The organism is Stenotrophomonas sp. YJH_SMC_16 (assembly GCF_059367875.1).
In genome coordinates, this window is sequence record NZ_JCAFRH010000015.1 from 1 (window position 1) to 44,165 (window position 44,165).

At 64.1% G+C, this 44,165-nt stretch carries 48 protein-coding genes; 11 read left to right on the top strand and 37 right to left on the bottom strand.

Annotation, left to right across the window (positions count from 1 at the left end):
• Positions 1-592 precede the first annotated feature (592 nt).
• The 6 genes from AC5P6E_RS20620 to AC5P6E_RS20645 form a co-directional block, all read right to left on the bottom strand.
• The gene (locus AC5P6E_RS20620) at positions 593-1,045 is read right to left on the bottom strand and encodes a hypothetical protein (protein ID WP_053443238.1); all 453 of its coding nucleotides are present in this window, start codon (positions 1,043-1,045) and stop codon (positions 593-595) included.
• Positions 1,042-1,245: a PspC domain-containing protein gene (locus tag AC5P6E_RS20625; protein ID WP_010484929.1), complete on the bottom strand. Its 204-nt coding sequence runs from the start codon at positions 1,243-1,245 to the stop codon at positions 1,042-1,044. The genes AC5P6E_RS20620 and AC5P6E_RS20625 overlap by 4 nt, the downstream gene beginning before the upstream one ends.
• Before the next feature lie 64 nt (positions 1,246-1,309).
• Positions 1,310-1,678 (bottom strand): YfeK family protein, encoded by a 369-nt coding sequence (locus AC5P6E_RS20630; protein WP_329762893.1) that lies wholly within the window; start codon positions 1,676-1,678, stop codon positions 1,310-1,312.
• Positions 1,679-1,711: 33 nt separating this feature from the next.
• Positions 1,712-2,779 carry a class III poly(R)-hydroxyalkanoic acid synthase subunit PhaC gene (gene phaC, locus AC5P6E_RS20635; protein ID WP_495231312.1) on the bottom strand — a complete coding sequence of 356 codons (1,068 nt, stop codon included), beginning with the start codon at positions 2,777-2,779 and terminating at the stop codon, positions 1,712-1,714.
• On the bottom strand, positions 2,776-3,855 hold the full coding sequence (gene phaE / locus AC5P6E_RS20640; RefSeq protein ID WP_495231314.1) for a class III poly(R)-hydroxyalkanoic acid synthase subunit PhaE: 1,080 nt from the start codon (positions 3,853-3,855) through the stop codon (positions 2,776-2,778). The genes phaC and phaE overlap by 4 nt, the downstream gene beginning before the upstream one ends.
• Before the next feature lie 22 nt (positions 3,856-3,877).
• Positions 3,878-4,492 carry a CDP-alcohol phosphatidyltransferase family protein gene (locus AC5P6E_RS20645; RefSeq protein WP_019338201.1) on the bottom strand — a complete coding sequence of 205 codons (615 nt, stop codon included), beginning with the start codon at positions 4,490-4,492 and terminating at the stop codon, positions 3,878-3,880.
• A 344-nt stretch (positions 4,493-4,836) separates the two neighbouring features.
• On the opposite strand from AC5P6E_RS20645, the gene AC5P6E_RS20650 reads away from it, so the two are divergent.
• On the top strand, positions 4,837-5,487 hold the full coding sequence (locus tag AC5P6E_RS20650) for a class I SAM-dependent methyltransferase (RefSeq protein ID WP_483697730.1): 651 nt from the start codon (positions 4,837-4,839) through the stop codon (positions 5,485-5,487).
• Between the two features lie 81 nt (positions 5,488-5,568).
• Here AC5P6E_RS20650 and AC5P6E_RS20655 read toward each other — a convergent pair whose 3' ends face one another.
• The 5 genes from AC5P6E_RS20655 to ppsR all read right to left on the bottom strand — a co-directional run bounded on the left by AC5P6E_RS20655 (position 5,569) and on the right by ppsR (position 9,818).
• Complete coding sequence (locus AC5P6E_RS20655) at positions 5,569-6,930, bottom strand: MATE family efflux transporter (RefSeq protein WP_049436622.1); 1,362 nt, start codon at positions 6,928-6,930, stop codon at positions 5,569-5,571.
• A 117-nt stretch (positions 6,931-7,047) separates the two neighbouring features.
• On the bottom strand, positions 7,048-7,665 hold the full coding sequence (locus tag AC5P6E_RS20660; protein ID WP_054172003.1) for a DUF2239 family protein: 618 nt from the start codon (positions 7,663-7,665) through the stop codon (positions 7,048-7,050).
• A gap of 143 nt (positions 7,666-7,808) precedes the next feature.
• On the bottom strand, positions 7,809-8,297 hold the full coding sequence (locus tag AC5P6E_RS20665; protein ID WP_483697734.1) for an NUDIX hydrolase: 489 nt from the start codon (positions 8,295-8,297) through the stop codon (positions 7,809-7,811).
• Positions 8,298-8,339: 42 nt separating this feature from the next.
• Positions 8,340-8,849, bottom strand: coding sequence for a DUF1249 domain-containing protein (locus AC5P6E_RS20670; protein WP_010484911.1), 510 nt, complete (start codon positions 8,847-8,849; stop codon positions 8,340-8,342).
• Positions 8,850-8,996: 147 nt separating this feature from the next.
• The gene (gene ppsR, locus AC5P6E_RS20675; protein ID WP_010484909.1) at positions 8,997-9,818 is read right to left on the bottom strand and encodes a posphoenolpyruvate synthetase regulatory kinase/phosphorylase PpsR; all 822 of its coding nucleotides are present in this window, start codon (positions 9,816-9,818) and stop codon (positions 8,997-8,999) included.
• Between the two features lie 144 nt (positions 9,819-9,962).
• On the opposite strand from ppsR, the gene ppsA reads away from it, so the two are divergent.
• Both ppsA and AC5P6E_RS20685 read left to right on the top strand, forming a co-directional pair.
• On the top strand, positions 9,963-12,341 hold the full coding sequence (gene ppsA / locus AC5P6E_RS20680; RefSeq protein ID WP_049413580.1) for a phosphoenolpyruvate synthase: 2,379 nt from the start codon (positions 9,963-9,965) through the stop codon (positions 12,339-12,341).
• Positions 12,342-12,495: 154 nt separating this feature from the next.
• On the top strand, positions 12,496-13,389 hold the full coding sequence (locus AC5P6E_RS20685; RefSeq protein ID WP_088026354.1) for a mechanosensitive ion channel family protein: 894 nt from the start codon (positions 12,496-12,498) through the stop codon (positions 13,387-13,389).
• A 46-nt stretch (positions 13,390-13,435) separates the two neighbouring features.
• On the opposite strand, the gene AC5P6E_RS20690 is transcribed toward AC5P6E_RS20685, so the two are convergent.
• Positions 13,436-14,551: an alkene reductase gene (locus AC5P6E_RS20690; protein ID WP_191863653.1), complete on the bottom strand. Its 1,116-nt coding sequence runs from the start codon at positions 14,549-14,551 to the stop codon at positions 13,436-13,438.
• Between the two features lie 139 nt (positions 14,552-14,690).
• Positions 14,691-15,566 (bottom strand): EcsC family protein, encoded by an 876-nt coding sequence (locus AC5P6E_RS20695; RefSeq protein ID WP_010484901.1) that lies wholly within the window; start codon positions 15,564-15,566, stop codon positions 14,691-14,693.
• A gap of 121 nt (positions 15,567-15,687) precedes the next feature.
• Here AC5P6E_RS20695 and AC5P6E_RS20700 point away from each other — a divergent pair, with 121 nt between their 5' ends.
• Positions 15,688-16,242 carry a DUF4189 domain-containing protein gene (locus tag AC5P6E_RS20700; protein ID WP_228354622.1) on the top strand — a complete coding sequence of 185 codons (555 nt, stop codon included), beginning with the start codon at positions 15,688-15,690 and terminating at the stop codon, positions 16,240-16,242.
• A 93-nt stretch (positions 16,243-16,335) separates the two neighbouring features.
• Here AC5P6E_RS20700 and orn read toward each other — a convergent pair whose 3' ends face one another.
• The 3 genes from orn to AC5P6E_RS20715 all read right to left on the bottom strand — a co-directional run bounded on the left by orn (position 16,336) and on the right by AC5P6E_RS20715 (position 17,943).
• Positions 16,336-16,908, bottom strand: coding sequence for an oligoribonuclease (gene orn / locus AC5P6E_RS20705; RefSeq protein ID WP_228354623.1), 573 nt, complete (start codon positions 16,906-16,908; stop codon positions 16,336-16,338).
• Between the two features lie 75 nt (positions 16,909-16,983).
• Positions 16,984-17,508 (bottom strand): tRNA adenosine(34) deaminase TadA, encoded by a 525-nt coding sequence (gene tadA, locus AC5P6E_RS20710; protein ID WP_049436615.1) that lies wholly within the window; start codon positions 17,506-17,508, stop codon positions 16,984-16,986.
• A gap of 75 nt (positions 17,509-17,583) precedes the next feature.
• Complete coding sequence (locus tag AC5P6E_RS20715; RefSeq protein ID WP_010484895.1) at positions 17,584-17,943, bottom strand: winged helix-turn-helix transcriptional regulator; 360 nt, start codon at positions 17,941-17,943, stop codon at positions 17,584-17,586.
• Positions 17,944-18,020: 77 nt separating this feature from the next.
• Between AC5P6E_RS20715 and AC5P6E_RS20720 the strand changes: the two genes are divergently transcribed.
• From AC5P6E_RS20720 to AC5P6E_RS20730, 3 genes are all read left to right on the top strand, one after another.
• Positions 18,021-18,788 (top strand): NAD(P)H-dependent oxidoreductase, encoded by a 768-nt coding sequence (locus AC5P6E_RS20720; RefSeq protein WP_043403253.1) that lies wholly within the window; start codon positions 18,021-18,023, stop codon positions 18,786-18,788.
• 68 nt (positions 18,789-18,856) lie between these two features.
• Positions 18,857-19,294 (top strand): acetyltransferase, encoded by a 438-nt coding sequence (locus AC5P6E_RS20725; RefSeq protein ID WP_010484891.1) that lies wholly within the window; start codon positions 18,857-18,859, stop codon positions 19,292-19,294.
• A 58-nt stretch (positions 19,295-19,352) separates the two neighbouring features.
• Positions 19,353-19,559 carry a hypothetical protein gene (locus AC5P6E_RS20730; protein ID WP_005410107.1) on the top strand — a complete coding sequence of 69 codons (207 nt, stop codon included), beginning with the start codon at positions 19,353-19,355 and terminating at the stop codon, positions 19,557-19,559.
• 22 nt (positions 19,560-19,581) lie between these two features.
• On the opposite strand, the gene AC5P6E_RS20735 is transcribed toward AC5P6E_RS20730, so the two are convergent.
• On the bottom strand, positions 19,582-20,088 hold the full coding sequence (locus tag AC5P6E_RS20735; protein WP_010484888.1) for a GNAT family N-acetyltransferase: 507 nt from the start codon (positions 20,086-20,088) through the stop codon (positions 19,582-19,584).
• Positions 20,089-20,362: 274 nt separating this feature from the next.
• On the opposite strand from AC5P6E_RS20735, the gene AC5P6E_RS20740 reads away from it, so the two are divergent.
• The 3 genes from AC5P6E_RS20740 to AC5P6E_RS20750 are packed head-to-tail and all read left to right on the top strand — an operon-like array spanning position 20,363 to position 23,035.
• On the top strand, positions 20,363-21,019 hold the full coding sequence (locus AC5P6E_RS20740; RefSeq protein ID WP_408022894.1) for a hypothetical protein: 657 nt from the start codon (positions 20,363-20,365) through the stop codon (positions 21,017-21,019).
• A 40-nt stretch (positions 21,020-21,059) separates the two neighbouring features.
• Positions 21,060-21,713 carry a hypothetical protein gene (locus AC5P6E_RS20745; protein ID WP_029379978.1) on the top strand — a complete coding sequence of 218 codons (654 nt, stop codon included), beginning with the start codon at positions 21,060-21,062 and terminating at the stop codon, positions 21,711-21,713.
• Complete coding sequence (locus AC5P6E_RS20750; protein ID WP_197576748.1) at positions 21,710-23,035, top strand: XVIPCD domain-containing protein; 1,326 nt, start codon at positions 21,710-21,712, stop codon at positions 23,033-23,035. Before AC5P6E_RS20745 ends, AC5P6E_RS20750 begins: the two co-directional genes overlap by 4 nt.
• A gap of 54 nt (positions 23,036-23,089) precedes the next feature.
• On the opposite strand, the gene AC5P6E_RS20755 is transcribed toward AC5P6E_RS20750, so the two are convergent.
• The 20 genes from AC5P6E_RS20755 to AC5P6E_RS20850 form a co-directional block, all read right to left on the bottom strand.
• Positions 23,090-24,358, bottom strand: a complete 1,269-nt coding sequence (locus tag AC5P6E_RS20755) for a hypothetical protein (protein ID WP_408022893.1) — start codon at positions 24,356-24,358, stop codon at positions 23,090-23,092.
• 97 nt (positions 24,359-24,455) lie between these two features.
• A complete protein-coding gene (locus AC5P6E_RS20760) occupies positions 24,456-25,460 on the bottom strand; it encodes an XVIPCD domain-containing protein (RefSeq protein WP_010484880.1) in 1,005 nt (334 codons plus the stop codon).
• A gap of 57 nt (positions 25,461-25,517) precedes the next feature.
• On the bottom strand, positions 25,518-26,054 hold the full coding sequence (locus tag AC5P6E_RS20765; protein ID WP_019336358.1) for a hypothetical protein: 537 nt from the start codon (positions 26,052-26,054) through the stop codon (positions 25,518-25,520).
• 733 nt (positions 26,055-26,787) lie between these two features.
• Positions 26,788-27,336 carry a DUF4189 domain-containing protein gene (locus AC5P6E_RS20770; RefSeq protein WP_080356529.1) on the bottom strand — a complete coding sequence of 183 codons (549 nt, stop codon included), beginning with the start codon at positions 27,334-27,336 and terminating at the stop codon, positions 26,788-26,790.
• A 318-nt stretch (positions 27,337-27,654) separates the two neighbouring features.
• Positions 27,655-27,816 carry a hypothetical protein gene (locus tag AC5P6E_RS20775; protein WP_010484874.1) on the bottom strand — a complete coding sequence of 54 codons (162 nt, stop codon included), beginning with the start codon at positions 27,814-27,816 and terminating at the stop codon, positions 27,655-27,657.
• Between the two features lie 42 nt (positions 27,817-27,858).
• Entirely contained in the window at positions 27,859-28,407 is a 549-nt protein-coding gene (locus AC5P6E_RS20780) for a DUF4189 domain-containing protein (protein ID WP_100053227.1), read from the bottom strand.
• 322 nt (positions 28,408-28,729) lie between these two features.
• Positions 28,730-29,269 (bottom strand): DUF4189 domain-containing protein, encoded by a 540-nt coding sequence (locus tag AC5P6E_RS20785; protein ID WP_080356581.1) that lies wholly within the window; start codon positions 29,267-29,269, stop codon positions 28,730-28,732.
• 39 nt (positions 29,270-29,308) lie between these two features.
• The gene (locus AC5P6E_RS20790) at positions 29,309-30,454 is read right to left on the bottom strand and encodes a TrbL/VirB6 family protein (protein WP_010484868.1); all 1,146 of its coding nucleotides are present in this window, start codon (positions 30,452-30,454) and stop codon (positions 29,309-29,311) included.
• 61 nt (positions 30,455-30,515) lie between these two features.
• The gene (locus AC5P6E_RS20795; protein WP_010484866.1) at positions 30,516-31,367 is read right to left on the bottom strand and encodes a hypothetical protein; all 852 of its coding nucleotides are present in this window, start codon (positions 31,365-31,367) and stop codon (positions 30,516-30,518) included.
• A complete protein-coding gene (locus AC5P6E_RS20800) occupies positions 31,364-33,811 on the bottom strand; it encodes a VirB4 family type IV secretion/conjugal transfer ATPase (protein WP_019338163.1) in 2,448 nt (815 codons plus the stop codon). Before AC5P6E_RS20800 ends, AC5P6E_RS20795 begins: the two co-directional genes overlap by 4 nt.
• 80 nt (positions 33,812-33,891) lie before the next feature.
• Positions 33,892-34,200 (bottom strand): VirB3 family type IV secretion system protein, encoded by a 309-nt coding sequence (locus AC5P6E_RS20805; protein WP_010484859.1) that lies wholly within the window; start codon positions 34,198-34,200, stop codon positions 33,892-33,894.
• Positions 34,193-34,603 (bottom strand): TrbC/VirB2 family protein, encoded by a 411-nt coding sequence (locus AC5P6E_RS20810; RefSeq protein ID WP_010484857.1) that lies wholly within the window; start codon positions 34,601-34,603, stop codon positions 34,193-34,195. Before AC5P6E_RS20810 ends, AC5P6E_RS20805 begins: the two co-directional genes overlap by 8 nt.
• A 73-nt stretch (positions 34,604-34,676) precedes the next feature.
• Positions 34,677-35,660 carry a lytic transglycosylase domain-containing protein gene (locus tag AC5P6E_RS20815; RefSeq protein ID WP_019338164.1) on the bottom strand — a complete coding sequence of 328 codons (984 nt, stop codon included), beginning with the start codon at positions 35,658-35,660 and terminating at the stop codon, positions 34,677-34,679.
• Between the two features lie 3 nt (positions 35,661-35,663).
• On the bottom strand, positions 35,664-36,707 hold the full coding sequence (gene virB11 / locus AC5P6E_RS20820; protein ID WP_012511439.1) for a P-type DNA transfer ATPase VirB11: 1,044 nt from the start codon (positions 36,705-36,707) through the stop codon (positions 35,664-35,666).
• 14 nt (positions 36,708-36,721) lie between these two features.
• Positions 36,722-37,975, bottom strand: a complete 1,254-nt coding sequence (locus AC5P6E_RS20825; protein ID WP_019338165.1) for a TraB/TrbI/VirB10 family type IV secretion system protein — start codon at positions 37,973-37,975, stop codon at positions 36,722-36,724.
• Positions 37,972-38,751 carry a TrbG/VirB9 family P-type conjugative transfer protein gene (locus AC5P6E_RS20830; RefSeq protein ID WP_014037652.1) on the bottom strand — a complete coding sequence of 260 codons (780 nt, stop codon included), beginning with the start codon at positions 38,749-38,751 and terminating at the stop codon, positions 37,972-37,974. Before AC5P6E_RS20830 ends, AC5P6E_RS20825 begins: the two co-directional genes overlap by 4 nt.
• On the bottom strand, positions 38,748-39,803 hold the full coding sequence (locus AC5P6E_RS20835; protein WP_197654185.1) for a type IV secretion system protein: 1,056 nt from the start codon (positions 39,801-39,803) through the stop codon (positions 38,748-38,750). Before AC5P6E_RS20835 ends, AC5P6E_RS20830 begins: the two co-directional genes overlap by 4 nt.
• A gap of 89 nt (positions 39,804-39,892) precedes the next feature.
• Entirely contained in the window at positions 39,893-40,339 is a 447-nt protein-coding gene (locus AC5P6E_RS20840) for a hypothetical protein (protein ID WP_010484845.1), read from the bottom strand.
• A gap of 427 nt (positions 40,340-40,766) precedes the next feature.
• Positions 40,767-42,446: a type IV secretory system conjugative DNA transfer family protein gene (locus AC5P6E_RS20845; protein WP_019338169.1), complete on the bottom strand. Its 1,680-nt coding sequence runs from the start codon at positions 42,444-42,446 to the stop codon at positions 40,767-40,769.
• A gap of 36 nt (positions 42,447-42,482) precedes the next feature.
• Positions 42,483-42,740, bottom strand: coding sequence for a hypothetical protein (locus AC5P6E_RS20850; RefSeq protein ID WP_029379975.1), 258 nt, complete (start codon positions 42,738-42,740; stop codon positions 42,483-42,485).
• Positions 42,741-42,974: 234 nt separating this feature from the next.
• Between AC5P6E_RS20850 and AC5P6E_RS20855 the strand changes: the two genes are divergently transcribed.
• Positions 42,975-44,165 (top strand): MFS transporter (locus tag AC5P6E_RS20855; RefSeq protein WP_495231320.1); only part of this gene is annotated, 1,191 nt, incomplete at its 3' end.

Here is a 44,165-nt window from a genome sequence, read left to right on the forward strand (position 1 = left end):
CTGCCCCTCCACAACCACAAGGCGAACCGCCTCGTCCCTCATGCCCTGAGTGATCTGCTTTGCCATGGGTCTACCTCGATGCTTGAAATTGATCCTATCGAGTGTCCAAGTTGATTAGACCACCACAACCCATCCATGGGGCTTGGCCGCGGCATCCATGCCGCGGACACCCCGCCCTACCCACCCTCCCGGCCGCTGACAGATTCCTGGTGCCTGCCGCCACCCACGGAGAAGAAAAAAGAAGATCAAAAGCAAAGGCAGCCTGGCTGGCCGCTTTTTTGTTGTAGAGCCGAGCCTGCGCTCGGCTTCGCGAGCTGGCCTGAAAGCAGCCGAGCGTGGGCTCGGCTCTACACGAGCAAGCGCAGCGCGCGACCCGCTTTTGCCGTTCTTATTCTTCTCCGTGGCTGGACGCGCACGGAAACTGTCAGAGGTCGGGCGGGATGGGTTCGCGGGACCGTTGGCGCCATGGATGGCGCCATCGAGCCCCCATGGATGGGTTTACGGCGTGTCCCGCGAACCCATCCCGCCCGGCCCAATCGCATGAAACGTATTCCGCAACCACGCCACGAGGGGCTGCGCCGTTGGCTGGAACCTACGGCCACCAGCCACGCCCGTACCGGGCGAAATGATCGGCTGCGCGCTCGAATGGATTCCGCGCACTCACCCCGCCACACAGCAGGTACACCGGCAGGTACAGCGGCCCCAGCACCATGTACTGGTAGACGTGCGCGCGTTCGTGGTCGTCCAGCCGGATCAGCGGCTCCACGCCCCACCCCGCCTGATGCGCATAGGTCCGGCACGAAATGCCCAGATCATGACCGGTATGCAGGATCACATTGCCCAGCGTGATCGCCCCACCCGGCCCCCACGGCCAGCGGTCGAACACCAACGCACAGTCACGGCCGCTCCAGCGCAATGTCGCGCCGCCGAGCATGCCGGCCAGGCCGCCGATCAGGCCGATCAGGGAATTGGGTGACGTCCACACCGCGCCCAGTACCTGCAGCGCGCGCAGCCAGATCGGCCAGGGCTCAGGGGCAGTCTTCAATCGGCCTCGTTCGGCATCAGCAGCCACAGGATCAGGTAGACCAGGATGCCAGGGAAGGCCGCCGAGCCGATCGAGACCAGCACGAACACGATCCGCACCAGCGTGGGGTTCCAGCCGAAGCGGTGGGCGATGCCGCCCATCACGCCGGCAATCATGCGGTCGTTCAACGAACGCGACAGCGTGCGCGGCGTGGTGTTCATGGCGGTTCTCCTGGGCTGCGGGAAAAGCAGTCGAGCATGGCTCGACTCTACACCGCCCCCATGTCTACGGCGTGCGGTGGCGCAGGGCCTGCAGCCGGGCACCAAACCAGGCCGCGGCGGTCTGTTCAGGCTGTCCCGGGCAATGGATGCGATAGGGTTTGCCGCTCATGCTGCTCTGGCTGGCGGCGCGCTCGATGAACTGCTCGGCGCTGTCCACCATGTCCTTCTTCAGCAGGTAGTCGTACTTGCGCTGCAGATGCGCGCGCGCGTCGCTGCCGTCGTACCAGCTGCCATTGCGCTGGAAGCGGCATTGAGAGCCGTCCAGGCTGGCGATCAGCTGGGCGATCTCCCGCCGTGCATCCGCACTGGGTGCGGCGTGGGCAAGCGGCGCTGCCAGCAGTGCCGCAAGAATCAACAGAATCCGGTACGTCATCATCCCCCCAGGTCAGTCGAGCATGGCTCGACTCTACAGGTCACGCGCCTTCAACCAGCCATCGATCGTGGCCGGCACTTCGCGCTGCGCACGGCCGGACACGTAGATGCCGATATGGCCACCGCGGAAACTGGACTCGGTGTAGTCGTCCGTGCCCAAGCGCCCACGCATCGCGCGCGAGGCGTCCGGCGGTACCAGATGGTCCTGCTCGGCGTAGATGTTCAGCACCGGCAGGGTCACCTGCGACAGATCCACCGCTTCCTCGCCGATCCGCACCGTGCCGTTCATCAATCCGTTGCCCTGGTAGAACTGCTTGATGAAGTCGCGGAACGCCTCGCCCGCCAGGTCCGGCGAGTCGAAGATCCACTTCTCCATGCGCAGGAAGTCCTCCAGCGCGGCCTTGTCATCGAGGATGTCGAGCAGGCCCACGTACTTCTGCACATTGAGGCGGAACGGCTTGAGCATCAGGTAACTGGCATTCATCAGGTCGGCCGGGATGTTGCCCAGCGTGTCGACCAGCAGGTCCACGTCCACCTGCCGCGCCCAGTGCGAGAGCATGTTGTCGGCCGTCTGGAAATCGACCGGGGTGACCATGGTGATCAGCTTGCCCAGCTTCTGCCGGCGCAACGCGGCGTAGCAGAGTGCGAACACGCCGCCCTGGCAGATACCCAGCAGGTCGACCGGGCCACCACTGCGCGCACGCAACGCATCGACGGCGCCATCGATGTAGCGCAGCAGGTAGTCCTCCAGGGTCTGGAAGCGCTCCGAGCGATCCGGGTAGCCCCAGTCCAGCACGTACACGTCCTGGCCCAGCGCCAGCAGCTTCTGCACCAGCGAACGGTCAGCCTGCAGGTCGACCATGTACGGCCGGTTGACCAGCGCGTAGACGATCAGCAGCGGCGTACGCCGGGTCGGTGGCTGTTCGCCGACGAAGCGGTACAGCACCACCTTGCCGTCGCGCCAGACTTCCTCACGCGCGGTCACGCCATAGTCCACGTCTTCCACCTGCGGCAGCAGCTTCAGCCCTTCCATCAGCTTGCGCTGCATGGCCAGGGTTTCCTGCATCAGGTCATCGGCGTTGAAGCCCAGCGGCCCCTTCATCGGTCACGCGTCCGAGTGGAAGTGCGAGGTGCGGCCTTTTTCGCTGACGCCTTTTTCGCTGACGCCTTTTTCGCAGCCGCCTTCTTTGCCGGCGCGGCCTTCTTCGCGGCCTTGCGTACGACCGGCTTCACCTTCGCCGGCGCCGGCTGCGCCACTGGGTCCACCTCGGCAGTTCCAGCCAGCACCGCCACCTGTGCCTGCAGGCGGCGCAGGCTGCGCTCAAGCTCGGCGATACGGCGGTGTGCGGCATCCATCTCGCTGCGGGTCGGCAGGCCGATGCGTTCACTCATCTGTTCCACCTCACGCTGCAGGCCGGCGCGCAGGCGCATCTGTGCGTTGCCCAGCGAGGCATATACCTGCTGGAACGGCTCGGACATGGCGACCTTGGCGTAGGCCTCCTCGGCCACTTCGATCCACAGGTCGAACATCGCGCGGGCGCTGGTCAGCTGGGTGCCGGGCTGTTCGTGCTCGGCCAGGCGCTGCTCGAACAGCGCAAAGGCCTCATCCAGCGCCTGTCTGATCTGATCAACGTAGGCGCGCGAATGCTGCTGGTATTCTTCCTGTGCGCGCAGCAGTGCCTGCCAGCGCGCCTGGTGTTCGCGGCCCGGGCCGAATGCCGGGCTCTGCAGCCACGGGCCAGCCTGCAGCTGGAACTGCTGCAGCCATGCGGCGAATTCGGGCACGGCGGCGCCGGCGTGGGTGCTGCCACGGGCCCCCTGCAGCATCCACTGCAGCATGCCGTCGCCCTGCCCCTGCACCGCCTCGCGCCAGGCCTGGGCCACGTCCGCGCTGCTGGCGTCGCGGCCGGCGAAACGCGCGGCCACTTCCTGCATGGTGCCGTACCAGCTGCCCGCCTGTTCGCGGAACCGGCGCACGGCATCTTCCGGTGCGCCCTGCCCCTGTTCGGGCAACAGCTGGCCCCACCAGTCGAACAACCGCTGCCAGCTGCCGGGGTCGTCACCGGCCGGCGCACCGGGCGTGCTCGCATGGCGCAGGGCATCGCCCCAGGCGCCGAAGTACTGCCGCGCCAGGGCTTCGAAATCGCTGCTGCCGGCGTCATGGGCCGAGCTGGTCATCACAGGCCTCCGCAGGGCTGGCTCATGGCTTGGGAATGCGCAGGGTCTTGCTGATCATCAGCGACCCGGACAGGGCGAACAGCAGCACCATCGGGTGCAGCTGCCACGGACCGATCTGCCACTGGCCGAACCAGAGGTCCTGGCCGATGGCATCGGTACCGGCGGCGATCGCCAGCACGATCACCAGCACCAGGCTGGTCGGGATCGGAGTGCCCTCGAAAAACCTGACCTTGCCCTCGTCGCCGGCCAGCGCCTCGGCGGTGACGTTGTAGCGCGCCAGGCGGCTGACGCCGCAGCAGACGAAGTAGCTCAGCACCAGCCAGTCCCAGCCGCCCTGCATGCCGCAGGCATAGGCCAGCGCCGCCGGCGCCACGCCGAAGGAGATCACGTCGGACAGCGAGTCCAGCTCGCGACCCAGGGTAGAGCTGGACTTGCGCCAGCGCGCGATGCGCCCGTCGAGCGCATCGAAGATGAAAGCCAGCGGGATCAACGCCATGCCGAACAGCAGGTAGCCGCGCTCGCCGTCCTGCAGGAAGCGCATCGCGGCAAAGACCGCACCGGTGCCGCAGAAAGCATTGGCCAGGGTGAACCAGTCGGCCAGCTGGAATTCGCGCAGCATCGAGAAGTGACGTTTCATGGGGTCTCACGGAGCATCAAGGCCCACAGGTTACCGCGAGCGCCGCCACTGGCGACAGCGCTGGCAGGACCCAGCCTTCACCGCTCCCTCACCTGCCCTCACCAGCGGTGAATTTTTCGCCACCCATCTTGACAGCCTAGGGGGGTGGCGCCTGTCGCGGCTTATCCACAAAGTTGCCCACGCGTAATCCACACCCCCTGTGGACAACCAGATCTCACCGACTGCGACGTTGGACATTTCCTCATCACCCTGCATCGGGGTTTCCCTACTTCCCAAGCCACAAGGTCGGCGCTATGGTCACCGGCGGACCCGCCGCCGCCACGTCCGAAACTCTGTAATGGACGATGATGATGCTGGATGCTCCCACCCTGGCCGCACAACTGCGGCAGCCCCATGGCGAGGCCGCGTTGGCGGTCGCCGACTCGATGAACCGCAGCAACGGCGCACTCAACCTGGCCGCGATCGGACTGCTGGCCGTCGGCGCCGGTGAACAGGTCCTGGAGGTCGGCCCGGGCAATGCGGCCTTCGCGCCGCTGATGCTGCAGGCCACCGGCAGCCACTATCTGGGCATCGAGCTGTCCACCGCCATGGTCGAGGCCGGCAACCAGCGGCTGGCCAGCGCCGGGTTGGCCGAGCGTGCGGCGATGCGGCACGGCGACGCCCATGCGCTGCCGGTCGCCGATGCCGCGATGGATGCCGCGCTGGCGGTCAACACCCTGTACTTCTGGCCGAACCTGGCCCCGGTGCTGGACGAGCTGGCGCGGGTACTGCGCCGGGGCGGCCGCCTGTGCCTGGCCTTTGGCGACGCCAGCTTCATGCGCAGCCTGGCATTCGCTGCCGACTTCCAACTGCATGAGCTGGATGTGGTGGAGCTCGCACTGCGGGTATCGGGCTTCCGTGTCTCGGCCTGGCGCAGCCACCGGGAATCCGCGGCCGGCAATGACGGCCAGACCCGCGAAAAGCACTTCCACCTACTGCTGGCACAGCGGCACTGAAGCTGCCCGCCTGACCGAGTGGTAGAGCCGGCCGCTGGCCGGCTGCCCCGGCCATTCCGGATTGCCGGCCAGCGGCCGGCACTACCCAGCCTGCGCCCGCCTCCAGCGAGCAAAACAGAGCACCTGCATCACCAGCATGGCCAGCAACCCCAGCGGCCACGCCCACCACAGCCCGGCCAGACCGTGCCGGGACTGCAGCCACATCGCCAGTGGCAGCTCCAGCAGCAATACGGCCGCCATGCCCAGCAACGCGGGCAACAACACCGTGCCACCGCCTCGCATCACTCCGACCAGCACCGCACTGCCCCCCATCGCCAGCACGCCCCACACCACGGTGCGCAATTGCTGCGTGGCCAGTTCGCGCACGTCGGTCGCCGCCAGGATCAGGCCAGTCAACCAGGGCGCCAGCGCCACAACCAGCACCACCACCCCGCTCAGTATCGCCAGTCCAAGCAGCACGCCGGTGCGGGCGATGGCGGGCAGCCGTGCCGTACGTCCCGCCCCCATCGCATGCGCGGCGAGGATGGTGGCGGTGATGCCCAGCGACATCGCAGGCAGCTGCACCCAGCTCATCAACTGATTGACCGCGCCGTAGGCGGCCGTGGCGGTATAGCCGTGGCGATTGATCCAGCCCAGCAGCACGATCTCGGCCACGGCCAGACTGAGCATCTGCAGCGAGGACGGTACGCCGATGCGTAGCATCGGACGGATGAGTGCTCCATCGAAACGGATCGATCGCAGTAACTCATGCCCCGGTGCCAACGGGTGCCCCATCCGCTGCCACCGCCACATCAGCCAGGCCAGGGCCAGCAGCGAGGCGAGCGCCGCCGAGACTGCCGCACTGGCTGCGCCCAGCCGCGGCAGGCCGGCCCAGCCCAGGATCAGCAGCGGCGTGCACAGCAGGCCGACCACCGTGGCCAACAGCAGCGCATGCAGCGGCGTCTTCGCATCGCCCACCGCGCGGCTCACCGCAGTGGCCAGCCACAGCAGGAAGAACACCGGTGCCGCCAGCAACAGGACACGGGCATAGACGATGGATTCGCCGAGGATCGGGGCCGGCGTACCGAGTGCCACCAGCAGCTCTGGTGCGAAACCGCCGCCCACCGCCATCACCAGCACTGACAACAGCAGAATCAGTGCCACCGCACTGCCGGCCACCGCGCGCGCCTGCTGCGGCCGGCCCGCGCCCCAGGCCTGGCCGATCAGCACCATGGCACCGGTCGCCAGGCCCATTACCAGGGCCAACAGCAGGAAGAAGACCGGGAAGAACGCTGCGGCGGCAGCCACCGCCTGCGTCCCCAGCAGATGGCCGAGGTAGATGTTGTCCAGCGTGCCTGCGGCAAGCTGCAGCGCATTGGTCAGCAGCATCGGCAGCAGCAGGGCCAGGTAGGTGCGCCACAGCGGTGGTGCGGCCGGGGGTGTCGGATGTACAGGGGTGGTCATGGGATTCTCTGGGCAAGGCGCTGCCCTGCCCGGCGTTTCCGCCAGCAAAGCAAGCACAGGGGAGCGGGCCGTGGCCCGCGATCAGGTGGCGCCGCTGCTCAACGACGGCGCGATGGCTCAGCCGTCGGCGCTCTCGAATGCCAGGCGCAGGGCGTGGTTGCGCACATCCTCGGGCCAGCTGCGCAACGCCATTTCCAGGCCCGACCGGTCGTGCGCGAACAGGACACGGATCGCTTCCTCGAAACCAGGCAGGTCACCGGCGATGGTCTGCAGGAAGTGATAGGTGCGCTCGCTGTGGCGACGCTGCTGGTCCTTGTCCGCACCGGCACGGCTGGCCGCCTCCACCAGCCTGCGCAGCACTACCGAGGCCCCACCGGGCTGCTCGGCCAGCCACGCCCAGTGGCGCGGCAGCAGGGTCACTTCGCGGGCAACCACGCCCAGCTTGGGGCGGCCGCGACCGCGCGGGGCAACAGGTGCGTCTTCGGGAGCGATTCCGGCGTCCGCTTCCACGGCCGATGGAAACGCCTCCGCCACCCGCGCCAGCAGTTCTGCGTCGCTGCCGCGTGTGTCGAAATCATGGGTGCGACCGGTAGCGTTGTCGAACACCAGCAGCGGACCGGCAACGTTGCCGGCGCGCAGCTGTTTCAGCGCAAGCGCCGCCACCTCCGGGGTACCGGAAGCGACCAGGCGATGGCCGTCGAAACAGCTGAAGGGAGGAAGTCGGGACGCAGGCATGGCAATGGCATCAGAGGCGATGCGCCAATATTGCCCGGGTAATTTGCGGCCGTCAATATTACCCGGGCATTAATCAACCAGAAGAGCGTGCCAACCACGGTTGGCCCCCACCGGAATGGGTGGCACCCACACGATTCGCCAGGTTACAGACGGCTGAAGGACCAGCTCACCATGCGGCCGTCCTTGTACGGCATCACGCCGTGGAACGGGCGAGGGTCGGTATCGAACACCAGCGGCAGGAAGTTGCGGTCGCCCTCCCACATCGGCAGCGTGTCCAGCTTGTCCAGGTCCACCCACTCCAGCGTGCCCTCGTGGTTGCCGCCGTGCGGGGTGCCCTCGAATCCATCGATGACGAACACGAAGCCCAGCCAGTCTTCGCCGTGCTTGCCGAAACCCGGCCAGCTGATGGTGCCGCGCAGGCGCATGCTGGTGCAGTCGATACCGGCCTCTTCCTGGATCTCGCGGCGCATGCTGGCGGCCACATCCTCGTCCGCCTCGATCTTTCCACCCAGCCCGTTGTACTTGCCCAGATGATGGTCACCGGGGCGGGTATTGCGATGGATCATCAGCACCTGGCGACGATCGGGCGACAGCACGTAGCCCAGGGTGGCGACGATCGGGGTATACGGCATGGGGCAGCATCCAGCGGCAGGTCAGCCGTGGATTATGGCCGATCAGCGCACCAGCGACAGGCGGCGCTCAGTGGGCGTGCCGGCACCATCGGGATCACGGCGCAGGGTGGCGACGCCGTGGCCGCGCTCGGCCAGGTATTCCAGCCACTTGCCGAGGAAGGTGTTCATCCGCATGCGATGGCTGATCAGCTCCGCCGGCGGCGGATACAGGCCCATCGTGTCCTGCCAGCGGCGGCCCACGTAGCAGTGGGTGGTCTCGGCCTGGCGGGCGTCACGGTACAGCCGCACATAGGCCGACGGGTCCGGCTCTCCGGTGACCGGGTCGGCCAGGTCGTAGGTCAGGCGCAGTTCCACCGTGTAACGGTGGCACTCGATCACGTCCAGACGAACATCCAGGCCGTCGCCGATCGAGGAAATGTAGCTGCCCGCCACCAGTCCGGCCGGTTCGAACAGGCGCACCAGGTGGCGGTAGTTTTCCGCGTACAGGCCCATGAGCCAGCTCAGCCGGCTCAGGCGGGGAATGCGTTCGGTGCGGGGCAAGGCTCGGGCCATGGGTCGATCCTACACGTTGGTGCTTCAACGTGGGGGCGGGATCGCCCCGGCCAAAGGGGCCCGGTATCGACCACCGGTCGATACCCACCACGCACGAGGGTTTCCCGCAGCATCGGTAGGCCACGACCGTTGGTCGTGGCGCGCGCCTCAATACAGCTCGCGCTGCAGCCCCAGCGTGGCCAGCACCTTGCTGGAAATCTCCTCGATCGAGGTATGGGTGGTGCTCAGGGTCGGGATCCGCTCCATCTGGAACATCACCTCGGCCGCGGCCACCTCGCGCTTGCAGGTATCCAGGTTGGCGTAGCGCGAGTTCGGGCGGCGCTCCTGGCGGATCTGCTGCAGGCGGTCCGGGTCGATGGTCAGGCCGAACAGCTTGCGCCGGTAGTTGCGCAGCCGTGGCGGCAGGCGGTCGCTTTCCAGGTCCTCGTCGGTCAGCGGGTAGTTGGCCGCGCGCACCCCGTAATGCAGGGCCAGGTAGATGCAGGTGGGTGTCTTGCCGGCGCGCGACACCGCCACCAGGATCACGTCGGCGTCGTCGTAATTCACCGCGATACCGTCGTCATGGGTCAGCGCGAAGTTCATCGCGTTGATGCGGCGGTGGTAGGTATCGAAGTCGACCATGCCATGGGCCTGGCCCACACGGTTCACGCGCGAACTGGACAACTCACGCTCCAGCGGCTCGATGAACGGCGCGAACACGTCCAGCATCAGGGCACCACTGTCGGCCAGGATCAGGCTCAGGCTCTGGTCCACGCAGGAGTTCACCACGATCGGCCGGACCTGGTACCGCTCCCCCGCCGCCTGGATCCGGGAACAGGCTTCCCGGGCTTTTTCGGGGTCGTCGACAAACGACATCCGGTCGGTAATGAAGCTGAACCCGGAGAACTGGGTCAGCAGGCTATGCCCAATGGTTTCAGCGGTGATACCGGTTCCATCGGAAACGTAGAACACCGGACGGATGGTCGACATGCGCGCTTTTACCCCCTACGAAGCCTAAAAGGGCCGCCAACACAAGCTTGTGTCGACAGCGGTCTGCCCGGCATCATATCGGCTTCTTCCTACGGACGCGGCCACTCAGCCCGCCTCGGGCGATGGCCAAACGGAGCATCGCGCTTGAACGAGAACATCCTGTGGTTGCACGAACTGCGTCTGGCCGACCTGGCCCGCGTAGGCGGCAAGAATTCCTCGCTGGGCGAGATGATCGGCAATCTGGCCGGTCTGGGCGTCTCCGTTCCCGGAGGTTATGCGACCACCGCTGAAGCCTTCAAGGACTTCATCGCGCACAACGACCTGTCCAAGCGCATCTTCGACAAGCTGGCCACGCTGGACGTCGAGGACGTCAACGCGTTGACCGCCGCGGGAAAGGAGATCCGCAGCTGGGTGATCGACGCGCCGCTGCAGCCGCAGCTGGACCAGGACATCCGCACCGCCTACGCCAAGCTGAGCGCCGACAATGGCGGCGGCGACGTGGCCGTGGCCGTGCGTTCGTCGGCCACCGCCGAGGATCTGCCGGATGCATCCTTCGCCGGCCAGCAGGAAACCTTCCTCAACGTCACCGGTGCCGACGACGTCGTGCACAAGGTCAAGGAAGTGTTCGCCTCGCTGTACAACGATCGTGCCATTGCCTACCGCGTGCACCACGGCTTCAAGCATGAGGACGTGTTCCTGTCCGCCGGCGTGCAGCTGATGGTGCGTTCGGGCGTCGGTTCCTCCGGCGTGCTGTTCACCCTGGACACCGAGTCCGGCTTCCGCGACGTGGTGTTCGTCACCTCTTCGTTCGGCCTGGGCGAAATGGTCGTGCAGGGCGCGGTCAACCCGGACGAGTACTACGTCTACAAGCCCACCCTGCAGGCCGGCAAGCCGGCGATCCTGCGCCGCTCGCTCGGCAGCAAGGCGATCCGCATGGTGTATTCGGACGTCCCCGGCGAGCGCGTGAAGATCGAGGACACCCCGGCAGAGCTGCGCAACACCTTCTCGATCAGCGACGAGGACGTGCAGGAACTGTCCAAGCAGGCGCTGGTCATCGAAAAGCACTACGGCCGCCCGATGGACATCGAGTGGGCCAAGGACGGTGTCAGCGGCAAGCTGTTCATCGTGCAGGCACGCCCGGAAACGGTGAAGTCGCGCAGCCACGCCACCCAGATCGAGCGCTTCGCGCTGACCGAAAAGGGCGGCAACGTGCTGGCCGAAGGCCGTGCCGTCGGTGCCAAGATCGGCTCGGGCGTAGCCCGCGTGGTGAAGACGCTGGACGACATGAACCGCGTGCAGCCGGGCGACGTGCTGATCGCCGACATGACCGATCCCGATTGGGAGCCGGTGATGAAGCGCGCCTCGGCCATCGTCACCAACCGCGGTGGCCGTACCTGCCACGCCGCGATCATCGCGCGCGAGCTGGGCGTGCCGGCCGTGGTCGGTTCGGGCAACGCCACCAAGGTCATCGAAGATGGCCAGCTGGTCACCGTCAGCTGCGCTGAAGGCGATACCGGCTTCATCTACGAAGGCAAGCTCGGCTTCGAGCGCACCACCACCGATCTGGGCAACATGCCGCCGGCACCGCTGAAGATCATGATGAACGTGGCCAACCCGGAACGTGCCTTCGACTTCGGCCAGCTGCCGAACGCAGGTATCGGCCTGGCCCGCCTGGAAATGATCATCGCCAGCCACATCGGCATCCACCCGAACGCGCTGCTGGAATACGACCACCAGGATGCCGCGACCAAGAAGAAGATCGACGAGAAGATCGCCGGCTACGGTGATCCGGTCAGCTTCTACGTGGACCGCCTGGCCGAAGGCATCGCCACCCTCACTGCTTCGGTCGCGCCGAACCCGGTGATCGTGCGCCTGTCGGACTTCAAGTCCAACGAGTACGCCAACCTGATCGGCGGCAGCAACTACGAGCCGCACGAAGAGAACCCGATGATCGGCTTCCGCGGCGCCAGCCGTTACGTCGACCCGAGCTTCTCGGCCGCCTTCGCGCTGGAGTGCAAGGCCGTGCTGCGCGTGCGCAACGAAATGGGCCTGGACAACCTGTGGGTCATGATTCCGTTCGTGCGCACCCTGGAAGAAGGCCGCAAGGTCATCGAGGTGCTGGAACAGAACGGCCTGAAGCAGGGCGAGAACGGCCTGAAGATCATCATGATGTGCGAAGTGCCGTCCAACGCACTGCTCGCCGATGAATTCCTGGAAATCTTCGACGGCTTCTCGATCGGCTCCAACGACCTGACCCAGCTGAGCCTGGGCCTGGACCGCGACTCGTCGATCGTCGCGCACCTGTTCGACGAGCGTAACCCGGCAGTGAAGAAGCTGCTGTCGATGGCGATCAAGGCCGCACGCGCCAAGGGCAAGTACGTCGGCATCTGCGGCCAGGGCCCGTCCGATCACCCGGATCTGGCCGAATGGCTGATGCAGGAAGGCATCGAGTCGGTGTCGCTGAACCCGGACACCGTGGTCGATACCTGGCTGCGCCTGGCCAAGCTGAAGGCCAACGGCTGATGCCGTAAAGGCCGCAGGCTGACGTCGTGTTCATCGGCGTCAGCCGATACTGCTGCTGCACGCAAGCCCCGCCTCTGCGGGGCTTGCTGTTTCTGGCGTCCTTGCACGCCACGCGTACCTCGCACCTGTCCCGCAGCAGCAAAGGAATTTCCGCATGATCGCCGCCGCACCGCCCTCGCCCGCCGCAACGCCCTGGTTCCACTCGCTCGACTGGGAACGCCTGCTGGAGACCTATGGTGTGCCGCTGCTGGCCGCCATCGTGGTGCTGCTGGTCGGCATGTGGGTGGCACGACGCCTGTCCAATGCGATGCCGCGCGCCACTGCGCGCATGGGCGTGGATCCGATGCTCGGCAGCTTTCTGCGCAACGTGGTGTATGCCGCATCGCTTGTGATCGTAGTGGTGCTGGCGATCGGCACGCTGGGCGTGCAGATCACCCCGCTGCTGGCCGTGCTCGGCACCGCTGGCCTGGCGGTCGGCCTGGCATTGAAGGATTCGCTGTCCAACATCGCCTCGGGCGTGATGCTGGTGACGCTGCGACCGTTCCGCGTGGGCGATGTGGTCACCGTGGCCGGCCAGACCGGCACCGTGCGCGAAGTGCGCATCTTCCAGACCGTGCTTACCGGCGCCGACAACCAGCACACCACCATTCCGAACACACTGATCACCGCCGCGCCGATCATCAACCTCACCGCCGAACCGACCCGTCGCGTCGAACTGGTGATCGGCATCGGCTACGAAGACAACATCCAGCTGGCACGCGACACCGCGCTGGCGCTGATGAAGGCCGACCCGCGCGTGCTGCAGACGCCAGCACCGGACGTGGTGGTATACGAACTCGGCGCGCACGCGATCAACCTCGGCATCCGCTGCTACGTGAAGTCGGCCGACTGGTTCGGTACCAAAGTCACGTTGCTGGAACAGCTGAAGCTGGGCTATGACAAGGCCGGCATCAACATCCCGTACCCGCAGCAGGACATGCACCTGTACCTGCATGGCAAGGATGGCGGCGTGGTCGAAGCGGACGCGCTGGTGCGCGACAAGCCCTGATCCAACCCGGGAGTGCCGACCAACGGTCGGCACCCACCGATGGGCATCAGGCCTCGGCGGCCTCTTCCAGCGCCGGGTAATCGGTGAAACCCTTCGCACCACCACCGAAAAATGTGGCGCGATCCGGCGGATTCAGTTCTGCACCCGTACGCAGGCGCTCAGGCAGGTCCGGGTTGGCAATGAACGGCCGGCCGAAACCGATCAGGTCGGCCCAGCCTTCGGCCAGCGCCTGCCCGGCGCGCTCGGCGGTGTACTTGCCGGCGTAGATCAGCGTGCCCGGGTAGACCATGCGTAGCGCCTGCTTGAACGCCACCGGCATCAGCGGCGCATCATCCCAATCCGCTTCGGCAATGTGCAGGTAGCCCACCCCCATCTCACCGAGCAGGTGTGCGGCAGCCAGATAGGTCGCCTGCGGCGTATCGTCCACCGCCCCCTGCAGCGTGGTCAGCGGCGCCAGGCGCACGCCCACACGCTCGCCACCGGCAACCTCGACCACCGCCTGCACGACCTCGCGCAGGAAGCGCAGCCGGTTCTGCAGCGAACCGCCATAGCCATCGGTACGCTGGTTGGCCTGCGAGTCGATGAACTGGTTGATCAGGTAGCCATTGGCGCCATGCAGTTCGACGCCGTCGAAGCCCGCCTCCAGCGCATTGCGGGCGGCCTGCGCGTAATCGGCGACGATGCCCGGAATCTCGTCTTCGCGCAGCGCACGCGGCATCGAATGCTGGATCATCTCGCCGACGCCGGCTTCGGGACCTGCCCCTGTCGGGTCGACGAACACTTTCACGCCATCGGCCAGCAATGCCGAGGAAGACACCGGCGCTGCGCCATCGGGCTGCAGGGCCACATGCGAGACGCGGCCGACGTGCCACAACTGCGCGTAGATGCGGCCACCGGCGGCGTGCACCGCATCGGTCACCTGCCGCCAGCCCTTTACCTGTTCGGGGCTGTGGATGCCCGGCGTCCAGGCATAGCCCTGGCCCTGCGGGCTGATCTGGGTGCCTTCGCTGACAATCAGGCCGGCACCGGCACGCTGCGCGTAGTAGGTCGCCATCTCGGCGGTAGCAACGTTGCCGGCAGCCGCACGCGAGCGGGTCATCGGTGGCATCACGATGCGGTTGGGCAGGGTCAGCGGGCCCAGACGGTGGGAGGTGAACAACATGGCGGACATCTCTTGCGGGGGGAGTGCCAGCAAGAATGGGGACCGCCTGCGAAAGGCAACAGGCGTGTTGTGGCAAAACAGTTGTGCCCGGCAGGCAAGGATGGCCCGGCATGAAGGCTCATCCACGCATGGCGTGGATCTACTCCAGGCGGGGTTCGATCTTTACCGCGCCATGCGCCACGCGGTCATAGCAGGTGCGCACCACGTCTTCCCCGTACTTCAGCTCCAGCCGGCGCACGATGAAGTGACCGCGCGCCATGTCCTGGTAGTAGTCGGTGAACATGGTATTGAGCGTTGCACCTGCAGCGGCACCGACAATCGGCACCGCCTGCGCGGCGAATTTCTCGGTGACCACCACGCCGAAACGCGCCGCCACTTTCTCCACCATCTTCGCCAGCAGCTTGCCGGCCTCCTTCGGTGCCACGCCCAAGGTCAGGTCGCGGCCGGTCACCACGCGCCCGGCCAATTCGGCCGACAGGTGGCGCATCACGTCGGTGGTGAAGCCGCGGGCCAGGTAGTAGCCGGTCTCGCTGGCGTCATCGCGCGGCGAGTTGCCACCCAGCGCAAACACCTCCAGGCAGGCCTGGCGGGTGCTGAACTCGGACAGGTCAAAGCCCTCGCTGCGGGCCACGTCGGCCACCGCGCGCATCATGATGGTGGTCGACACCGGCAGCTCGATGAACAAGGCCGCAAAGCCAAATGCCCCGCCGACCGCGCCGGAGGTGGCCGCCGCCAATTTGTGCCAGCGGGTGGAGGCCCCCTTGCCCGGGGTGTTGTCCATGCTCCACAGCGCGGCCTGCGCCGATTTGGTCAGCGCCGCCTGCACCGCACCGTGGATGCGGTTGGAGACCGAACTGGGCAGTGCTTTCACCGCGAACTCCAGCGGCGTGCCAACCAGGTTGGCCATGCGCGCGGTCAGGGTCGGCGCCTCCAGCAGCGCCACCGCCCGCTGCAGGTCGGACCAGTCGCGGGCGTCGTGGGCGATGTCGCGGGGGAGCAGGATGGGCTCGTTCATGGCGCCGATCTTAGCGCCAGGGAGTTGAACGGAGGGTGGTAGCGCCCTCGGCACCGGTCTATGATCCCAGCAGCGGCCCCGCTTGCATGGGGTCATGGAACAACCCAGGCAAGGACGCCCCATGCTCGCCCGACTACTGCTGATCTGCCCCCTTTTCCTGGCTGCTCTCGGCCTGCCTCACATCGTCAAGGCCGAAGGTCGATGCCCACCGGGTTCCTACCCCATTGGCGGGCAAGGCGTGTTGGGTTGTGCGCCGATTCCCGGAGGCGGTGGTGGCGATGCCGGGCTTTCTCCGTCCGCACCAACCACCCGAGTAAAGATGGGCTCCGAATGGGTTGCATTTGCCCGTTCGCCGAATGGCACACTCCTCGGCTGGAGCGTTCGCCAACACAAACAGAAGGCTGCCGAGAAACAGGCCTTGAAGACCTGTAACAAGCGCAGCGGAACACAGTGCGAGATCATTGCCTCGTTCACTGAAAGATGCGCCTACGCATTGCAGCACTACGACACCGGCCGGTTTGAAGTGGTCTTCCGCAGCGACAATGAGTTGGCGCTCGGCACCGAAGTCGCACGCCAGACCTGCCCCAACGGTTGCCGACCGGTTCATTTCACTTGCGCCCGGGCAGTCAACCTGTATGGCAGGGGTCCCGACCCGGGACCCAACTGGTCTCCTTGAGAGTGGAAACCGGGGGAGCGGTTCTACCCCCGTTTCTCAGCGCCGGCGGTGCCCTTTTGATTGGTAGCACCTGATGCTGATTGGCACCACCAATCAGGCTGTCGGCAAGCCCGACAGCGCCCCCATGAACTGGCGGTAGTGGCGCAGCTCGGCGATCGAGTCGTGCACGTCGCTCAGCGCGGTGTGGTTGCTGTTCTTGCCGACGCCGGCGGCCACGGTCGGCGCCCATCGCTTGGCCAGTTCCTTCACCGTGGACACGTCCAGGTTGCGGTAGTGGAAATACTTCTCCAGGCGGGGCATTTGGCGGTGCAGGAAGCGGCGGTCCTGGCAGATCGAGTTGCCGCACATCGGCGACAGGCCGGCCGGAATCCACTGTGCCAGGAAGTTCACGGTCTGCGCCTCGGCCTGGGCCAGCGTGGTGGTGCTGTCCACCACGCGCTGCCACAGGCCCGAACGACGATGCTGGTTGCGGTTCCACTCGTCCATCGCTTCCAGCGTTTCCAGCGGATGATGGATGGCGAATTCAGGGCCCTCGGCCAGCACGTTGAGCTGGGCATCGGTGACCACGGTGGCGATCTCGATGATCGAATCGTTGTCGGTGTCCAACCCGGTCATTTCCAGGTCGATCCAGATCAGTCGTTCGTTGGCCGCGCCGGTGTCCGCCATTGTGTCGCCTCGTTGCTGGGCAGGCGCGCGGCCTACCGGTAATGAAAAGAGGCGCCCATCATACCCGTTCGCCCCTCAGCCCTCGCCGACGTGGTCTTCGAGCAGCAGCGGCGGCTTGCCACGTTTGGCGCGGAAATAATTGGTCAGGCGTGTACTGGCCTCCTTGGCCAGCACCCCGCCGTGAATCTCGACGCGATGGTTGTGGCGGGCGTCGCCAATGAGGTCGAACACGCTGCCGCAGGCGCCCGTCTTGGGGTCACTGGCGCCGTAGACCAGACGGGCGACGCGTGCATGCACGATCGCCATCGCGCACATCGCGCACGGCTCCAGGGTCACATACAGCGTGCTGCCGAGCAGGCGGTGGTTCGCCAGCAGCTTTCCGCCGGCCCGCATCGCCACGATCTCGGCGTGCGCGCTGGGGTCGTGCGAGGCGATGTTGAGGTTCCAGCCCTCCCCCAGCAGCTGGCCATCGGCACCCACCAGCACGGCTCCGACCGGAATTTCGTCGAACTCGCGCTGCGCGCGCTCGGCCAGCGCCAGCGCGTGGCGCATCCAGTGTTCATCGGTGTCGTGCACCGGCACGCCCAGGGCGTCGGTCATGGCGGTTCTCGCGTGTGTGCAGGGCCAGGATGGCCGCCGGGGCCGCATTGTACGCCCCGGGCCGTACAGGCGCCGCTAGCGCGCGTCGAAGCGCTCGCGGGCCGCATCCAGCGCCGGGAAATTGTGCTCCGCCCAGCGGTCCAGGGCGGACAACGTCTCGACCAGACCGTGCGCGACCTCGGTCAGGCGGTACTCGACATGCAGCGGTTTGCTGCCCCGGTCACACCGCTCGACCAGCCCATTGCGCTCCAGCTGTCGCAGAGTCTGGGTCAGCACCTTCTGCGAGATGCCTTCGATCTTCCGCAGCAACGCGCCGTTGCGAAGCGGGCCCTGCGCCAATGCCGGCAGCAGCAGCATCACCCACTTGCCGGAGATCAGCGCCAGCGCATCGCGCGCCGAGCAATCGGCGGCATAGACATCGCCCGGATAGGCCATGGTTACCTCAAGGTGCGTAATTGCCGGGGCATGCCGGCACCGCGAGGATGGTCGCACACTCCTCGAACACCTCGCCCATGCGCGCCCTGATCCTGCTTGCCCACCCCGAACCCCGCTCCTTCAATGCCCACCTCGCCGCGCAGGCGGCCGAGCAGCTGAGGCACGACCACTCGCAGGTGGATGTGGTCGACCTGTATGCGGAAGGCTTCGATCCGCTGGAAGCGGCCTGGCACCATCCACGGCGCCTGCAGCCCGAGCGCTTCGATGCCCAGCGCGAACAACGCCACAGCGCCGAACTGGAGCAGTTACCCGCCGATGTGCGACGTCACCTGCACCTGCTGCGGGTCGCAGACCTGGTGATCCTGCAGTTCCCGCTGTGGTGGTTCGCGGCGCCAGCCATCCTCAAGGGCTGGCTGGACCGCGTGCTGGTATATGGGCCGATGTACAACAGCCGTCAGCGCCACGAACATGGCGTGATGCAGGGCAAGCGTGCATTGCTGAGCGTCACCACCGGTTCATCGGCACGGGCATGCGCGGTGGACGGCCGCGAAGGCGACACCCGATTGCTGCTGTGGCCGTTGATGTACAGCCTGCGCTACGTCGGCTTCGAGGTGATGGAGCCATGCGTGGTGCATGGCGTGCGTTCCGGGCTTGCAGCGGAACGCGTGCAGGCCCACGACGAAGCACTGGTTGCAGCCACCCTCTCCTACCGCGAGCGACTGACGCACTGGCGGCAGTGGCCAATCGTGCCCTTCAACGACAGCGATGACTTCGAGGATGGGGTGGTGCTGCGCGCGGACGCGACTGCGCACAGCCCCTTCATCCGCCACCGCGACGCGGGATGAATCTTCGCCTGCAGGCGCTACCGGAAAGCCTCATACTTCGCACTCTTCCGAAGCACCTTGGTGAACCCATGACCACCCTGCGCCCCTCTCGCGCCGACGACGGCGCCGCCCTTGTCGACCTCTGGCGTCGCGCCGTCGACGCCACCCACGACTTCCTCAGTGCCGAAGACCGCCAGGCCATCGATGCCGAAGTGGCCGGTTTCCTGCCGCAGGCGCCGATGACCGTTGCTGTCGATGCACAGGATCGGCCGCTGGGCTTCATGCTGATCGACGGCACGCACATGGAAGCGCTGTTCATCGATCCCGACGTACGTGGCACCGGGATCGGCCGGCAACTGCTGCAACATGCACTTGCCCAGCATCCGCAGCTGAGCACTGACGTCAACGAACAGAACGCACAGGCCGTCGGCTTCTACCTGCGCATGGGCTTCGTCGAAAGCGGCCGCTCACCGCTCGATTCGCAAGGCCGTCCGTATCCGCTCATCCATCTTCGGCATAACGGCTGACATCCGTCGGCAGCGGCCACGTGCTAGCGTGGCTGCTTTCGACCAAGGAACGCCGTGCATGGATGGTGCAAAAGCCCTGCTGACCCTGTTTGCGCTGGGCATCAGCCTGGTCTGGATCCTGGTGCCATTCGCCATCTTCGCCGTGCGCAACCTGCTGCGTGAGGTACTGGTCGAGCAGCGCCGTACCAATGAACTGCTTGAACACATCGGCGGCTACCGCATTCCGAAGCCGCAACCCGAACCGACTGTCTGGCGGGCGCCCTGAGCCGGAACGTGCCAGGCCCGGATCAGGCCGTCGCCTCGAAGGCCGGAGAGTACTGCACCTCGCCCTGTGCCAGCGGAGGCTGCAGGCAAAGTGCCTGGAAGTACTCTGCAGGCACACCCGGCAGGACCAGGCCCGGCTCGGCACGGAAGCCGAAGCGACCGTAATAGGCCGGCTCGCCCAGCAATACACAGCCATGTGCACCCTGCTGACGCAGTGCTTCAAGTGCGGCGTGCATCAGGGCCGCACCGATGCCCTGCCCCTGCCACGCGGGTAAAACCGAGATCGGCCCCAGGCCGAACCAGCCCGTGCTGCCATCGCTGATCGTCACCGGCGACACCGCCACATGGCCGATCACCTTCCCGTCCATCTCGGCCACCAGCGAAACGCTCAGCTGCCCGCGGGCGCGCAGGGCGTCGACGATGAACTGCTCGGTATGGCTGCTGTGCGCCGCATCCCGGAATGCGGCCTCGGTGAGCGCACGGAGGGTGGCATGATCATCAATGGCTTCGGCACGGATGGTGTAGTTCATCGCGTAATGTTCGCTTGCGTGAGCATTGGGTGAATTTGCGACCGTTGTCACAAATTTGCGGCGAAATGTCGAGCGCGAGGCGCAATCGCCCCGCGAACCTCGAATCGCCCGTGCCGCAATCGATTCGGCGACACCACCGAACGCTGAATGCGTCAAAATTCCGTCGCAGACGCCCTGCCGTCGCTGGCGTCAGGTTTCCAGAACACTCCATAATCGATAAACCTGTCACCAGGGAAGGATATATGGACACGGACGCACGATGCAGGATGCCGCCATGGATGTAGCCATGCCGACACGCAAGGGACGCCATCTGGTACCGATGGGCCTCTTGCTGGCACTGACGGCCTGCTCGCCCTACGCGGACGCAGAGCGTGACGTTGCCGCAGGTGGACGCGGCCTGGCCAAGCTCAACCCGTCACCGCAGCAGGGCTACGAGCTGGTACTGACACTGAAGGATGCCCCTGGTCCCTTCGCGGTGGTCGAGGGCGTTGCCCAGTACGACGCCAGCAACCACAAGGACTGCGGCCGGGTCCTGAGGGCGACCGGTACCGCCAGCCGTATTACCAGCCAGGAGCTCGTCACGCTGCGCAAGGTCGGTGAGAACGAGTACCGCGGCACCTTCTACCTCGACCGCATGCAGGACGAGGATTACTACGGGCGTGGTGTCTGCCATTGGGCGCTGACGGGAGTCGGTGCGATGTTGCGCGCTACGACCGGCGAGGCGGATACGCGATTCCTGACGTTCGTCGACAAGGAGCGCATGGAGAGCGACTCACCTCTTACGCTTTATTACCCAAACCTTATCTATCCGCGCGCCGCCACTGTCGCCAACTTTGGCGCCAGTGGCGAGGAAGATCCGTCGGGGTACAGCGAAGATCTGCGCAACGCGCTGTTCTCAACCACCACCACTGTGCAGAAACTCGCGCCATGAGCTGCCAGTTCAACCATCCCTACCCCCAAGGAGGCCGACATTGCGCCACAAGATGATCCCGTGCCTTGCTCTGCTTCTATTGACCGCCTGCAATCCGGAGACCGCCATGAACCAGGAACGTGCCGCTGCTGAAGCCGATGTCGCCCAGGGTGGGCGTGGCCTCGCCAAGCTCAACCCCAGCCCGCGCAAGGCCTATGAACTGGTGCTGCGCCTGAAGGATGCCCCCGGTGATTTCGCAGTGGTCGAAGGCGTAGCGCAGTACGACGTCACCAACGAAGACCAGTGCGGCCACATCGAACCAGCCACCGGTACCGCCGCACGCATCACCAGCCAGGAGCCGGTGGAACTGCGCAAGGTCGCTGACGGCGAATACCGCGGCACGTTGTACGTGGACCGCATGCTGGATGAGGACTACTACGGCCGTGGCGTGTGCAAGTGGGAGTTCACCGGCGCCGGGGCGATGCTGAAGGCAACGGGTGCTGAAGGCGAAACGCGCTTCCTGACCTTCGTCGAGGCCAAGCCACTGACCGAAGGTAGCGCGCATACGCTCTACTACCCGGACGCGGCCTATCCGCGGGCACCGCTTGCTGCCAACTATCCGGCCACGGGCAAGACCAATCCTGCAGACTACGTCGCCGAGCTGCAGGGCAAGCTGTTCACCATGAGCCTCAGCGCCAGTGAGGTCACCCAATGACCATCACCTCTCAGGACTACGCCGCACTTTCCGATGACGCCTATAAGGATCGTGCAGTCGGGCGACGGGCTCCGGGCCAGGAAGAGAACGTCACGCTCAACGGACACGAGTACAAAGTACTTGAGCATGTCGACAATCGACTCAACGGCTACCAAGGCACCATTTACCAACGCACCGACACCAACGAGATCGTCGTCGCTCATCGCGGCACCGAACAGATTGCTCGTGATGCAATCCTCACCGACGGAGGCATGGTCGTTGCCCGCACCAACGTGCAGGCCCCCGATGCCATCGCCCTGACCAAAAGCGCGCTGGACTATGCGAAGCAGGAAGCTGCATTTGGAGGCCGCGCGCCTCAGGTCACCGTCACAGGCCACTCCCTCGGCGGCGCCTTGGCCCAGATCACCTCGCACCATTTCAACGTCAAGGGCGAGACCTTCAATGCCTACGGCGCGGTCAGCCTCAGCTACCGCATTCCGGAAGGCGGCAACACCATGATCAATCACGTCATGGCGTCCGATCCGGTCAGCGCCGCCTCGCCGCATTTCGGCCAGGTCCGCATCTATGCCAAGCCCGACGAGATCAAGACGCTCGCGGCAAACGGCTTCAGCAATCACGCCCTGCGTGATCTGATTCCGGACCGGCCGATCATTGCGGCGACCAGCTCGTTCGGCGCGCACAAACTGGGCAACTTCCTCGACGAAGGCTCGGTGCTGAAACATCCGGAAACCCAGAAGCTGGCAAAAGACAACGCCAGGATGATCGAGGAGTACCGCGATGACGTCGAGTCACTGCGTCGCGGCGTCACCCGCGCGGCACGGGGCATCCCGGGCGGCGCCATCGATCTGTACGACCACATCCGCGGCCCGCTGCAGCCCGGTGAACCGGCACGCCGCGAGGCGGAGAAGAACGGCCATCACACCAGTATGCTGCGCATGGACGATGCCAACCACCTGGGCAACCCATTGTTCAACGATGCGATCCGTGGCGTGCATGCGCAGGACGTTCGCGTCGGCCGCGTGCCGGATGTGATGAGTACGCAGTTGGCCGGTAGCTTGGCGGCGGAGATGCACGCTGCAGGCGGCAAGCGCATCGACGAGGTGGTGATGAATGCCGACGCCTCACGCAGCTTCGCGGTGCAGGGCCAGGGCGGCGACCCGGCACACCTGCGCGTGTCGGTGGACACGGCGGTGGCGATGAACACGCCGCTGGAGCAGAGCAGCCAGCGGATTGATCAGCAAGCCGCGGGACAGCGCCTGGCACAGGACCGCGATCAGCAACTGGAACAACAGCAGAACCAGACCCGCAGCATGCAGGCCTGATGAACAGCGCGGGAGCCGGTCATTCCGGCTCCCGCTTTACTTCAGCATCGCGCGTCAGGGGCTGGAGGCCGCGACCGGCGCCGACGCACCGGCGGTTACGAACAGATCCGGCCCGGAATCCGGGAAGCCACCACAGGCGCGATCGCCCGGCGCTACCGGGTCACAGGGCCACTGCGCCCGCGCGACCTTCTCACGCAGCTCGAAGCGATCCCCCGTCCAGACCACGAACGCGATGTGCTCGCGGTTCCAGTCACCGTAGGCGCGCGGACCGCCCTTCTGCGCAGACTCCGGGTACTGCACGAACCAGCGCATGGCCGGGCCGTACTGCAACTTGCTATGGTCCAGGCTGATCCGTCCCTTACGCGACAGCTGACGCGCACGATCGACCTCCGTGACCGGGGGCATGGCCGGCATGGCATCGGCGGTCACATCCCTCGGCGCCGCGTCCCCGCGGACCTGGTACACACGCTGGGCCACGTAGGCCTCGCGGCAATCGCCCGCTGGCACGCGGACCGGCTCCGCGCCGTACTCATCGCGGTTGGCGACCTGGTCGCTGCAGGTGAACGGTGCTGACACCAGATAGAACGTGCTGTCGGCGTCGCGCCCTTCCAGCGAGCGCACCCAGATGTCGCCCATCCGCACGATGAAGTCCGGGCGCTGGCCGTAGCCCGGCACCGCCTTGAACCACGCCTTCTGCTGCACCTCACGCTCGCGCCAGCTGCGCGGCAGGTGGATGTCCTGCTGGGGCAGCGCGACCAGCAGCGCGGCCAGATGCGCCGGCATCCTGCCCTTGCAGGCGCCGATCAGCAGCTCGCCCTGGGTCGCCAGCCGCCCGGCCAGATCCACCGGGCAACGGGCGCCAAGCGCGCGCTCGGTGGCCTGCTCGGGCTGCAACGGCACGATGACCAAGGCGGGTGGCGCGGGAGCTACCGCCGGGACGGCTGGCTCGACAACGGCAGGCGGTGCAGCCACAGGCGCCGCCGCTGCGGGCGCAACGGGCGCAGGCGCCGGGTCCGCAGCCGGCGCCGGCTGCGCGTCCACCACAGGTGTCACAGGAGGTGTCACGGCAGCCGGCACTTTGGGAGCCGGTGCCGCGGCAACAGCTTCGGCCGCCGTGGGTGCTGCAACGTGCGCCGTCCCTGCAGGCGCGTCAAAGGCCGCCTCGGCAGCGGGGGGCGTCTCCACGAGGGGTGCTGCGGCCTCCTGAGCCTGTGCCGACGCTGCGGCGAGTCCAAGTGACAGCAGCCAGAGCGGCGGCAGGCGGCGCACGGATGCACTGCAGTGGGCGGCGGCGTGCCGGGCATTCGGGGGAACGATTCGCATGTGGTGTCCTTACGAGTGGGTTTCCATGTCGGCGCCACAGGGCGCCACGCGTCGTACGTAAAGCGCCTGCGGGCACCCTGCCTGCAGGTATCAGGTGCTACAGGGATCGAGAACGCTGCTCCTGCTCGCGGGCAAGCGCAGCCGCCGGGTCCTGCTGGGCGACGCTGGTAGCCAACTGCTGGCTGCTCTGCGCCAGTGGCTGCTGCGCCGCCTGTTCGCGATCGACCGATGCGCGCAGCATGGCCGGATCGCCCAGCCCACCCTGTACCGCAAACAGCGTGCGACCGTCATTGCCGGCCAGGAGATGATCGATGCGCGACAGGCCGGCCTTATGCGCCCCCAGCGCCAATGCGCCAGCGGTATTGTCGAGCTCTTGTATGCTGCGCAGTCCACTCTGTGCTCCCATCTGCTGCAGGCGTCGGCGTGCATCCTCGAACAACGCGTTGCCGGGCTCACCAGTCTGCGACATGTCTCGGGCAACACTCTGCGCCGGCGCACCGACCTCACCCCGCTCCAGCCGCGCCATCACGTCCGGCGTCAGCTTCTGCTGCCAGACCTCGAAGCGTTGCCGGCGCGCCTCGATGCCATTGAGGGCGCCATTGAGCGCATGCGTTGCCTCGCGCACATCCTCGCGCGCCGCCTCCGGTACTCGCGTCTGCCACTGCCACACCGCAATACGGCCTGCGTGCTCGGGCTGCGCGGCCAGTTCCGGCTGATTCACCAGATCCAGATCCAGCGCTTTGCCGGCACGCTCGTAATTCTCCTTGCCGACCAACGGCAGATAGCCGCGGCCGTGGTACTTCAATGCGTCGCCGGGCACATCATTGCCCATGCGTCCGCCGTACATCAGCTCAGCCAGGTTTTCCGGGCGGCCACGCAGCGCTTCCTGGCGGGCGCTCTCCAACGCAGCGTTGCCATTGCGCCACGCAGCTTCCACCGGGATCTGCGAGATTCCCCGGGTGAAGTTGAAACTTTCATTGAGCCGGCTCAAGCCGCGCGACTCGTGCCCTGCCTGGGCCATGAAATTGGCCAGTTCAAGCGGGGAGTCGATGCCGGCTTTGGTCGCCTGCCGCAACAGCTGCGACTCTCTATCGGTCGACACAGTGCAACTCCTGAATCTTCATCAGCGCGGATTCCCTTCCGCCGGTTGGAGCTTGGCTCATGGAAGCGACACCTCCGCGACACTGGACGGGTCGAAGTCCTCGAACCGCACCCTGCCCAGCTCCGCCACCGAGTAATCCCGGATGTTGGTCGCTTCGGTCTCGATATCCACGACCTTGCGTCTCACCCCGTCCACCCAGCAGGCCTTGTCCGCGGGCACATAGCGGAACCGGTAGGTGCTGCTCCAGCGCTCGCGGCTACCGCCGTTGGTGATCACGCTGAAGGTGCCCTCCTCGACCATTGCATACGCAAAAGGGTCGCCGGCCAGGCCACCTCGGGTGGAACACGGCACCAGCTTGTCGTTGCGCGCGGCCAGCTGCCAGCGCCCGCGCCCGTCACCGCGTAGCAACAGCAGCACCCGGTTCGGTCCGTGTTGGCCGGGCACCAGCCCTTCCGGCGTCGGCTGGTCGATGACCAGCAGCTGATACTCGATGCCATCGCCGTTGAGCTCGCCCCTGACGGCTTCCAGCAGGTTCGCACCGGACGGAACAAATGCCAGGGCATCGTCCATGTGTGCGCCAACCCTGTCTTCCATCCCCTCCCACTCCTTCAATATCGTCCCGCCGATGCTCGCGTCGTAGGCGGGCATAGTGGCGTTGCCCAGTCGCGCCAGTCACCCTGCAGATGCGGATGATAGCTCCGGGAGCACCATGGCAGCGTCGGTGGCATGCGTCACCCGTTGAGCGGAGGGACAGGGTCCTCATGGACGGGAAAGCTCCTGCAATCGGTAGCGCCGAAGCGTCATTTTTCTGACGCCAGGAGAGCTTAGCGCGAGGAGGTCGCTTGCGTCGAAGATCGAAAGCTTGAAATGGCGCTACCAGTCACAGAATCGGGGACCGCATCCACGAAGCAAGACGGGCGCAGGCGGCGCAACACCCCCAAATCGCCTGTAGCTTCACATGCAGTTGTTGAATGCCAGAGGACAGGCTTTCGCATCGGCGTCGATACATTCTCCCACTGCCTTTTCCTCCGCCTCGGGCAGCGTCCGGCCGCGTACGCCTGATATCTCTTGAAAAGTGGAATAGCACACGCGACGTAGACGGATCTGCATTGTGCTCCCGCCGCAGCTCTGCAGTCCCGCAAGGCAGTCTAAGTTGCCCAGCTTACCGTACTAGCATTAACGTATTTCGTCCCAGTGAACATCAGCGCAGTAGAAGAGACTGATGAGACACATTCAGCCGGAAGTAGGCGCGCAGCATTTTATGCCGTGGCTCTCCAACGACAACATTCTTCGAGACTATACCAGCGTGCCCGCCGACACATTTACATCAAAATTCTTCAAAAATAGGTTTGGTACAGTTTTCATACAGCACCGCGCACTTCCCGCTCACATCATTCTTGCACTTGGAGTGCGCCATTATCAGCGCCATTTCCGGCGTAGCACCACGCCCCAGCGCCGACATTCCACGCCCCGTCTTCCCACTTGGAATGACCCAAGCCACACACTGATTTCGATACGCCAAACTGACGGAGCAATCGGCGGCACCAGTTGAACTGCACTTCCGCAACGCCTCTTGCTCTGCCGCTAGCTGTGATCGAAGGCCGGTCGATGCTCCTGCGTCCTGAGTAGACCGGGACTCGGCGATTGCCCCCCAAGTCTTTATCCACCGCCCAGTCGGAGAGTTTGCGGGCAATTCGGAAATCCCGCCACTCGATGTGCTACTCGGTGCGCCACTTGGAATGGGGGCACAACCTCGGGCGCCCTGACCTCCAATCGGGTAGTACCCTGGCGGACAATTGCCTTCAGCAAAGGATTGATACGCAACGCCCAAGATCAAAGTACTGGCGAGAATCGCTTGCGATACAAGAATTTTCATCGCCCGTCACCTCCACCTTTATCGTGCATATCGAACTCGCTATGCAACGCTGCCATTCGCATTTCCTCTAACCCCAGACGATGGTGGCGGAGAGTCAAGGCACCCTGCAATCTCGGAGTGACTGCAGAACCTACACCCATCGGTTGAGATTCGTGAGTCGCCGGTGCGTTCGGCTTGTATTGCCCCCCCGCCCGTCGAACCCGGCGGCTGACCATTCGGGCCCGGCGATGCCGGTACTGCACTACCGCCTATCTGCGAATATGCCATGAAGCTGCCCAATGTTCCCTGGAAGAACATCGCCGCCATCGGGCGGCGCAGTCAGAGAATCAGCATGGTCAGGATCAGGCCCATGCCGCCTTGCTGCAGTGCCATGCTCGACATACCTTCGCTGAAATTCTCACCCATCAGCGTACCCGTCAACGTGCTTCCCCAGAAGGCGAACGCAACCTTGGACACCATCTTCATCGCGATGCCGGTCACATCAATGGACCGGAATATCAGGGCGCGACATAAGCCTGCAACTTAGAACTCATCAAATATCGGTTTACTGCAGTCCGAATAGATCTCTTCGCAGTATCCCGGCTGATCATTTTTGCACATGGCTTGCGCGTTGAACTTGGCCCTTTCGGGCGTGGGACCAGATCCAATCCCAGCACGGCCCGCGCCAGAACGCCCCCTTGGAATGACCCACGAGACACACTGATTTTGATACGTGAAGCTAACCAAACAATCAGCGGCACCAGCTGATCCGCATTTTGAAATTGCCTCACGAGAAGCCTCCTCCTTGGATCGCTTACCGACAGAGGTGCCCGCGTCCTGAGTCGTTTTCGATTCAGCAATCGCCCCCCATGTCTTGGTCCATCGCCCAGTAGGAGAGTTTGCGGGCAATTCGGAAATCCCGCCACTCGATGTGCTACTCGGTGCGCCACTTGGAATGGGGGCGCAACCTCGGGCGCCCTGACCTCCAATTGGATAGTACCCTGGTGGACAATTGCCTTCAGCGAACGCAACTTCGGTCAATGAGACGAGAAGAAAGAAGAAAAGAATCACCCATTGCTTTGCTCCATTCATGAAACTGTCCTCACCCCCTTCTCATTGGACCAGCTAGACGGCACCGCGATTGACATTTCCTTCGTCTCATAGATCGACTCAGAACAAGCGGAACAGGCCGCTTTACATTGCACTCCATCAGAGCACATACCGCGCGAAGCCGGCAGCTCCAGTCGCTCGATGAAACACACACGGCGCTGCCGCTTGAGTCGTAACGCGGTACAGCACCACACGTGGCGCCCCTCACGCCCTATCGCTCGTAGAAGGCGAATCGCCAATAGCGCCCACCAGCGGCTATTTGGCATGGCAATTTCCGAGGCCATCAATTAACTATTTAAGAGAACTAGAACTCCTCAAAAATCGGTTTCGTGCAGTTGGCATAGAACTCCACACATTTTCCTGGCTGATCATTCCTGCACATTAACTGGGCCACAAATAGCGCTCGCTCCGGCGTGGGCCCACCACCCACTCCCGACTGCCCGCCCCCAGAACGCCCACTTGGAACGACCCAAGAAGCGCACTGATTAAAGTAGGCCAAATCGACCTTGCAGTCACGCGCTCCTCCCGATGCACACTTGGAAAGAGCCTCTTGCTCTGCCAGCTCTTTGGCTCTCTTTCCCGTCGACACTCCTGCGTCTTGAGTGTTCTTGGAAGACGCTATCGCCCCCCAGGTTCGCACCCACTTGCCAGTAGGACTGGCAAGCTGAATCTCCGCTGTGGTACCACCTCCACTAGCGGCCCCGGGTATAGGCGCACACCCCCGTGCCCCTTGCCCCCCAATCGGGTAGTAACCAGGAGGGCAATTACCTTCGGCAAAGGATTGATATGCCACGCCCAAGATCAAAGAACTGGCGAGAATCGCTTGCGATACAAGAATTTTCATCGCCCGCCAACTCCACCTTTATCATGCATATCGAACTCGCTATGCAACGCTGCCATTCGCATTTCCTCTAAGCCCAGACGATGGTGGCGGAGAGTCAAAGGCACCCTGCAATCTCGGAGTGACTGCAGAGCCTACACCCATCGGTTGAGATTCGTGAGTCGCCGGTGCGTTCGGCTTGTATTGTCCGCCTCCCGTCGAACCCGGCGGCTGACCATTCGGGCCCGGCGATGCCGGTACTGCACTACCGCCTATCTGCGAATATGCCATGAAGCTGCCCAATGTTCCCTGGAAGAACATCGCCGCCATTGGGGGCGCAGTCAGAATCAGCGTGGTCAGGATCAGGCCCATGCCGCCTTGCTGCAGTGCCATGCTCGACATACCTTCACTGAAATTCTGACCCATCAGCGTGCCCGTCAACGTGCTTCCCCAGAAGGCGAACGCAACCTTGGACACCATCTTCATCGCGATGCCGGTCATCGCTGCCAGAACCGCCATGGAGAACATCGTGCCTATGCCGTAGAGCAGCCACTTCTGGAACAGCTGCTTGGTCTGGTCAAACAGCAAGCACAGGATGAATAATGGCCCCAGGCCGATGAACAATGCCAGCGCGACCTCATACAGCAAAAGCATTGAGCCAGCCGTGACTGCCGGACCACCCGTGCCCATGCCAATGAACCACATGGCACGGGTCTTGGCGTTGTCCAGCGTCACGTCGCTCATCACGTCCAGCGCGTCAACGCTGGATAGCGCCAGCTGCATGTAGCCCAGGTTCTCATCGATCAGATCCTCCGGCGAGTCCTTCTTCCCGGTCACGACGTAAGTAATCTCGTTCTTCACGTCATTGATGAGAAAGCCATGCATCTCGCGACCGAACATACCCATGGTCGTGGCAACCGACACGATCAGCGCAGCCTTGGCCATGTTGGTCACGAGCACCATCATCGAATCGCGGCTGCGACCGGTGGCGATCCGGAAACCCTGAATCAGCACCCAGAGCGTCATGAGAGTCAGTGCAATGCCACCGACCCACGCCATCATGCGTCCAAGCAGCTTGACGCCGTACTCCGCGATTTCCTTATGCAGGTAATCGAGGATCAGCCGGAAGAACACAAAGTCACCAATTGAGGATGACGCGTGCAGATTCTGCAGCATGTGCAGGGGGCCTTGCCCCAACATGCCATCCATCAGCCCAAGATCCATAACTTCACCTAGAATGTGATTGCAGCTCGACCGGAGCAGCGTCTAATCAGTTGGAGAGCGCTGCCTTCAGTGCCGCGGCCTTCACTACGGTACCGAGAGGTGACTGACCGGTACCCTTCAATGCGCGCTGCGCAAGAATCTGCTGCATCTTGGTCAGCGCCTGAATCTGCTTGTCATACCCTTCAGTCTTCTTTTCCCAGGTCGCAAAATCCGCCTGCATATAGGCGTCAGAAACGACTGCATTCGCGGAGGCCTCTGCCATCGCACCCTCGCCGCTCCACAGATCGCGGATATCCTTGATCCTGTCCAGCACCTTGCGCATGTCGGGCATCGTCTTCTGCACAACTTCCACGGTCTCGTTGTACTTCTGATTCTCCATGACCTGGATTGCAGCGCAGATGTTGCGCTGCTGGGCGATGATGTCCCCACCCGGGCTCAAGTCCAACGCAGTGAGGATACCGCTCAGGCTCATGATATTGCCGGCGCCGCAGCGCTCGGCAACATTCCACTCAAGCGGAACCGGCTCCAGCTTCACGCCTTGAGGCATCAGTGGCGAGGCGATGATCTGATTGAACTTCGCCAGCTTCTGCGCCCAGTTCTGAGTTGTTTCCAGAAACCGTTGCGCCTGGGTACTGTACTCGAGCAAGGCTTCCCCCTGAGCGGCAAGCGTATGGACCTCAGTCAGCGTGCTGTTGAAGGTATTCAAGCCAACCTCAACCACCGGGATGGTGTATCCCTTCACGGGGAAGCTGAGCAATGCGGCGACGGAAATCGCCATGGCGGTGGAACGGAGCCGGGAGACTGCACTCGGCGTCTTGGCAGTACGGGCAGTGGTTTCCATGTTCTTCTCCATCGAATTCAAGGGGCTTGCTGCGTTCACGTCCGTTGCGACAGTCATGCTGCAACCTCCTTACTGTTGGATGCGGGCTTTCCGGAGCCCTTGCGGTTCTTGTAGAAATCTTCCAGCCACTGTTCCGGCGTCAGCTCATCCACCGTCACACGTGCACGCGCGGCGGCGGTCTGCAGGACACGATGCATGATGTCGATGTTGTCGGTCGACGCCGAGATCACCGACAGGATGTCGTCCATGCCGCGCAGGTTGAGCTGGCAGACACTGGACGCATGACCCTGCTTGACCAGGAAGCAACGCGAGCGCTCGTCCAAGGCGGTAACCACATTGAACTCGGCCTCGGTCAACTTCAGGCCATCCATGTAGTCGCTCTTGCTGGCATTCGGGTTCGGCAGCAGGATCAGGGTAGCGGTCTGTTCGATCAGGGCGGCGGAGATATCACTCTTCAGCGCGTCCTCCGGGCTCTGTGTGGCAAAGATGCCGAGACCATTCTGCTTACGGATGGTCTTCTGCTTGTTCTTCGCGAACTCCTTCAGGCCACCCTCGCCATCCAGGATCTTCCAGAACTCGTCCATCACATAGATCAGCGGACGGCCGTCGATCAGCGACTCCAGGCGGTGCAGCAGGTAATTGATGACCGGCACGCGCACTTCAGGGTTGTCGATGATGTCGGTGTAGTCGAAGCCGATGATGTTGGCCTTGCTCAGGTCAACGGTATCCACGGGATTGTCGAACACCCAGCCCAGCGAATTGCCCGAGGTCCAACGGCGCATGCGCGCGTAGAGGCCATCGTCGCCCATGTTGGGCAGGCTCTTCTGGAAGTTGGTCATGCTGCGCAGATGCATCGGCGTATCGAGCATGCTTTCCACGGCGCGGTAGATGTCTTCTTCCTCGCGGGCGCTGTACTCGCGCTTGCCGGCCAGCACCTTGATCAGGTCGGCCAGGAACTGCACGTTGGCTTCGTTGTTCTCGCACTGGAACGGGTTGAAGCCGGTCGGCGCGCCGTTCTCCAGGGCCAGATAGTTACCTCCGCAGGCCCGCACGAAGATCTCAGCACCGCGGTCCTTGTCGAAGAAGAAGATGGTCGGCGACGGCTCGTACTTCTGCACCTGGCTGAGCAGGAAGTTGATCAGCGCGGTCTTACCGGTACCGGACTTGCCGATCACCATGGTGTTGGCGATCGCCTTCTCGCCCAGCGAGTTTTCCGACGGATGGGTCGCGTGGAAATTGAAGTAGTACGGCTGGCCGTTGGTGGTCTGCAACGTGGTGACGCAGTCGCCCCACGGATTGTTGTGCTGCTTGCCGGTGGCGAAGTTGTGCAGCGGCGACAGGCCCAGGAAGTTCAGCGAACTTACATTGGCCAGGCGAGTGCGGTAGCGCCAGTTACCCGGCAGCTGCGAATAGAAGGACGAGGTAACCGCCAGGTCTTCCTTGGTCGACACGAATCCGGCGTTGGACAGCTCGGCACGGGTCGAGGCGACGTTCTGCGAGAGCTTGGCCTGCGTGTCGCCGTAGACCGCCATGATGAAGTGGTATTCACCCAGCACGAAGTTGCCCGACGACAGCTGATCCATGGCCTGGTCCAGCTCGACGATCTGGCTGACCGCCTTGTCGCCGGAGGAGATCATCATGCCCTTGGTGCGGTCGAGCACCTTCAGCGCATCCTGACGCCCCATCGGGCTGAACGAATGGGTGATGACGTACTCGTAGTCGAGGTACTTCAGGCCGTTGAGGATGCCCGGGTAGGTCCCCTCGGCATACTCCTTGATGTTCAGGATGGCGCCAAAATGGTTGGCGCCATTGGGGGTGTTGATCGCAAAATCGCCGGTCTTGGCCGAGAACATGTGGCGGCTGACAGGCAGGTAATCCTTGATCGGCGCCGACAGCACCGGCACCGGCTCATCGATGCGATTGATCAGGTAGCCGAACAGCTCCAGCGTTTCCGAGAACACCACGCCGTTCTTGGCTTCGTACATGCCCAGGCGATACGGCGCGTAGTCGCGGATCACGGCCTCGACGTTGCCGGCCAGTTCCATCAGCTTCTCGACCGCCTGTTCCTGCTCGGCGCGCAGCTTGTCTACGTTCGCCGACTTTTCGACAAAGCGCTTACCGGCCACCACCGGGCGGTAGATCATGGTCAGGTACAGCTCGTTCTGCATGATGCGCTGTGAGGACAACATGCCCATGTACTGGTCGGACACGTCCTGGTTGAAGCGCTGCTTGTAGCTGCTCTTGCCCTTCAGCGTGCGGCGGCGACGGATGTCGTGCACCCAGAAAGCGACGTTGACGAAGTCCGGTGCGCGCAGGGTCTGCAGCAGGCGGTTGAACGTGTTGTGGCGATGCTCGAGCTCCCACTCCTCACGGCCGACGAACGGCAGTCCTTCCAGATGCCAGGTCATCAGGTAGTCGCCGCCCGTGGTCTTGACCACGTTCGGAGCGACATGCGACGACAACGGGATGAACTCACTGATGGAGGTGTCAGGGCTGAACATACGACTGCTTCCAAAGAGGTACTGCCAAGGAGTTTCAAGAGACCTGGCGGGGAGAACGCCCGCCAGGCCGGATCCGGACCTCAATCCATTCGGGCCGGCTTGTTGCGGTAGTGATTGGGGTTGAACACCCACATGCCATCGTGTTCCGGCACGTTGCGCACCTTCAGCTTGAACATCAGTCGCAGGCCCAGCAGGCGGAAGATCATTTCGTCACGCTTGGCCATGTGCCGCATGATGAAAATCGCCACCGGAATGGTGAGCAGGAACCAGAAGTTCGTGTACACACTGAGCAGCAACAGCCCGCCTGCCACCATGAAAAATGGCAGATAAGGCACGCCCAGGAACATCGCTGGGCGCGTGCAGCCGCGGAACACGACGTTCTTATGCACTGTAGTACTGGATCGCGTTGTTGATCAGGTAGTAGGTCGTGCTGGTGCCAGCACCGCACTTGCCGTCGCTGCCTTCACCCAGCAGCATGCGCGCGATCTGGCCGGCGGCACCGATCAGCACGCCACCGATCAGGATCGGCGCGACGTCGCTGATGCGCTTGTGAGCAAAAGCGATCTGGTAGCCGGCGAAGATCACCGCAATGGTCACCACGGCGATCGAGGCCATGTTCAGCAGGCCGTTGATGTTGGAGAAGAAACCGCAGACCTTCTTGTCGGTGCCGCCGAAGTCGGTGTTGGTGGCGAACACCTGCGGGGCGAACAGTGCGCCAACGAAGATCGTGGCCATCAGCAGGGTCTTCAGCGTGCGCTGGGCCTGGACGAGGTCGAGATTGGATCGCTTCATGGATTGATTTCCTTGTTGATGGACTAACACAACTGAATCGACCAGCCGGGGGACTGGCCGCACCACGACTTCGTCAGAACACGAAGGCCGCATCCCCTGCGGGAATCTGCTGCACCGGTGCAGCCTGCACCGGTGCGTTGAATGAATTTTCGCCACCGGCCACAGGCTGATTGCGCTCGCTCCAGGGGCGCAGCATCACGGGCCCCTCGTTGCCGGCGCCGGCAGCGCCCGGCAACTGCTGCGGCATGGCCATTGCCTGCGCCGGACCCGGCTGAGGCAGCTGCTGCGGCATGCCACCGGCCTGTTGCTGCGGATACGTGGCCCCTTGGGTGGGCTGCGGCTGTGGCTGCATCATCCGGTCCACCGAACCCAGCACTACCTTGGACAGCGCCTGGTCGGCGATGTTCAGCAGGCTGCCCCGCGCCATCGCACCGGTGGAGGGATACACGACATACGCACGTGCCGGGTCTTCCGACGGCACGTACACCGGGCCATTGGACTGCGCAACGATGCGGGCCTGCGCCGGAGAGGCCAGCTGCGGATGATGCTCGACCTTCACGCTGCGGCGTTCACCCCGACTCACCACGTCGATCGGCGCAACACCATTGGTGGCAAGCTGCTGCCCGCGGCGCATCGAGTCGTAGACCTTCTGCACATAGCCATGGCGGAAGCCGGTCTCGAAATTTCCCGAGTAGTAGCAGCTGAACGACTTGCCCCAGTCACCACCGGAGCGCTTGTAGCACTCGGCCAGGATGCGCGAGCCCGCCTGCAGGTTCGGGCACTGCTGGAAGGCCTTCTCGTAGGAATCCAGGCCGTACTTGCCGAGGTTGTAGCGATTGACCTGGGCCAACCCGATGGAGAAGTTGTAGCCCTTCTCTTCCAGCATCCGAACCGTCGCCAGCGCTTCATCCAGCGCCTTGGGCTGGCGCACCAGAGCGCCACCAACTACGCCGATGGCATAAGGGTTGCGTGACGATTCAACGTTGATGACGTGCTGCATCACGTCCATCGACACCGCCATCTCCGGGCACGCCATCATCTCCAGTCCTGGCAGCATCCTTCAGCCCTCCTGCCCCTGGGCGCGCCCAGGATTGAAATCGATACCGGTGATGTAGCGCGAACCGGCGTGCGCCTTGATATGCACAACGATGTCGATGGTCATCATCAACAGTCGCTTGATCACGTTGAATTCCAGGCCCGAACCTTCTGCGGAGGCCTTCACCATGAGGGCCAACTGGTCCCAGGTCTGCTCCGGACTGCCCGCATGGCAACTGGTGATCGAGCCCGGGTGGCCCGATGCGCAGTTGCGGATGAAGTAGAACGCCTCGTCACCGCGCAGCTCGGCAAGGATGATGCGTTCGGGCTTCATGCGCAGGCAGGCTTCCATGCAGCTCTTGGCGCTGACGTTGCTGGTGCTCTGCCCACCCTTGGAGTACAGCAGGTGCACCACATTGGGTTGGGTCAGAAACAGCTCGCGTGCGTCCTCGATCGTGACCAGGCGTTCGTTGTCGGGGATATGATTGACCAGCGCTTTCATGAAGGTGGTCTTGCCGCTGCCGGTCGCACCGGACACCACGATGTTCTTGCGGTACATCACCGCACGCCGGAAGAACTCGGCGTACTCGCGCTGCTGGCGCAGTTCCAGCAGCTCGCGGTCCTGCTCGCTGATGCTGCCATCGCTTTCCAGGATCTGGTTGAAGAAACCATCTTCGTGATACTGGCTCAGCGACTTGGTGTGCTTGGACGGCAGACGGATGGTGATTGATACCTTCCCGGCGTCACATGCCGGCGGAATCACGAACTGCGCACGCTGGCCGGTGGGGAACGTGAGCGACACGACCGGATCGGCATCGGTAATGCGCTGACCGGTGTTGCTCTCGTTCACCACCGCCGTGCAGAACTGCCGGGCCCGCTCGAAGGTCAGGCTCGGCACGTCTACCCGCTGCCACCCCGCCCGGGTTTCCAGGTACAGCTCACCGGGACGGTTGATGCAGATTTCCGTCACTTCCGGGGAAGTCATGTACTCGGCGATGCCCAGCACTTCGTACTGATAGCGCAGGAAATCGCTGGAGACGAGGGCGAGGGGTGACACTTCGGCGTCCATGATCGTTCGTAGGGTTACCGGCGGGGGTGGAGCACGTTGGTGAAGTCAACGTCCTTGGCAACGTAGACATTCACGATCGTGCCCTGGTTGATGGTGACGGTCGGCGGACGACGGTTGCTGCTGAGTGCCTCGTTGGCCAGGCGCTCCATCGTGCGTGCGGTAGCACTCTCATAGGGCGACTGCACCGTCATGCCGTTGTTGGCGATGGTGGTCGTCTCCGGACCATGTTCGGCAGCCGCGTACTTGAAGGCATCGGAAATCAGGCTGATCATCAGCGCCGAGGCGATACGGCTGCCCCAGTGCGCGCTGTACTGGCCCGGATGGCCGGCGCCGCCCAGCTGATCCACGCCCGGGCTGGACATCGCAACATCGATGCCATTGGGGGTGGTGATGCGATCCCAGATCACTTCCACGCGCTTGCCGATCGGACCACCGCCATAGGCGCCATAGATCTTGGAGCCCTTCGGCAGCAGCAGGTTGCGACCGTTGATCGAGTACACCGGCTCGGTCAGCAGGCACGACGTGTAGCCGGCCAGATCGGTGATGATGCGGGTTTCCAGCACGCACCGCAGGTAGGTGCCGCGCACCAGCAGCGCATCGGGGCTCTGGATGTAGGCGGCACTGGAAACGTCTTCCACATCCGGCCCACGGCGGATCTTCTGCTGCCCCTGCTGGTTGGGCATCATGTTCGCAAGCAGCGCCTGGCGGGTCTGTTCGTCGAGCGCACTGCGCTGCGGTTGCGCGCGATTGCCTGCCGCAAGCGCGGCATCATCCACGCCAGCCATCCGGCGCTCGACCAGCGTCGGCTCACGGGGTCCCATGGCTTCCGGCCGGGACGCGATGGGCACCAGCTTCGGACCTTCGTCCTGCGACATCGGCGGAAGCATCGGAATCGGTTCGGCGGCAGTCGGCGGCGCCTGCGGAGGCGGCGCAATGTCCGGCAATGTCGGCGTGCTGGCACGTGCGACATCCGGCACCTTCTGCACGGCGTCATCACTTTCCTGGCCCTTGCGGAACAGCAGGAAGCCCATTGCCATCAGCAGCAGCACGATGCCGCCGAGGAACAGCAGCGCCTTGCGGTTCAACCGCTGCTCTTCGGCCGAGCGCAGCTGCGGCGCGGCCGCGTCCAGATCCGGCGCCGGCTCGGCCTGGGCCGTGCCGAAATAGGGATTCGACGGCGCGTCCGAGGCACCCTGTGCGCCGTACGGGCTCTGGCTCTCGTCGCGTCCGTTGTTCGGGTCGTTTCCGGGAGTGTTCTGCTGGCTCATTTCTTCACGTTCCTTCGCAGGCCGACGACGAAGTCGCCGTGGCGGATGACCAGGTACGGGTGCGTCCCGTGCACGATCAGCGTATTGCCTTCAACCGTGGTGTTGACCACGAAGTCTTCACCGTATTCCGTTTCGCGACCGAAAACCGCCGGGAAGATGCCGGTCTTGTACTCCGGCGAATTCGGCAGCTTCAGGTAGGTGAAACGACCATCGTCATAGGCGTTGACCGGGATCAGCCACCCCATCTTCTTCGCCTTGCTGGTCGAATAGGAGTAGTTGAAGTTGTACTGGCGGTCCTTGGCCAGTTCAGAGCTCAACAATGGCTTGGCCTCTTCTTCGACCGCTTCCTGGGCGACGCCGAACACGGTGTCGTTCGGATAGACGAAGGCGATCTTGTACTGCACGCCTGCACGACGCGCCTGTTCCAGCTGGCGCCAGTCAGTGGCTACCACCTTCAGCTCGAAGATGTAGGAGTGGGTCTCGGTGCGCACCATCATGTTGGTGTCCACGTCGACGTTCTTCGGCTTGAGGTAGAACACGTTCTCGCGGCGGGTCAGCTCCCAGCCGCTGCTGAAGCCGGTGCTGTAGTCGAGGATCTTCTCGTTCGGGCTCAACTCGATCTGGGTGGTCAGGCCCAGGCCGGTGCGAACCGGATAGATGCGGTCCTTCTCGTACTCGTAGTGGTCCACCGCCTGCGCCATCGCCGCTGCTGAAAACAACAGCGACAACATCGACAGCAGCGCCAGCGCGCTTCCCCTGATATTTCGACTACTCATCGGTTGCTTGCTCCATCAGCAGTTCCGGTGGAATTGTTCTGCGCCGGCCTCATGGCCGGCTGTCCGGGCATGGCGTGCCCCGGCGTTACTTGCCCCTGCACCGGCTGACCCGGCATGGGTTGACCCTGTACGGGCTGGCCCGGCATCGGCTGGCCCGGCACCTGGCCGTTGACCGGAGCCGCGACCGGTTGGCCGGTGGCAGGATCGATCATCGTGGCCGCAGCCGGATTGTTCGGATCGTAGACGCCCTGTGCCTGCTGCGCGGCCTGTGCAGCCTGCTGCGCCTGCGCCTGCATGGCGCCGTCATCCGGCACCGGGACGCCACGGGAATAGTCGTTGTCGACGCGATACTCGGTGACCTGGAAGGCCAGCGGATTGAGGATACGATCCTGCTCGGACAGCGCGAGGTTCTGGTTGTAGCCGAAGCGCATCGTCACCAGCTGATTGTCCAGGTAGGTGGCAACGCCAGTGCGCTTGTCCAACAGGCTGCGCTGGATGCGCACCGACGCACCGCGGAAGCTGCCGTTCGGTTCGGCGCCCAGCGGCGTGATGCTGAGGATCTTGACCCGGATGGCGCGCTCGCGGCCATACATCACGAACGGGTTCTGCGGGTTGTTGCCGGCATAGCGCACGCGCATGGACTGCGCCACCGGATCGGTGGACATCACGAACACCAGCTCCCAGTCGCGCAGGCCCATTACCGCCGAGTCGTACGATTCACGTGCCAGCACGTACTGGGCCACGTTGCTGCGATTGATCGCTTCGTTGCTGGTGATCGTCTCGCCCTGGAAGGTGCCACTCAGGCGCGCGACGGTCGCGGTACCCGTGTAGGCGTCGGCCATCACCAGGAACGGCACCTTCTCCTTCAGCGGCAGCATGTAGTAGTAGCCGCCCGCCAGTGCGAGCGACATCAGCAACGAGCCTGTGGCGACCCACCACGCGCGCCGCTCGCTGCGACGCGCCATATCGGCCACGGTGATCTCGTAGCTGACCGCCTTGGCGACCGACTGCTCGACCTTGGGACTGTTGCCGGGATCCTTCTTGCGGAACATGGATTCTTCCGTACTGCTGAAACATCAATGGGCATGGAGCCCCTGCGACAGGCGCGGGGAGCAGCACGTTCGATGGTTTCGAGGTGGACTCAGGTGCCGCTGTTGGAATCAGCGCCCTGCGCCGACGCGGTGGGCGTCGAGCCAGCGCTCTGCACAACGATCTGGTTGCCAACAATGGAGACGGAGATGCCTTGCGCCGAATACGCCGAAGTCAGATCGATCACAGCCTGCTGCGCGTTGGTGGTATCGATCTTCGAGACCGCGCCATACAGCGTGAAGTCCGAATTGAGGCGGTAATCCAGCGTCCGGCCTGAATCCTTGGCCCAGCGCTCGAGCATGGCTTTGAGCGTGCCATCCATCGGCGAAGCCTGGTAGACGTAGCTGGAGTACAGCGGGATCTCGGTCGTCGCCACAGCAAAGCGGTTGACCGGCTTCCAGCGCCCACCGAAATCGGGGGCGGACTTGGTGGCACACCCTGCCACCATCAGCGCCGCGACTGCGGCGATGGAGATTTTCGCGATAAACGCCTGATTCATACGGGCTTCACTTTGACGTACGAAAAAGCAGTCCCGAGCGTTGGTTCCCTGGTCGTCCGGCGCTGCATGGCGCACGCCGGAATCGGGGAGACGCGCTGGCATGCAGCACACCTGCCCCGGCTCCCCTGCAGCCCGAAAGCTGCCAACCAGGTCGCGGGGCCGCCAGACGTTGCCGACGACACACCCGCACACCCTCACCAACGTCGAAACCATCCTTGTTTCCATGGCACAAACTCCTGGCCACCCTGCGTTACAACTTTTGCCATCCAGCACACACTTCTGGATGACGAACACAGAGTTACACAACCACGCGTCAATTCCATGTCAGACAAGTCTGAAAATCTATGAACAGATGCCGAATTTTTGACTCAGGTCACGATTTCATGTCGGTGAATATGAATCCACGTCACAAATTTAGCGCCGTGAATTAGACGTTAAGCATCGGAACGTCGACCTTCGGCAGCAGCCTCGACGTGAAATAGCGATCCTTGTAATAGCGGATCTTGTCGCACTTCACCGGATGCGGTATGCCCTCGTAGAGGAATACTTCCTTGTCCGGCCCCATCGCCTTCAGCTCCTGAGGCAGCATCAGTGCGCGCCGCTCCTCGGTGAAGTTGTGGGTCTTCTCGCGGGCATGGGTGACGTTCTTCTTGCGGATGGTGGTGTAGCCCAGCATGTCCGAGTAGTCGTTGGCGTCCTGCTGCTCGCGCGGCGCGTACAGGATCTGCAGCGCGTGGTTGGTGATGATCGTGCGTGACACTTCCCGTCCGTAGGTGGCATCAAGCTGGGACATGCTCTGGATGATCGGCAGCAGGCGGATGTTGTAACCGGCCATGTAGGACACCGCCGAGGCGATGATCTCGACCTTGCCGATCGAGGTGAATTCGTCCATCAGCAACAGGCACTGGTACTTCAGGTCCGGGTTGGACTTGGGCAGTTCCTTGGTATTGAGGTTGATCAGCTGGCTGAAGAACAGGTTGATGATCAGCCGGCTCTCGGCCAGCTTGTTCGGCTGGATGCCGATGTAGATGGTCATCTTCTTCCTGCGCACGTCGGTCAGCAGGAAGTCGTTGCTGCTGGTGGCCTTGTCCAGCACCGGGTTGATCCAGGGATTGAGCGGCTCCTTGAAGGTGCCGAGGATCGAAGCGAAGGTCTCGTCGGCCTGGGACAGCATGTTGGCGAACGCCGAACGGGCGTTGCCACTGAGGAACGACCGCTCCGACAAAGCCTTGAGGTACTTCTTCAGATCGGTGCCGTCGCCCGATGACAACCGGTAGACAGCGCCCAGCGTGGGCGTGCCCGAACCGCCCGGGAATCCGCTGCTGCGCTCGTCATCCCAGTTCTCGAACAGATACAGGGTGAAGGCCATGAACGCGTTGCGCGCCTGGCTGACCCAGAATTTCTGGTCCTCGGCCCCATCCGGATACAGCATCGCGGCAATGCTCATCAGGTCCGAAACCCGGAACGCCGGATCATCGGACACATAGCTGAGCGGGTTCCAGCGGTGCGTGCGCCGATCTTCGGCGAAGGGATTGAACAGGTAGATCTCCTGGCCCTGGCTGGCGCGCCAGCCACTGGTCAGGTCGAAGTTCTCCTGCTTGATGTCCAGCACCACCAGCGATTCGCCGTACTCCAGCAGGTTCGGGATGACCACGCCCACGCCCTTGCCTGAACGGGTGGGTGCCGCAAGGATCACGAACTGCTGGCCGTCCAGCCGTACCAGCTTGCCGCCATGGCTGCCGACCACGATGCTCTGGCCGGTCTTCTTGAACATGCCGTGCTTGGACAGGTCGGCGCCGGTGGCGAAACGCGCGTCGCCATGCAGCGAGCGCTTGTCCTTCTTCAGCAGCAGCACCAGGCCGGTCACCAGCAGGGCCAGCAGCGGCAGACCGAAGCCCACGTAGCCAGCCCATTTGATCTTGCCCACGAAGGGCGCGACCTGTGGCTGGTCCAGCGCATTGAAGTACTGGTAATAGGTGTTCCAGGTGAACAGCTTGGTATCCAGGCCCAGGAACAACAACGTCAGGTAGCCGGAAAACACGAAACCAAGCAACAGGGTCGCCAGCGTGGTGATGGCGATGAGCAGATACTTCTTACTGGGCAACACCCGAATCCTCCATGATGCGCACAAGGGCGCGACGGCCTAGCGGCGGCGCCAGCGCGACGCCTTCTTCCGCAGGTGGTTTTCGTTCTCCAGCCCGGGCTCTTCGCCCTCTTCACGCACCCGTTGCAACAGCAGTTGGCGCGCTTCGGCCAGTGATACCAGGTCGGTCAGACGATCCCCATCGTCGGCGACGACCGCATGGCCGACCACATCGCCCGGAGCGTACACCGGCGCGTAGGACACCGCTACCAGCTGATAGCGGCCGCGCGTCTCCAGCACATGCCTGAACTCCTGCATCGACATCCTCCTTGTTCCAGCATTCCACAGCCCCTGCACGCCCATCATGCCGACCGCCGTGTCGTCATCACATGCAGGAGGCCGGCAACAGGGGGCCGCACGCGCTGCAGCACCGAGCCCGTGCCCGGCGTGCCGCAATCCCATCGATCAAACACTGATTTGCCCCGGGCGTGGCTGCTGCTGTTGCGGTGCAGCAGTACAATGGCTGGCTCCCCGCCCCCATCGCGCCCCCGCATGAGCCCCAACGCTTCCCTGGCTGCGCGGCTGACGCCCCGTCAGCGCACCTTGATCATTCTTGCCCTGTCCCTGGGCGGCTTCGCCATCGGCACCAGTGAATTTGCCAGCATGGGCCTGATGCTGGAGATCAGCCGCGGCCTGTCGATTTCCGAAACCCAGGTCGGCCACCTGATCAGCGCCTACGCCATCGGCGTGGTGGTCGGCGCCCCGATCCTCGCCTTCGTCGGCGCCAGCTTCCCGCGCCGTAAGCTGCTGCTGGCACTGATGGGCTTCTATGCCATCGGCAACCTGGCCAGCGCATTGGCACCAAACTACGGCACGATGCTGATCGCGCGTTTCGTCGCGGGCCTGCCACACGGCGCCTACTTCGGCGTGGCGATGCTGGTGGCGGCGGCGATCAGCCCGGCCGGCCAGCGCGGCCAGGCGATGTCGCGGGTGCTGCTGGGCCTGTCGATTGCGATCCTGGTCGGCAATCCGCTGACCACCTGGCTGGGCCAGCAGCTGAGCTGGCGCACCGCCTTTGCCCTGGTCAGCCTGCTGGCCATCGCCACCGTGGCGATGATCGCGCGCTTCCTGCTGCCGGATCCGGACGAAGTGCGCACTTCGCCGATGCGCGAACTGCGCGCCTTCAACACCACCCAGGTGTGGCTGGCGCTGGCAATCGGCGCCGTTGGCTTCGCTGGCATGTTCTGCGTGTTCACCTACCTGGCGCCGACCCTGGTGCAGGTCACCGGCGTAGCCGAATCGTGGATGCCGCTGGCGGTGGGCGTGTTCGGCATCGGTGCGATCATCGGCAACATCGCCGGTGGCTGGCTGGTGGACAAGTTCCACTTCAAGGCCGCCGCGGTGGTGCTGCTGTGGTCGATCGTGATGCTGCTGCTGTATCCGCTGGCCGCGCAATCGGTGTGGACCATCGGCCCGATGATCATCACCGTCGGCACCATGGGCGCGCTGGCCGCGGTGCTGCAGACACGCCTGATGGACGTGGCCGGCGAAGCGCAGACGCTGGCAGCTGCCTCCAACCATGCCGCCTTCAATACCGCCAATGCACTCGGCCCGTGGCTGGGCGGCTTGGCGATCAGCGCCGGCTTCAGCCCGGCCAGCACCGGCTATGTCGGTGCGGCCACTGCGATCGGCGGCCTGCTGCTGTGGTGCGTGGCGGTGATGCTGGACAAGAAGCGCAACGCA

What these genes read in the sequence shown, in the direction of transcription:
- AC5P6E_RS20625 (WP_010484929.1), bottom strand. Translation starts at nt 1,245, where the DNA reads ATGAACACCACGCCGCGCACGCTGTCGCGTTCGTTGAACGACCGCATG.
- AC5P6E_RS20630 (WP_329762893.1), bottom strand. Translation starts at nt 1,678, where the DNA reads ATGACGTACCGGATTCTGTTGATTCTTGCGGCACTGCTGGCAGCGCCG.
- phaC (WP_495231312.1), bottom strand. Translation starts at nt 2,779, where the DNA reads ATGAAGGGGCCGCTGGGCTTCAACGCCGATGACCTGATGCAGGAAACC.
- phaE (WP_495231314.1), bottom strand. Translation starts at nt 3,855, where the DNA reads ATGACCAGCTCGGCCCATGACGCCGGCAGCAGCGATTTCGAAGCCCTG.
- AC5P6E_RS20645 (WP_019338201.1), bottom strand. Translation starts at nt 4,492, where the DNA reads ATGAAACGTCACTTCTCGATGCTGCGCGAATTCCAGCTGGCCGACTGG.
- AC5P6E_RS20650 (WP_483697730.1), top strand. Translation starts at nt 4,837, where the DNA reads ATGATGATGCTGGATGCTCCCACCCTGGCCGCACAACTGCGGCAGCCC.
- AC5P6E_RS20655 (WP_049436622.1), bottom strand. Translation starts at nt 6,930, where the DNA reads ATGACCACCCCTGTACATCCGACACCCCCGGCCGCACCACCGCTGTGG.
- AC5P6E_RS20660 (WP_054172003.1), bottom strand. Translation starts at nt 7,665, where the DNA reads ATGCCTGCGTCCCGACTTCCTCCCTTCAGCTGTTTCGACGGCCATCGC.
- AC5P6E_RS20665 (WP_483697734.1), bottom strand. Translation starts at nt 8,297, where the DNA reads ATGCCGTATACCCCGATCGTCGCCACCCTGGGCTACGTGCTGTCGCCC.
- AC5P6E_RS20670 (WP_010484911.1), bottom strand. Translation starts at nt 8,849, where the DNA reads ATGGCCCGAGCCTTGCCCCGCACCGAACGCATTCCCCGCCTGAGCCGG.
- ppsR (WP_010484909.1), bottom strand. Translation starts at nt 9,818, where the DNA reads ATGTCGACCATCCGTCCGGTGTTCTACGTTTCCGATGGAACCGGTATC.
- AC5P6E_RS20685 (WP_088026354.1), top strand. Translation starts at nt 12,496, where the DNA reads ATGATCGCCGCCGCACCGCCCTCGCCCGCCGCAACGCCCTGGTTCCAC.
- AC5P6E_RS20690 (WP_191863653.1), bottom strand. Translation starts at nt 14,551, where the DNA reads ATGTTGTTCACCTCCCACCGTCTGGGCCCGCTGACCCTGCCCAACCGC.
- AC5P6E_RS20695 (WP_010484901.1), bottom strand. Translation starts at nt 15,566, where the DNA reads ATGAACGAGCCCATCCTGCTCCCCCGCGACATCGCCCACGACGCCCGC.
- AC5P6E_RS20700 (WP_228354622.1), top strand. Translation starts at nt 15,688, where the DNA reads ATGCTCGCCCGACTACTGCTGATCTGCCCCCTTTTCCTGGCTGCTCTC.
- orn (WP_228354623.1), bottom strand. Translation starts at nt 16,908, where the DNA reads ATGGCGGACACCGGCGCGGCCAACGAACGACTGATCTGGATCGACCTG.
- tadA (WP_049436615.1), bottom strand. Translation starts at nt 17,508, where the DNA reads ATGACCGACGCCCTGGGCGTGCCGGTGCACGACACCGATGAACACTGG.
- AC5P6E_RS20715 (WP_010484895.1), bottom strand. Translation starts at nt 17,943, where the DNA reads ATGGCCTATCCGGGCGATGTCTATGCCGCCGATTGCTCGGCGCGCGAT.
- AC5P6E_RS20720 (WP_043403253.1), top strand. Translation starts at nt 18,021, where the DNA reads ATGCGCGCCCTGATCCTGCTTGCCCACCCCGAACCCCGCTCCTTCAAT.
- AC5P6E_RS20725 (WP_010484891.1), top strand. Translation starts at nt 18,857, where the DNA reads ATGACCACCCTGCGCCCCTCTCGCGCCGACGACGGCGCCGCCCTTGTC.
- AC5P6E_RS20730 (WP_005410107.1), top strand. Translation starts at nt 19,353, where the DNA reads ATGGATGGTGCAAAAGCCCTGCTGACCCTGTTTGCGCTGGGCATCAGC.
- AC5P6E_RS20735 (WP_010484888.1), bottom strand. Translation starts at nt 20,088, where the DNA reads ATGAACTACACCATCCGTGCCGAAGCCATTGATGATCATGCCACCCTC.
- AC5P6E_RS20740 (WP_408022894.1), top strand. Translation starts at nt 20,363, where the DNA reads ATGGATGTAGCCATGCCGACACGCAAGGGACGCCATCTGGTACCGATG.
- AC5P6E_RS20750 (WP_197576748.1), top strand. Translation starts at nt 21,710, where the DNA reads ATGACCATCACCTCTCAGGACTACGCCGCACTTTCCGATGACGCCTAT.
- AC5P6E_RS20755 (WP_408022893.1), bottom strand. Translation starts at nt 24,358, where the DNA reads ATGCGAATCGTTCCCCCGAATGCCCGGCACGCCGCCGCCCACTGCAGT.
- AC5P6E_RS20765 (WP_019336358.1), bottom strand. Translation starts at nt 26,054, where the DNA reads ATGGAAGACAGGGTTGGCGCACACATGGACGATGCCCTGGCATTTGTT.
- AC5P6E_RS20770 (WP_080356529.1), bottom strand. Translation starts at nt 27,336, where the DNA reads ATGAAAATTCTTGTATCGCAAGCGATTCTCGCCAGTACTTTGATCTTG.
- AC5P6E_RS20780 (WP_100053227.1), bottom strand. Translation starts at nt 28,407, where the DNA reads ATGAATGGAGCAAAGCAATGGGTGATTCTTTTCTTCTTTCTTCTCGTC.
- AC5P6E_RS20785 (WP_080356581.1), bottom strand. Translation starts at nt 29,269, where the DNA reads ATGAAAATTCTTGTATCGCAAGCGATTCTCGCCAGTTCTTTGATCTTG.
- AC5P6E_RS20790 (WP_010484868.1), bottom strand. Translation starts at nt 30,454, where the DNA reads ATGGATGGCATGTTGGGGCAAGGCCCCCTGCACATGCTGCAGAATCTG.
- AC5P6E_RS20795 (WP_010484866.1), bottom strand. Translation starts at nt 31,367, where the DNA reads ATGACTGTCGCAACGGACGTGAACGCAGCAAGCCCCTTGAATTCGATG.
- AC5P6E_RS20800 (WP_019338163.1), bottom strand. Translation starts at nt 33,811, where the DNA reads ATGTTCAGCCCTGACACCTCCATCAGTGAGTTCATCCCGTTGTCGTCG.
- AC5P6E_RS20810 (WP_010484857.1), bottom strand. Translation starts at nt 34,603, where the DNA reads ATGAAGCGATCCAATCTCGACCTCGTCCAGGCCCAGCGCACGCTGAAG.
- AC5P6E_RS20815 (WP_019338164.1), bottom strand. Translation starts at nt 35,660, where the DNA reads ATGCTGCCAGGACTGGAGATGATGGCGTGCCCGGAGATGGCGGTGTCG.
- virB11 (WP_012511439.1), bottom strand. Translation starts at nt 36,707, where the DNA reads ATGGACGCCGAAGTGTCACCCCTCGCCCTCGTCTCCAGCGATTTCCTG.
- AC5P6E_RS20825 (WP_019338165.1), bottom strand. Translation starts at nt 37,975, where the DNA reads ATGAGCCAGCAGAACACTCCCGGAAACGACCCGAACAACGGACGCGAC.
- AC5P6E_RS20830 (WP_014037652.1), bottom strand. Translation starts at nt 38,751, where the DNA reads ATGAGTAGTCGAAATATCAGGGGAAGCGCGCTGGCGCTGCTGTCGATG.
- AC5P6E_RS20835 (WP_197654185.1), bottom strand. Translation starts at nt 39,803, where the DNA reads ATGTTCCGCAAGAAGGATCCCGGCAACAGTCCCAAGGTCGAGCAGTCG.
- AC5P6E_RS20840 (WP_010484845.1), bottom strand. Translation starts at nt 40,339, where the DNA reads ATGAATCAGGCGTTTATCGCGAAAATCTCCATCGCCGCAGTCGCGGCG.
- AC5P6E_RS20850 (WP_029379975.1), bottom strand. Translation starts at nt 42,740, where the DNA reads ATGCAGGAGTTCAGGCATGTGCTGGAGACGCGCGGCCGCTATCAGCTG.